Here is a 57,671-nt window from a genome sequence, read left to right as displayed (position 1 = left end):
TTCGGGCCATTCTGTAATTAATAGATTATCATTACTGACCGTATCTTTTAATGCAAAGATGCTGTCACGCATAGACAGTAGTGCTTTATAATCAGCTTCTTTTTTTTCAAATTCTTCTTCCCTTAAAATTAAAGCCTTTTCTCTCTTGAGCAGTTCCTGCTCTTTTTTGTTTTCGCACGAGATAAAAATACAGCCGAGAATTAATAATAGAGGTAACTGTTTCATAAATTTTTTTTTGGATATACAATTTAACCAAAATAAACCGCTATACAAAATAAAAGAACGGTAAAAAGAATAAACCAGCTTTAGAGTTGACAAGAAATTACAATAAATACATACATAAAATGTAAGTAAGACGCATCGCTAAAAAAGGTTAAAATAAAATAACTAACTGATTTTCAATAAAAAAAATGATTATAATTTACCGCTAAAAAAATAAGGCAGCTTAAATAAGGCACCGTTAAAAATCAATTATTAGGAGTAAAGATGAAAAGGAAAAGAATGGACAGGAAGACCAATACTTTCAAAATGACAGAAGACAATATGAAGATCTAGATATTGATTTACCTCCAGCGGATCATTCCCTAATAGAAATGCCAAACCAGGCTACAGCATTAATCTGGTTTTGAATGAAGAAAATAATAGATCTGATGAGGATGAAAGTAAAGAGAAAGATGGAAGAGCAAAGAAACACTTATGATAAAGAATAGTTGATATCTACTTCAAAAGAGAAACTACTTAAATACAGGCAGCTTTTTTTGTGTAGTTTTGTCAATACTATTTCCAAAAGAACAAACCTTTTACCAATTACCTCAAAGAGAACAAATGAATCTGGATTTTTATCAGCCGAAAAATGAAATTTTAAAAAAATATATTGAAGGATATTACTTTATTTCAAAAGATAAAAATTCGGGCTCTGTACAATATCTCACCTTTCCTAATAATTTCTGCATTCTAACCACCAATGAAGATTTAGATGTTGAAATACAAAATAACGAAGTCATTATAAAATCATCGCCAGATAAAAATATCATGACATGTGTAGTTTCTCGTTATACCAAACCCATTAAAATTCATTACAAAGAGCTTATAAATGAAGTTACGATTTATTTTAAGCCATTAGGAATAAGTCAGTTTTTATCAGATTCAAAAAGTATTTTTTCAGAAAGCACTATTCTGGATTTTACTTTTATGCCCGACTTTAATGCTAAAATGATTGAAATTTTCGATTTAGCTAAAGACAAACAAAGTCAGGAGCTTGAAGACTATCTGCTTTCTAAATTACAGGTAAAAGATTTTTCTTTAATTGAAAAAATACTTGCCGATATTGAAACAGATGAAAAGATTGAAGAAATTGCTCTTAAACATCAAATAAGCAGACAATATTTGAATAAGCTTTTTACAAAACATATTGGCAAATCGCCTTCAGAGTACCGAAAAATTCATCGTTTTAGAAACTCCATCCTTAAACAAAAGCAAAGCAAGAATTTTTCTGAGTTGTCTCAATACGATTTTTACGATCAATCTCATTTTATTCGAAACTTTAAAGAGCTCACAAACAGGAATCCACAAATCTTTTTCAAAAATATAGATACAGAAAAAGAAAATATTTGGCTGTTTGTTTAAACAGTTTCCATTTGTACAATTCTGCGATTTTGGGATACTATACTTTTACCCCATACCAAATAATGTAAAACAAAAAAATCCCAAAAAATATGAACTGGCAAAAAATCCATCTTTTTTTACACACCTTTTGCAGATACTTTCTAGCTACCATTATAATCTTATATGCTTACGGTAAAATATTAAAAACTCAATTCGTTTCACAGCCAAGCGTGTACGATATGCCTATTGGTTCTCTAGATGGTTTTCGTCTTACTTGGTATTATTATGGCTACTGCAATTGGTACCCGATTGTTATTGCCGTTACACAGATTGTAAGCTCGTTCCTTCTCTTTTTTAGAAAAACGACAAGAATAGGGATTATTCTTTTCCTAACTTTTATGGTCAATATTCTTCTAACCGATTTTGCATATGATATTAATGCAAAAGAGATTGCGATAACATTAACCCTAATGGCATTGTTTGTATTCTTTTCTGATTATAAAGTTTTTCTAAAATACTTTTTAGAAGAACCTCCATTGTTTCAAAACAGTGACAGACCCAAATGGATGAACAAGATTAGCGTCATAAAATTCGTTTATATTCCTGCTGTATTTATTGGTTTCTTTATCATGTTTAGTATTATGAAAACCAAATACATGTCACAAGACGATTTTTACGGAACTTGGGAAAATCTTCAAACCAAAGAAAGGTTGCATTTTGAAATGATGAATAATTTTCAAATTAATAAAACAGATCGACTAGATAGCATTGTAAATGGAGAATACTCGTTTACAAAAGATTCTTTAACTTTAAAAACTAACAATAACTCGCAGCATAAAACAAAAAACTATCTAAAAGGGAAATACATCTTGCACAAAGCAGATCTAACTATTACAACCAAAACCGACAATCTAAAATTTGTAAGGATTAGATAAACCAAAAACCCTGTTGTCATCTATTAATTAAGCAATTAGCAAGCGTAATTATATAACAGCGCCCGAATAATTTTACTCTAATTTTATATTTCAAATTAGACGGAAAAGCTATTTCGTTGCTAAATTACTTGCTATGCTTTTTTTAAATCAAAAAAATAGAATATTCAGTACGAGAACATCTGAGAAAAAATATATCTTAAAAAATAGTTCAAGCAGAACAAACGAAAAGCGCATTATTATTTTGTCTAAAAAAGCAATTTGAGTAACTCACCGCAGTAAAATGCGCTTTTATGTACTTTAATATTTAGGATATGAAAAATGAAGGAAAATATACGAATGATCTAAAAGGAAAAACAGTTGTTATAACGGGTGCAAGCAGTGGTGTTGGCCGTGCAGCTGCAGAAGCTTTTGCTCATGAAGGATGCAATTTAGTCTTAGCAGCCAGAGGTTGGAAAGGTATTAATGAAGTTGTAGAATTTTGCCGAGCATTCAATGTTTGTGTTGTGGGTGTTTCGGCAGATACGTCTATAGCTGAAGATGTAGAGAAAGTTGCCGCAGAAGCCCTTGCTATGAGCGGTAAAATCGATATCTGGGTCAATAATGCCGGAGTGATGGCAAGCGGAAAATTTGAAGAAATTCCGTTAGAAATTCATCAGCAGGTTATAAAAACCAATTTATTTGGTTACATGCATGGTGCTTACAATGCAATCAAAATTTTTAAAGATCAGAATCACGGTATTTTAATTAATAATGTATCAATTGGTGGCTTTATGCCCGCACCTTACAGCGCCGTATATTCTGCATCTAAATTTGGCATTAAAGGCATGATGGAATGTTTGCAGGGAGAAATTTCTAACCGCAGAAATATTCATGTTTGCAATCTATATCCTCAGTTACAAAATTCTACAGGAAATCTTCATTCTGCCAAGTATTCGGGTTTTGATATAAAAATTCCTTTTATTGCTTCAGATCCACGGGAAACTGCTGCCAAAATGGTTTATTTGGCAAAACATCCTAAAAAAGATTTGTTTCCTGATTTTAAAGCGGCGGCAATTACTAATACCTATAAATTATTTCCAAAATTAATTAGCAATACCGCATCGACAGCGCTTCGTCTAAAAATGAAACTTAATCAAAATAAGGAGAACAATCCTGGAAATGTGCTTACTAATTCTAAAAAACCTTTAAGAGTCTACGGGAATCCTCCTTCAAAAACAGATTCTAATTTTGCTAAAACTGCAATTATGGGATTAGGTATCGCAGCTGCGTTGTTTTTAGTTCTTAAAAAATCTTCTTAAAGGATTACATTAAAAAAAAATTGGCAGCATAATTATTTTTATATAATTTTGTATCGATCATTACAAAATAAAATCAAATGAGAGGCAGACCAACCATATATGAAGATTCTAACATCATAAAAAAGGCTCAGGAAGTTTTTTGGCAGAAAGGCTACAGTGCAACCTCTCTAAGTGATTTACAAAAAGCAACTGGAGCCGGAGCCGGAAGTTTCTACAATACTTTTAAAGGCGGTAAAAAAGAAGTTTTTAAAAAAGCTATTGAAGAACGCAGACTAGCTTTTGATGCTTTTAAAAATGAATTGGCTAAAAGTGATTCGCCTTTAAAATTAATTAAAGATTTTTTTAGAAGTATTGCAGAAGCTGACACAAATGAACATTTGAAGGGATGTATTATCGCCAATACCGTTGTCGAAATGACTTATATAGATGAAGATCTTGAAGCCAATGCTGTACAGATTTTAAAAGAAGTCGAACAGATGTTTACAGCAACCATAAAAACGGAACAAGCAAAAGGAAACATACAATCTAAAATTGCTCCTGAGATTCTAGGAAAATACCTCATCACGTTTTGGTGCGGACTTAATACGCTCCGCAGAATGTATCCTGACAAGAAAATATTAAAAGATCAGATCGAAATGCAATTAGCTGTCATCAGCTAATTTTTTTGACTATTTATGTATCAATCATTACAAAAATAAATAATAAAAAATGGATTTAAAATTAGAAGGTAAAAAAGCTTTCATCAGCGGATCAACTCAAGGAATTGGTTTTGCAATTGCGCAACAATTATTAAATGAAAAAGCAGAAGTAATTATCAACGGAAGAGGTGAAGAAAAAACAAATCTGGCGGTTCAAAAATTGAAAACCGAATTTCCAAACTGCAAAGTGTCTGGAATTGCAGCAGATTTTAGCAAAAAAGAGGAAATAGACGCGCTACTTGGTCAATTAAATAACATCGATATTCTAATTAATAATGTTGGTCAATTTGATCTAAAAAACTTTGAAGAAATTGAAGATGAAGATTGGTATAAAATATTTGAAATTAATGTGATGAGTTCTGTTCGTCTTTCTAAGAAACTTTTACCACAGATGCTGGAGAAGAAATCAGGAAGAATTATTTTTATAAGCAGTGAATCTGGAGTCAATATTCCTGGAAATATGATTCATTATGGAATGACTAAAGCCGCAATGACTGCTGTGAGCAATGGCTTATCTAAACTAACCATGGGAACAGAAGTAACCGTAAATACCATTCTAGGCGGACCAACTTATTCTGATGGAGTTGCGGCTGTTATAGAGCACATAGCATCTCTGCAGAATATCGAAGTGGAGCAAATAAAAAATAGCATTGTACAGCAAACCAATCCGCATTCTTTATTGCAGCGTTTTATAAATCCATCAGAAATTGCATCGCTTGCCACTTATCTTGCAAGCCCTCTTTCTTTGGCAACAAATGGAGCTTCTCTAAGAGCAGATGGTGGTGTTTTAAAAACCATTTAATAGAAATTTAAAAAGCCAGAACTTATTGTCTGGCTTTTTAAAACTTTCAAAATCAATTAAAAGTTATTCTTTTTGGTCAACAAAAACATACAGTTTCTGAACTTTACCATTTTCGATCACAAACAAGTCCATACCGCTTATCACAGATGGTTTTGTTTTTGAACCAAACTGCCAATACAAACGAACTATATTATGATTGGTTTCGACAGATTTTGCTGTAAATCTAAAATCAGGGTTTTTAGTTTGAAGTTCTACGATAAATTTACTGATATCTTCAATTCCTTCAGCAATAAAATGACGATCGACCATTTCTACATTAGTCGCATAAACCTGATTTAATAAAGCTTTGCGTTTCAACTCTTCTTTTTCATTCCAAATTTTAAGATGGTTTTCTACTATTGCCGTGTTCTTTTTAGAATCGAAATCATCTGCAGAAACTTTTTTTACTATTTCATTTTTTGGAGACCATAATAGCGTTTTTGGATTCGTTTTTTCATATCCTTTTCCATTAGGATACGAAACCAATTCCATTTTAGATCCCCAAGGCGTTTCAAAATAAACCCAAGTTTCTCCTGCTGTATCTCCAGAAGGCATTGTAAAAGGTTCTCCTATTATTTTTACGCCTTTACTTTTTAAATATTGTACAGATGCATTAATATCTTTTACATAAAATGCGATATGAGATGCTCCAATATCATCTGTGTTGGGGTGTGTTTTGCTTCCTTTATTGTCATCATATTCAAACACTTCTATACTTGCTCCGTTTCCTGCATTGATCATTTTTATAGTAACAGCTCCAGTATTTGGATTAATGTGATTTAGTTTTTTCCAATCATCGTCAAGCGGAATTGGTCCTAATTGAGTTACGGGCGTAAAACCAAGTACATCATTAAAAAATGTAACAGCTTTATTAAGATCAGGGACATTGATTCCGACGTGATCAATTCCAACAATTCCTGCACTAGTTTGTGCAGCTGTTTTTTCTGAAGCTGAAAAGAGTATTAATAAATTAAGCATTGCAGCGGCTGAAGTTTGCACTTTTTTATTTGATTTTTTATGAGTTGTTTTCATGATTATTTGAATCTTAAGTAAATTATTAAAATGTATTTTTAAAGGGGAAAATTAATTGGTGTAAGCTGCTACCCATTTTGCTTTAATATTGGCACGCGCTTCTATAAATTCTTTATCGGTTCCTTGAGCAATGGCGTCTAGCGGAAAACGAAGCGGTCTCTCTCCTTTTTTCATGTTTACCAATTCTAAAATACCATCAGCAATGGTTTGCGGATTCATATCAAACTGAGCCATTTTTCCAAATAATGCTGTGCCTAAGGCGTTGAATTTTTCGGTTGCTGCATCTCCATATTCTTCTATAATTTGTGTTTTATCAGCATGAATACCCGCTTTAGATCCGTTATTCATTTCTGTTGGATAAACCCCAGGCTGAATACTTACGTTTTCAATTCCATAACCAGCAAGTTCGTCTTGCAATCCTTCTGTAAAACTTTCAACCACCAGTTTTGATGCGATATACGGAACCATAAATGGAAGTGTGTGTGCGCTGGCTCCAGTTGTAATGTTAATTACGAGTCCGTTTCTTTCTTTTCTCATAGAAGGAAGCACTGCTTGATACATGCGAAGTACGCTGTAAACGTTTACGTCAAACATTTTACGAACCTGATCGATAGAATATCCTTCAAGCAAACCAAAACCGCTTACCGCTGCGTTATTGATTAAAACGTCAATTTTTCCGTATTTAATCAATACTTTTTCGATTGCTTTAGTAACTGATGTATCATCTGTAACATCGATATCTACTACTTCAATGTTTTCTATTGCCTGCAATTCTTTCGCAGCAGCGGCATTTTTATCATTGGTATTTCGCATTCCTGCAATTACAGAATGACCTGCGTTTGCTAATGTTACAGCTGTTAATTTTCCAAAGCCTGTACTTGTTCCTGTAATGAAAATTGTTTTTGACATGATTTCTAATATTTAAATGTTTATAATGTTTGTTTCTTTTGAACATTACAAAGTTGCGATGAATGCAAAACCTGTACATTGATTAGAAATAAGTAAAAACTTGATATAGATCAAGAGTTGGAAGAGGGCATAAAAAAAGGAGCTTTAAAAGCTCCTTGTACATTTATTTCTTTGCTGTTTGTTTTCGAATACGGCTTAGCGTTTCTGGTGTCATACCCAAATAGGAAGCAATCATGGTTTGAGGAATTCTCGAAGCAAAACCTGGATACTTACTTATAAAGTTCAAATACTTTTCTTCGGCCGTTAAAGTAAGTGAAGCCTGAATTCTATTTTGAGCGGCAATAAAACTTCTTTGCAGAATAGCATTTACCATATTATTAAAAGCTGGAATTTCTTTGCATAGCAATTCAAAATTCTCATGCGTAAAAAGAACAAGCTCGGTATCTTCAATAGCATCAATATTAAAACGAGACGGTTGCTGCATCATTAAACTCTCGCGATCTCCTGTCCACCAATTTTCGATACTGAAACTATTTACATGCTCACTGCCTCTTTCATCAACGGTATAAGTTCGAACACAGCCTTTTGTGATAAAAGCATCGTATTTCCAGACATCTCCTTCTTGAAGCAGATATTGTCTTTTACGAAGTTTTTTAATTATAGCAAATGATTGGATACGTTCCGATTCTGTAGGAGTCAGTTCAGTTTTTTCTTCTAGATACTTTTGGAATATTTCATACATAGTATGTAAAATTATGCAAAAGCCATTTGAAGAACAAATAACTTAATCCAAAACAAGTTAGATTTACTAGAAATGTTGTCTATTTTTTTTGAATTCAAAAACTTGCTTATGCGAAACAAAATTACATATACCCTCCACCATCTGTTTTACTTAATTTTGAAAAAGTAAAGCTTGAAAAGATGGTAAAAACAGCCAATGCAATAAAAGTATATTGAAATGCTTTTGAAGCGTCTAAATCGAAAATTCCATCCTGAAATAAAGAAAGCGCAAGACTCGCTACAGAAACTCCAAAACTTACTGAAAGCTGTTGCATAATAACCAACATGGTATTTCCGCCGCTCGCTGTATCTTGATCTAAATCTGAAAGTGTAATGGTATTCATAGCAGACATTTGTACAGAGGTAAAAATTCCGTAGAATATCATCAGTAAAATATAGTATCCAATGGGTGTTTCTTTCGTTACAAATCCGAGAATAATCAAAACAATTCCCAGCAAAATGGTGTTACTTATCAATACTGTTCTGTAGCCAAAAAACTTTATAATAGATACCATAAAAGGCTTAACAGCAACATTTGACAAGGCAGAAGGCAACAGCAATAATCCTGATACCGATGCCGAGTAACCAAAACTGGTTTGCAGCATAAGCGGTAAAAGCAATGGTAGTCCGCCAATTCCAAGTCTAGTAATTAAACTTCCCATCAATCCTATTTTTAAGGTTCTAATATTTAGAAGATGCAGATCGATTATGGGTTTCTCTGTTTTTTTATAATGAATGTAATAAAAGAGAGAAAGCAGTCCGAAGAGAAACAATAAACTTAGAATTACAATCATATGCGGTCGTCCGTTTCCGATAAGTTCTAAAACCAAAGTGATAGAAATTAGTGCCAAACTGAAATAAACCAATCCTCTAAAATCGAATCTTCCTACTGCGTGCTTAAAGTTAGGCATAATACGATACGCCATCGAAATTCCGATGAGACCGATTGGAATATTTATTAAAAAAATCCAATGCCAGCTGAAATTATCTGAGAGAAAACCTCCTAAACTTGGACCCGCAACCATTCCTAGCAAACCAAATAAGGTTATAAAGTTCATTGTTTTAAGCAGTTCGTTTTTTGGATATTGGTACAAAATAGCCAATCGGGCAATTGGCACCATCATGGAAGCACCAACCGCTTGTAAAACACGTGCCATATTAAGCGTATTCAAATCAACTGAAAGAGCGCAAAACAAAGATCCCATGATAAACAGAAATACGGCAATCATAAACATGGTTCTGGTGCCAAACTTATCTGCCAGCCATCCAGAAAGCGGAATAAACATGGCCAATGTGAGTGTGTAGGTTACAATAACCGAATCCATTTCGGTTGCCGAATATCCCATATTTTTGGCTATTGAAGGCAACGAAGTATTAAGAATTGTACCATCTAAAGATTGCATAAGCATTGCAATTGCCGTAACCCAAGGAAGCAGATATACTGCATTTTGTTCTTTCTTTTCTTCTTTATTATTCAGCATCTTTTAGTTTTAGACAAAAGCTTGATTTGTAAGATGATGTAAATTAATAAAAAAAAGCGCTCCAAAGTGTTAAATCTGATTGTCTTTAAGATTCTATATTTTTCGTTTAATATAAATAATTGGTTGGGTATCAAAAACAAACTCGTCTATTGGTTCTCGTTCTTCCCAAAGCTCTTCTATTTCATTTTCATCAGCTTCATATACAGGATCGTAGGCATGTTTGGGAAAATCATTAAAATGATTCATTGCTTCCTCTAATGGACGCAAAGTATATTTTTCGTTAAAAGTATTTTCTACAAAAAACTTAAAACCTTTGTAGGTACAAAAAGTGTTTACCCGATAAGCGCTTTCAATATCAGTAAAAGAGACTTCTTTATACATACTAACTTTTTGCTCAAGTTTTGGTTTTAGCTTCAACTTTAGCATTAATTTGAGGTTCAATTTGAGGTTATCATCAATTCTGAAACCTTTCTTCAATAATTCTTCGCTGTAGTCCGCTTGTAAAATATAAAAATGATCTCTTTTCCAAAACCTAAACTCGATTCCCATATGTTTTGCAAATGAATCTCTTCTTATTCTCATAGCCGTTTTTTTATTTTGCTCTTATTAATTCAAAAAAGGAATTGAATTACAAGTATTCTTTAAGATTTTCATCATCAAAATCTAAGCGTAAAAACTCATTCATAAGTACTGATGGAAAAGCATAATTTGTTTTTAATTCCCATTCGTCTTCTTTAATCTCTAATTTTTCGAAGAATCTTTCCATAAGGAATTCTCTGTTTCCTTTTATAGTTATAAGAATCCATGTAGAATTATTATATCCTTTATTTTTAGGTATGATGAATCTTTTTATTTCATCATTATTTTGTCTGTTTTGGTAAACCTCAAACATTTATTTTACAAATTTCAGTATCGAGTTCTTAGCCATGAAAATTAATAAAAAACCTGCAAAGTATTATGAAATAAGAGCACATTAAAATGAAAACCCGTTTAAGAAATTCTCAAACGGGTTTTTAAAATCACTTATAGTCCTTTATAGAATTTACCTAAAAGTATTGATATTTTTATACTTATAAACAAACTCATTTGCCTGTTTATTTCCTGGCAGATTATACTTCATTACTATTTCATAATTTCCATATCGCATGAACTGGTAAGAACTACTAATAAATCGCTGAGCAAGTGCTACAACACCTGGTTCTCCATTAATGTAGTTGTTCACTATTTGATTGTTCAAATCGATCCAGTCTTCCTTATAGACAAATGGCAAATTGTATCTAAACGGGAAGTTAGCTCTAGTCCAAGACTGATTAACGTCGTTTTCTAAATTTGTCATATAAGAAGCATTTAACGGAATTGCCTTTGCAGGAACAACTCCAAATTCGCTAGTATCTCTATTTTTTATTGAGAAAATACCACTTAAAGGATAATCCTTATACAAATAAGGATAAATATCTGTTGTATAATATTGATCATTTAATTTAGATTCTGCTGTTACTACAGGTTTATTGTCACTGTAAGTTACTCCTCTAAGCTCTACTAGATCAAAAGCTTCTTGACTTGAAATACCATTGGTCAAATAAATAACATCTGAAAACAAAATTCCAAAATCATAGCTTTGCGTATTAATTGCATTCATTTTAGAAGCAAAAGTTTTGTATTTACTTGTGTTGAATGAATAGTTTAAACGATCAATGCTTCCCTCCGCTTTAGATATGGCATCGGCTTGATTTTCTTTTATTTGTATATCATTACCTTCATCACTAATCGTATTTGTCTTTGTATTCGATGTCGTGTTTCTTGTTGTATTCTGCTTTAAATTACTAACGATTGAGAAATTATATTTCTTTTCCTGATCGATATTTGGCAAGTTATAATATACTTCATTTGAAGTAGTATCATAGTTAAATGCCACGGCTTTTGAGTTAGAAGTTCCGTCTTGCGCCATCTTAATACTGGTCTCCCAATTAGAATCTTCAAACAAATAATCCTGACCACGCTTCAGTTGGATATATCCTTTTGAATATTCTTCTTCAAGGAAATACTTTTGATCTACAACTGGATACGAGTACTTAATATTGGTAAGCGGAATATGGTTTGGCGCGCCTCCTGTTGTAAACATTCTTTCTTCAAATTCTGTGGCTACTTTTCCGTCTACTTTTATAGGCTGGAATACGCCATTTACCATTTTTTGGAAACTAACCTCAACTTGAACTTTCAATTCTTTATGAGGAGGAAGAATATCTGTTGACACAAAATTAACTCTGTCTTTCATACTACTCCATTCAAAAACTCCTGGAATTTCTTTGGTTCCATCAAATACTTTGAATTTTTCTAGTATAACTTTATAAGTCACATCGCCCGCGTCTTCAGGAATTACAAAAGCTTCATTTACTTTCATTGAAAATGCGGCTTGTGGCACAGCAAAAACATCTACATCTGTAGAGCTTTGTTTTGGCGTTACATCGGTGATTAATTTAATGCCTCCTAGTGGCGATGCATTTTCAAATTGGCATTCTTCGCCTATTTCAAATTTAAATCTGAATTTTCCTTTTATCAATCCTCCTAATATATTCATGTTTCCAGCCACATAACCTCTCATCCAAACTGGATTTGGCAATTTCGCTTGTAATAAAACTGCGGCTCCTCCAGAAATAATTGGAACCTTTAATTTTAAGAAAGATAATTTAATTCTGATTCCAAGTTCTCCTTGCAGATAAGCATAAGATTGTCCGTTGGCATACCAACCATTTATACCTACACGGCTTCCTGTGTTGGAACATCTAGCTTCCTGATAATCTTTAAGCATAATATCGAATCCCATTCCTGCTTGAAAACGGGCGTAGAAAAGCAAGAAACTTAAATCTCCTGTATCAAAATCTAGACTGGCTCCAAAGGCTAAACCACCTCCATTTGCCAATTCATTTTCGTTACGCATGTAATCCAGTTCTTTTAATTCGACACCCAAAATTTGAGCTACTTGCGGAGGTGGCGCCGGACTACCCGGAAGTACCGTTCCTGCCATAAAATAACTTGTTGTTTGCAAATACATACCCGCAACTCCAATTTTAATTCCGCATCGGTCTTTTGGTGTTCCCATATACATATACCAATCTTTTGGATCTTTATGGAAAACTCCCCAAACAGCTCTTCCTCCTTCTCCAGTTCCCGAAAGGAAATTCCCTGGTGTATTAATATATACATCGGTAGTGGCGTGCATCGATTTGTTTTCAAAATCAAATTCGACAGCTGCTGCCATTTTTATTCCTACTGCTGCAGACAAATCTCCTGGAATTGCTTCTTTAGCTTCTGGAATATATTTGCTGGCAAAAGATCCTTTAAGGTCATTTTCTGTAATTCCTAAAAAGCTTTTCTTAGCGGTAACATTTGAAGCTACTTTCCCCATTAAATCGGTAACATTTTTAAGTCCTGGAATTTTAGCCATCACATTGGCTTTACCAAAAATAGCTAATCTGTTTATTCCTCCTTTTGAGTTAAATGCCATTTCAAAACCGGCTTCACCATCACAAATGGTTTCTGATCCTACGTGAAAATAAATTAAAGCCTTAATTCCTAAACTTATTTTCTCGTCTGGTGTATAACTTAGTCCCGAAGGAGAAAATTCGCCAATGGCAATATCTTGATTTCGATGCATTTTGTAATAGGCTCCTCCACCAAAACCTGTAATCATAAAAGGCACACCTGGTGTTGGAGGAAACTTAACCGCTCCATCAAAATACCAATATCTAAAAGTAGTACGTCCGAAAATTGCTTTTGCTTTTACATTAACAATATCCACAACGTCGACTTCAACATCTGCATTAAACCCGTTACCATATATAGGGTCATTTTCCATTAGGATAAGACCACCTTTAATAGTTAATCCACTAAACTTGCAATCTATGTTTATGGCCGAAAGATCCAGACCAGCGTATCGGCTTTTTTGCCTATACCCATCATCGTACATCTTACCTTTTATTCCAATTCTAGCTGTAGCTCCTGCTCCAATGCTTTCCATTAAATTAATTCCTAAATCAAAATCAATTCGGGAATCATCTCCATTAATGGCTACATTAATGTTTCCGATCGAAACAGGAAAATTAGCAAAACCAACTGTTCCTTTGTACCCCATATTTCTAACCGAAATAATAGGCGAAACCGTCTGTAATTGCAAGTTCTCAAAAGTAATTCCTTTAAAGTCTACCATTTTCTTGCCTTCGACATCTTTATCGTCTGTTGCCCCTTTATTGGTTCCAAAGGAAACCGAACCGTTTAGATTGGCTTTAGGCAAAAATCGTCCGTTGACTAATTTTAACTCGACAGAACTATTGGGCAGCAATAATGCTTTTGCCTTCCAGATGTCAAAAGCTATGGAATCTTTTGTTATCACAACCAATTGTTGCTCTTCCATAGAAATAAATCCGTTGTATTCTAAACCAGCCCTATTGGTCTGTTTTGGTTTAGCAGCATCGGTTCCTGTTGCGCTAGCTGTTCCTGCATTGGTAGCTGGAGTTGTAGCCGTTTCTTTTTTCTCTGGTACAGCTTTACTAATGGGTAAAAGAATCTGTCCTTTTAAATTTGCTTTTACAAAAGTATTTGCCGCAATAGTCACATCAATATGGTCTAACGAATAAGCCCATGATTTTTCCTGACTGGTTATTCCTCGATCTAAAGGAAAAACATTATCGGCATAGAAAGTTCCCGAAACTCCAAATTTATCTATAATAAGATTTTGTGCGCCTACATGGAGCCTTTCTTTACTTGATGCCGTATCGGTTGTTTGAAATTCCTTGGGCAGACCTACATCAAAAGTCTGAACAAAAACTCCTTTCCACGATTCCTGACTTGGAACCAAAAGCGAATTTTTCGCATAATATTCTGGAAAAACAACTACAGGATCATTTTTCAAATCACTTAAATCCAATACTGCATTGCTTACCAAAAACTGGAAATTACCATCAAAATCTTTTCCGTTTCGTTTGTCTTTTAATACAAAAGGCTGCAGACTTACATTTAATAAAATATCATTCCAGCTGCCCGCTGTAAAACTAAACTCTCCTCTAACTCTATTAGGTATTGCAACCGTTTTTCCGTTATAATACGTTTTTGGAACTGTAGTTTTTGCTTCATCAACCGTTTTGGTCAACGGATCGATTGGCAGAATTAGATCTCTCGAAAACTCAACAGCGCCAGAAATCTTCATTTCTTTAAAACCATCACAATCAATCTTTACATACGTTAGATCGTTTACCTTTCCAGTCGCCATTTCGAAACCTCCGTATAAAGAAACCTGCCATTTATCTTCGTTAAACGGAATATCAACATTGCCTAGCAATACCAATTTGGCTTCACCCATAATACCTCCTTGATGCGATAATTTAACATTATCTGCTCCAAAGAAAAGCTGCATGGGCTGTCCGGTTTTTTTATCTTTCTGAGGAATATCAACTCTACAGAAAACTGTCAGCGTAGTATATTCTGGCGTAAAAGTAGCCTTTGTAATTCCGATAGAATATTGAATATTATTTACCGTATTACGAATACCAATAGGCAGTTCTACCAAATCTTGATTTGAAAATTTATCTACCCAACGGTCAGCGGCTTCAATCTTTTGTATCGAACTTGAAGCTACACTTAATTCTTTTGGTGGCTGAATTTCCTGCGCATAAGAAAAAACAACCGAAAGCAAGATAAGCAGTGCCGCAAAATGTATTTTGTAATTTTTTTTCATAAGCAAATCATTCTGTTTTTTTGAAAAATAAAGCATACCGACTTCTTTTATATTTTTACTCTTTTGAACAGCAAAAGAGTTTATTTGACTATTAATTATTCTTTAAAAACTTAAAATCGACTTCTCCATCCTTAACATTTTTAACTGCTAAATCATGATAGAATGGAATTAGTTTGATTTTTATTTCTTCGATTATTGCTGCATCTGTTTTCTTCTCTTTCATCATTTTAAAGAAATCTCCAAGCTCTTCTTTATTAAAAGCCGAAAGATTTTCATTTTGACGAAGCTGATCTACAGGTGTATTTGAAAGTATTCCAATCTCATTAAGCATCCATCGATGAACCATTAAAGGCTGTAATTTTTTATTTTTTCTGTCTACCAGTTTTAGATACGAATTATAACTCACTTTATCTGTGACGTCTTTTTCATCTACACCATGCATCTTATGTTTGTTTACTCTTCCTAGAGCCATCACATAATCATTCTCATATCCTTCGTCTTTACGAGCCATTTCTTCTCTTAAACTTTTTACCGTTTCATGAATGTAATTGTCGTATTTATTTAAGATGTCATTATTTAAATCGTATGCTTTTAAATAATTCAAGGCTTTTTCTTTGAAGCTATCGTCATCTGGCGTCAAAGTTGTAAGCGTAAGAAGATGTTGCAATTCTTCTGAATCTTCTTTTGGCATCGGACGAAGCGCTGACTGCATATCCTGAAGCTGCTGTATAATTTCGTCTCTCGTTCCTTCGTACGTTTTGTCTTTATGGTTTATTTTTAGAATAGGATTTAAAACCTCTTCTTTTTCTTTTTTAGGCTCTTTTTTGGCAGGAAGCTTTATTTTATCCAACGAACAGGTGTAATTTAAAGTAGCCGTTAAGTCATTAAATTTGTCTGTATTCGTACTGCTTCTAAACATCGAAATAACATTTAAACCAAAATTATGCCTTTGATACATTACGTAACTATTGTTGAACTTGATTCCAAATACAGAACTTGAATTCATATTTCCTTGCGAATTATTATAAAGAAATCCAAGGTTTGTATTTAGCTTGTCTTTGAATAGTTTCTTTGAAGCTCCAACTGAAGCTCCCATAGATGAATTATTGTTTCGGCTTACTTCATTTTTGGTATAGTTAAGCGAACTGTTTAAAGCAACTTTTGTTGCAAGAAAACTAACCGTATGCGCCAAATTATAATTTTGAACCGTGCTCGCCTGACCTTTTCTAATCACGCCTCCTTGCTCGTTGGCCTGACCTGCAATACTATAATTAAAGTTTAAATTTTGATTTCTTTTTTTCCCAAAAGCATAAGACATGTTTACATTAGCATTTTGAGACAATTGTCTGTAATCTAAAGTGTCTGCCTGCACTACATTTGGATTATTTATAAGTTCAAACTGATCTAATTTTTTATTGGTATAAGTAGAAAAATTAGAATAACTACCCGTAATGTTAATTTGATCTGTAACTCTATAATTCATGTTGATAGATCCTACAACACGTTTTGTATCTTGTTTTTTAACTTTTTCTAAATCATCTTTTTGAAATCCTAAACTGGTCGAAACTGTAATTTTATCTTGATAAAAAGGTCTCGCAAAACGCAACGCTATGTTTTCTAAATCATTATTAAAATATAATGCTCCAAGCGTATTGTAATTAGGATCAATGCGCTCGTACGTTAATCCGACGGTACTTTTCTGAATATTATAATCGAAATTAACATTGAAAGCGTTCATATAACTCGTACTTTCTTTACCAGAAAATATTTTATCTCGAAAACCTCCGCCCGAAAGACTTTTACTTCTAGTATCATCTGTTAATACAGACAAGGCATACTCAACATTTAAATTTAAATTTTTAACTACCGAAGTGCTAAAAATCAAGCTGTTTACAAAGTTTTCTTTTGGCGTAACTCCGTTATCATTTACCATGTTTAATGAATTGGCATCGTCTTTGGCATAAAAACCAATCCAACCTAACTTATATTGCGCTTTCTCAAAACCTACTTTTGCTCCATAACCAAAACGCTGATAAATCGGAATTCCTCCTGAAGCATTTTCTGCTGAAACGGCTTTAAGGAGCTGTCCTCCCATTAACGATACTTTAAATGGACTATTTGGTGTCAGTTCTAATCCGACTCCTTTAAACGGATAACCGCTTAATGTATAAGGTGAAAATGTCATACTCACATTTCCAATATAAGCCTTTACCCATTTATATTTGGGCATAATGCTTAATCTGTTAAAATCAAATGGAGCAGTATATCCTAAATTATCTCCTTGATTGGTAAAACTATAAAACAACGGAACACTAAAATTAAAAGCACTAATATTCAAACTCCCTGAAAACAGATAAGTGAAAGGTTCACGTGAATTTTCCATATTTGAATTGTAGTACATCATATTGGCATTAATGTTACCAGTTACCTTAAAATTAGGTTTATAAAAATTCTGCAAATCTATGTCCTGTGTATATCCTTTCCCGCAAAAACAACAGGCCAAAACAATACATAACCAAAACAAGATTTTATTATTCTTTATCTTCATTTACAGGTTATTGTTTTTGAACTTTGATGTCGCATAAAATATAAGAACTTGCACCGTTCTTTACCATTTCTTTTATTTTAATGGCGCCTTTTCTACCGTCTTGTGTTTTAAATAAAATGATTCTCGGATACGCAAATCCAAATTCCTGTGCTCCTCCAGCGCTATAACTTATGTTTAATGCTTTTATAGGCGTGTCATTTACCATATTATCGAATTGTGCTTCGGTAAAATTTAAACCACAATTGCACAAGCTTTGAGAATTTACAAAAATGGTGCTTTGTGCATTTTTTAATGCTAAAAACCCATAATTATTGGCCTGATCTGGAGAGATAAATCTGTTATATGTAAAATTGCTGTTTAAACCTTGAAATACGATATCTATTAGACCGCTATTCTCATCGTTTATTTCGTTTGCCTTGTAAACTTCGCGTGTAACGGTCGAGAACATTGCACCAATATTATTGCCGTTATGGGCTGGGTTAATTCCTAATTTTATATTAGTAAATGTTCGCAGGTTGGTATCGGGCAGAACTGTAATGGTCGATTTGAAAATCTGACTTGTTTTATCATTAAAAGCTTCTAAAGTCACTTCATGAGCGCCTTCACTTGTAAAAACAGCACTCGGATTCTCTTCTGTAGAAATAGCTGGATTTCCGCCTTCAAATGTCCATTTGTAATGAGTTGCGCTGACAGATTTGTTTGTAAAATTAATTGTTACAGGAGCTTCATAATCGTCATCTTCAAACTTTGGCTCATAGGTAAACAAGCTTACCAAATACGGAGCAACCGTAATGGTTTTAGTCTGTTTTTCAGACTCAAAACCATTTGACACAGTCAAAGTTATCGTGTGTTCTCCAGGAGTTGTAAAGACAACATTTGGAGGAGTTTTTCCTGAAAAAGAAGCTGGTGAACCGTCTTGAAATTCCCAATTAAAAGTCAAACCTTCTCCAATAGTCGAATTCTTTAAAATTACCTCAACAGGAGAATAGTTGCTTTTTACAATTTCATGCGTAAACTCAATATTAATTCCTTCTTTTATTACAACAGTTTGAGTAAATTCTCGACTCTCACCATCTACATTTTTTGCTATTACTTTGATAGTATAAGTTCCCTGCTTGCTGTATAAAATCTCGCCCGGATTTTTAGAATTTGAAATAGAAGGGTTTCCGCCCTCAAATGTCCATTCATACGTATCTGCACCCGTTATTTTATTATCAATTTTAATAATAACGGGTATAGATTCATCCTGATCAACATACGAAGTCGTGAAATCACCTTCTATGACTATAGCAGTTTCCTGATAACAAGAAGTAATAACGAAAAGTAAGAATAAGAGTAAAGTTTTTTTCATTCAGTGCATTTTAAAACACTGCAGCTATAAAAAAACTGCAGTGCTTTTTATTCTATATTTTGAATTCTATTGATTAAAAATTACAGATAACGCTTGATAATCTTATCTATAGAAATGGCCCAAACAACATTGTTTTTATAACCAATTGCTTTGATCACTTGAGTATTTGTGTAATCAAGTGTCCATGTTTTAGCTCCATCTACTGTTTTGTAAATTTTATTTTCTAAAACTGCCCAACCCGTATTAGCATCTTTAAATACCAATTTTGTAAATTTCTCTCCACTATAAATTTTAGTCCAAGTATCGCCGCCATCTGTAGTTTTGTATATAGTTGAGTTATTAATTAAAAAATAACCATTTGCCTTATCTGCAAAAGATACTTCTGCTGCTAAAGTATTTGGTTCACTTGCAAAATAATGTTCCTTCCAACCGTCAGTTTCATTATTTTTAAATAAAATAAAAGGATAATATATATTTGCCACTTCTTTCATACCAATAGCCCAAATATGATCATTGTCAATTTCATCAGATTTGATTATAGATCCTGAATCGAAACCTTTGTCAATAAAATGAGCATCATAGACTTGTGAAAACTCAACTCCATCAGCTGTGCTATAAACATCTCCGTATGAAGTAATTATAGTTCCCTTTTTCATATCATCATCAACATAAACAGAGTAATAAATACCCTTTGTTGTTGCGCTGATAAATTCCATTGTTGGAGAACCTCCAACTGGTACCTTTTGAATTCCAAATGCTGTATCTGCCCAGCCTTCGTCATTTTTAGTAGCCGAAAAAGCCCCAGAAAAACCAGTTCTTCCCCATTCTACAAAAGTAATACCTCCGTCAATCGTTCTGTAAACTCCACTTGCTCCATAATCAGCCATAGAATAGTACATTATTTTATCGCTAACGACTTGAACACTATAGACTTTATTTTCATTTTTTAGAACATTATCTATTGTAAACCAATCAGTAGTAGATGATTTAGGTAAAACGCCTATATTTCCTTGATACGCATTCTTTACTTCATTCGTAATGGTTCTATTCTCAATTGTTAAAGACAATTGCGGAACTAATTTTTCAGTTGATGGCAGTTTGAATACAATCTCAGTAGCTGTTGATGAAACAACTGTTGCAGAAACTCCATCAAAAGCGATTTTAATATCGCTTATCTTATCCGAAAAATTTTCACCAAAGATTGTAATGGTTTCTCCTGCTTCTCCAAAGTTTTTAGAGAATGATGTTACTTTTGCAGCTTTTATTACAACAACTGGCGGTTCAGGAGTTGAAGTGCTATCTGAATCTGAGCTACAGCTACCAAGTACCATAAAAAGTTGCAATACTGCGGCTAATAAGACTGTTTTTTTCATTTTAATTATTTTATACATTTTTTTAATTCTATTTAGACTGACTTCCTAAAGTATATCCATTTCCAACCAAAACTCTCACAATATTCATTGCTGTTATATCTTTGCTCATTTTGTAACCTGTAGGATTTCCTCTATTGTCGAAAGTCGCTTTGAACACTTTCCCATTGAATGTAATGACTTCTTGATTTAGTAGTTTTTCATATCCAGAGAACATACCGCCTCTGGCAAACCACGTTCCTACTAAATTATTATCTAGGTCCATTATTTCATATTTTAAATCTCCATTTTGAGAAGGTGATGTTACTCTGATAAACCCGATTCTTTTATCGTCTATATCTTTATTTTGTGCCTTAACGCTAAAGATTGTACCATAATCATCAATCGCTAACTGATAGGTGTCTGCAATTTTACCAGCATTATCTATTTCGCCTTGAACGCCCAAACGCTTTGCAGCTATACCTGCTGATTCACCGTTGATAAAACTTTCAATTGCTTCTTTGTTTAAACCTTCTGCTCCTACCATACCTCTATCCAATAATTCATAGACTATACTACGGTCGTAATTGAAGGCACTGAATTTTCTACTTTTGTTCTTAAATTCTAATTCGTTCGATTTCCCCGTCGCTTCATCTTTAATTTCAATCCATGGCAATACCATAGAATCTTCATTTGGAGCTTTCTTTAGTTCTGCCGTAATTGAATAACTTTTATCTAAACTAAAAATGGTAAAAAGCGGTTTTTTACCTTCTACAAAACCTATTGTTTTTTCGTCTAGTTTTAGTTCTCCTTTATCAATTTTTAATTTTTGTGCAAACCCAACAATGCTAATTAGCATTACTATTAGGGTTAAAAGATTTTTTTTCATTTGTTAGTTTTTTGTTTTTATTTTTTGTTTTTAATTAATGTTGGATATAATCTGCTTTTTCTTGTCATCAATGGGCGTTTTATATTTTAAATATCCTTTGCGTTCACGAGCAACATGCTCGCACTAGCAGGAGCTTGCATTATTAGAAAACAGATTTAATTTCTTTCATAAACCCTTAAATTATTTTCGCTATCCATAACCCCTAGTACTTCATTGTTGACCTGTGGAACGTCTGTAAAAAACAAATGCTTTCTTTCTTCTAATGGCGCTTCAAACCATATAACTTCAAAATTTTCTGTATCAAAAACACCAACTGCCCTATTGACAACTTCTCCTTTATTGGTACCTATAAAATAAAGATTTCTATCCCCAGAATAATATTTGCTTCTATTTATTCGCCACGATTCTTTAGAATTTTCTCCAAAATCTTTTTTGATTTGGATTTGAAAAGTGTCTAAATTTAGCTCCCAGTAATATCTATATGATAAACTTTTAATAATTCCTTTTTCATTATCTATATGAACATCTTTAACAGAAAAACTAAAATCTTCACTTGAATTAGGCGCTAATCCTAATTCTTTGCTCAAATCTATTTTATGTAATAATGTCCCATTCTCTACGTCAAGTCCAATAATTTTACGATGTGTAACTAGTATCCAAAGCACCTTTTTGTAAACTCCTAATATTGATACAACTTCTACATTTGTTTCTTCATCATTAACGCCATTTATTAGTTTTGAAAATGAAAATTCGAATAGCTTTGTACCTTTCTTTAATTCATACAACACTAACTTCAATTTATCCCAACTTACGAATATCGTTTCAAAAAGTTTAAATCCAAAGGGATCAACAATACTTTCAATAATTTTTTCGCCATCAAATTTCACAACATTTAAGATTGTATTAAATGATGAATCATATGATAATTCAAGGACCACATTATTTTCTATTTCTTTTAAAAATTTTTTCTCTTCTTTTGTTTTTATCAATTTAAAATCTTCATTGATTTTAAACTCACAAAGCATTTCCATACCATCATCACTTGAAAAATAATTAACAACAATTAAATTATCTTTTTTAAAGACCTGAAAAATATTGCCCTTGACATTTGCCAATAAATTATTATGTTGAACATTGTATAAGCCTCCTTCTTTCCAATATAATTTAAATTGATTATCTAGAAAGAAATTTGACACTTTTTCTATTTTAATTGCATTACTGTACATATCTATTCTATTTTAATAAAATCAAATAAACCTTCATCTAAAGAATTTACTTTCTGCATAAATTGCCCCTTAGAGTTGATTCCTAAATTTTTAAAAGCATTCGGATTATCCAAAATTAAGTCGTCATATATTTTATAATTATCTTTTTTAAATACCCTTTGAAATTGTTCTTTTACAAACTTTGAAGGATCTGTAACTCCATCATTTAAAAGTTTGGTCTTATTAGCTACGTATTGAAAAACTTCACCACTTTTTATATATCCTTTTAATTGATTCAAACTACTTGTTCCTCCAAAAGCTTCCCAGCTACTCTTAGCAAAACTCTTAAACTCTATCAGTTTTGTAATTCCATCAAACAATTTTATATCTGCTTCAAATCTTTCTCCACTTAAATAGAAACTTTCAAACTCTTGCACCTTATTAGCAAAACTTGCTCCTTTCCCTTTTAAATATTGCAACATAAACGCACCCCCATCTGCTTTATTACTATGGGCTGCCATTTCGATAAGCAACTTGTCAAAACCGCTTTTATCTTTGTAGTTAGTTATAGCAAAATCGAGATCATCAATAATTTCGTCAAGATGCTTTATTCCTTCATTTGTTCCTTTAGTTGGACAAGTTTTACATCTTGCTCCTGCAGCTGCTAACTTGTCATAAATTTTTTGAATTTTACTTAAATTCTCTTCAATATACTTAGAATTATTTTTAAGCATTTTGGCTGTAGCCTCTAAAATACTTTCATCAATACGCATTTGAGATCTATTTGATATAAATTTCCACGCCTTCAAAAGATTAGGATTGTCTGTGAAATTTTTCAACAATGATGGTGCTTTCGCTAAGTCATCAACAAAAGCTTTAAGTTGAGATACATCATTAAATGAGTTGGCTTCTAGAAATTTTGCTAATTTTTCTCCATTTTGTACTGTTTTACCTAAAGCTTTCAACGCTCTATCTAAACTTGCAGGTTCAACACCTAAATCAGTAAGACGTTTTAATAATTGTTCATTAGCAGCTCCAAAAATTTGTGCAGAGTATGTACTAAGATTCGGAGAACCCATTGAACCTGGACTTACACTTAGTTTTATACGCTGGTTAACACCATTTATTGGATAATCAATTCCATCTGCTCCCGCTAATACTAATCTATTAACATCTTCAAATGACATCTCCAGAGTTGGCAGTTCAGTATTATTAACAATAACTTTTAATCTGAATAATCCATTATCTAATTGGGTTATAACGTCGCTAGTAGCATTTTTTATTACAACACCGACTTTTCCTGACATTCCTTTAACAAACCTAAATGACATTCCGATGTATCTAAAAGGATCACTAAGTTTATCACACAGTTGTATTGCCTTAAAGGCTGTTGAAGCAACTTTACTAACAATTCCTGCACCTGCCTCTACATCTCCAATACACATAACAATTATTGGTCCCACAACAGAACCTACAAATTCAGCCCCTATACATGGTTTGTTAGCATCGAATTGACTTGCGATACCATCTTTTAACAAATACCATACTTTACCAAAACTTAATCCTTTACCATAAATAAGAGTTTCTTTTCCACTAGCATCTTTCTCAAACATCTCCATCTCTTCTATCTGAGTCAAAAACTTGCTATTTGCTTCTCTCCCTTTAGACGATAATGGAGAAATAAGCAGTTTTGCTAAATCAGGAACAGATTTTACAACATCAATAAGTCCGTTATACATTCCGCAGAACAAAGCAAACTGAATTTGGCTAGGAGTTGCTTTTTCAAATACTTTATTAAACTCTGGATAAGCGTCAGCTAGATTTTCAGCTACGATATCATAAACTGCACCAGATAAAGACAAATAACTAAAGACCTTTGCATAAATTTCATTATAGTTTTTATCATTACAATCGTATACCGAAGGTTTAATTTTGACTTTACTTATACCACTGCTTAACATATCAAACATATCGTAATAAGCTGTAAAATACCCATCTACAGATTCATAACCAATTGCAATTATCTTCTCGAATAATGTTTTTTGTTTCCAATCTAAACTTGATTCCCATGATTTTAAAGCGACAGAAATATTTTCATCAAAACTACTTCCTGAAAGGATTTGTTTTACTCTAATTTTCCCTTCATTGCTATATTCTAACCAAAATACAATTTCATCTGGCTTAATTTCATCCTTAACATTATCTACATAAAAACTATTGTCTTTGAATGTTACTTTATCTGTTTTTTCTGCCTCTGATGTTAAAAGTATGTGCCCTTTAATTTGATGCGCTTGTCCTGTAATCCAGTTTTTAGATTTACCAGACATTAAACTTTCTAATTTATCTAGTACCTCTTTTTTAACTTCACCTTTGATTAAGTTTCTAACAAATAATCCCTGATTGTTGCTACCTGACTCTCCTTTTGTCTCTGACCAATTACTTTCACTAGCTTGATTACAAACAATTGTTTTTTTGCTATTAGAATCTACATATCCCTTAATAAAATCTTTAAGTGTTTTCCCGCTATTCAAATATTCTGAAACCAGAACAGTAACATAGGTTGTTTTACCACACTCATTATCTTTATTAAAAAATAGATATAGCCATTTGTTGCTAATAGAGCTTAGATTAGTAACCTTTTTTAAGGTATAACTACCTGATTCACTTACATACTGACCATCTTTCCACCAGTATGCATCTCCTTTGAATGTGAATCCAGGAATAGTTCCATCATTAGCCCTAACATCAGCAGTAGAGTACGTATTTCTATCTACTTTTGTTCGCTCTGACCCTACAGTAAACACCTCATAATTAGGGCTAACCACATAACCATCAGCAAATTCCCCACTAGCCTGACTCTGAAAAGCATACAATTTAAACGTAGGATCATTGACCTGTTTCCAATCCATATGGTTTAAAACAGTGCCTGAGCTATAATCCATTAAGAAATCTGTATTAGAATCTGTTGTTTTATACTGCTCAAAAGGATGCTCGAGTTTAAAGATTCCGTGACCTAGTTCGTGTGCAGGTGTTTTTAGTAAGCCTGATTTAAACACATAACCAAACTGTCCATTCAAACGCATGTATCCTTGCTGTTCTGTACTAGATTCTTTATTGGTTATAAACAATACATAACTATTTCCGTCACCTTTATATTGAGCATTTATATTTTGCTGTACTGTACTGTAGGTAGAGGTAAGTGTATTTTTCTCCGTTTGGATTACATTGCCAGAAACTATCTTATCTATATTTAAAACTGTCTCCTTCTTAAAGTTAATTCTAACTCCAATTTTACTATAAATCCTCTGTGTTTCAGTTATAATTTCATTTAACTTATCTGCAGAGACATCATCAGTAGGAACCAAGGCCACATTAACATCTTTTGGCGAAATATGCACGAGCATAAATGCACCGATAACCTGCCATTTCTTGCCTTGTTTTACGGTCGCTAATATTTGTTCTTCGGCATAACTTAAATTTCCTTTTACAGTAAGAACAAATACTTTATCAGTTCTCTTAAAGTCAATTTTTGCTCCATTTTGGGTTTTAAAAACTATACTATCTAATTTTATATTAGAATCTGTAACATTTACTGTAGCAACAACTGTATCTGAATCGCCATTTAAAACTGCTTTATAAGGCAATACGTTATCGCCTGCTTTGGCATACAATTTCTTTAGCGCTGCAGATGCATTTTTTGGCATTACATCAAAAGCATACTTGCTTCCGTTTCCAGAAAAAGCAATCGAAATACCTTTGGCCGTAAATGCTGTGGCTTGACCACTTTTATCTACGCCATCTGTATTTTCTGGCGATGGTTTGCCTCCTTCGGCAACTGCAACACCTTGATTGCTTCCATTTCCTTCACTGTCTACCGTATAAACTTTTGGAGGAACAACAACTTTTCCATCTTTATCAACAACACCGCTGTCTGTAATTACAGTGTCTTTTCCGCCAGGAATAGTTATCTGCTCGCCGTCAACGCCATTTACAACTATATCTCCATTAGCATTAATGACAATATCTTTAATTACAAAAGGAACTTTTTCTTCAATTTGTCCGCCTTTGCCCTCGCCAGTGAAATCTTCGATATCGGTAACATTTTTCCAATCTGGGTTATAGCTTGTTTCTACAACACCACTGATCAATTGATAATCGGTATTGATCACAATATCCTTAAATTCTACCGCAATTTTAGTATCGGCTAAATAAGGAACAATGATATATCCGAGTCCAGAATATGGGCTGTTTTCTCCTCTAAGTTCTAAAATAGTTACAGGAAAGTCACCAGCTCTAAATGTCTCGCTTTGAATTAAATTGGTTAGCGGTTTTTGATTCTGAATATTGATTTGCGGAACGATACCACAATTGTATGCAGGAACACCACTACTTTCTGTTGGTGTGGTAAAAGTGCTTATATTAGAATAAGTAAACGACTGAATTCCGTCTTCAGCTGGATCACAGCTCGATCCTACTCTAAATTCATAAGTTACTCCTGGTTCTAAATTGGTAATTAAACTTTGTTTATTTAAACTATTTGACGAAAACCATTGCGCATTACGAACGCCTTGTTTTTTGTATTGTACCTGATAGCGCGTATGCTCTGGCACTCCTTCCCAAGTAATTTTTACACTTTTTGAACTTTGCGATTCGCTTAATAAAAATGTCGGCGCGGTACAGGAAGCTGTATATTTAAAAGAATATATTTCGCTATATCCGTCATTTTTAAAAACAGCATTTTCTGAAAGTCCCGTTGTCGAAATCGCTCGTACTCTCCATGCGTAACGTAAACCTGGAGTAAGTATTGGCATACTTAAATTGTATAGAACAGCGGTTCCAAATAAAGTTTCTTCGTATAAAGTCGGCGACATTTGAAACCCAATTTGAGGATCTAATGTTGGATCTAGAAGCTGTTTTAGCTCAAATTTATACGAAACATTTGTTGCATTGATCTGACGCGGTGTCCAAGTAAATAAAATATTAGGAAATTCTGTCGAAGCAATTTGTTCGTTTTTTTGCGGTGTATTTAATAACGGTGGATCATTTAATATCAGGTATAAACTAGCACAACTTTTTTGAGATATTTTTTGATTCGTTACAAAATCGTACATCTCAAAACAAAAATTGTACATTCCTTCTGGCAACGGATTCGCATATTGCGTTGCAGAGATTCCTTGCAGGTTTTCTAACCTAAAAAGAGATGCAATATCAACATTGGTTAAGGTTTGCAGTTCCCCTCCATTTATATATATTGGCCTTTGTTCCTGTGCATAATCAGAAGTTTGGATATTTAATCCGTTGCCTTGTATGTACAGTTTTAAGCGTACTCTTCTTTGCGAGATAGAGATATCGGTTGGATTAATCAACAATTGCATCTTCGTATCCATGCTTGTTGCATAATCGGATATTTTGACGCTATACGGACTATTGAAAACTGGTGTTAATTGAACTGGATACAATTGTGCATATCCAACTGCATTAAAAAACAGAAATAGAACAATGAAATATAGGTTGTTGAAAAGGTTCTTCATTTTTTAATTGATGATAATTTTTTTAACCAATGTTTGCTGTCCTGTCTCCAATACTAAAATATACATACCCGATTGTAGTGAAGTATTAAAATCTACTTCGTACTTTTTCTTTCCTGAGTCTTGCTTTTGAATCATCGTATTTTGTCCAGAAGAGGAGAACAGTCTTAAATTTATCGCACTGTTGTTTTCTAAATGTACAATTGCTTTAAAATTACCATTGTTAGGATTTGGGGTTACAATAAAATCTATAATAAATTGAGATGCCGTTTCGGTATTTGGCAATGTGCCGCGTTTTTCTACCATGATATTTTTGGTATAAACTGCATAACATTCTCCTTGTGTCTGCTTTAAACCTATTGAATACACTCCAATTGCATCAAACTTTAAGGTGATGTATTTTTCTTTTTGCTCTACAACTTTTACTCCGTTTGGAATAACCCAGTCTGTGCTTTCTCCAAAAGGATTGCTGGTATTAACCAAAATTACTTCCTCGTCTAAATAAGCTTGAGAACTCAATAAAAATTCTGCGCTAATGGCCATCTGGCTCGTTTTTATCACAATTTCATCTTCGCCAATACAACCTAAAGCCGTAGTAGCTTTTACATGATATGTTCCTGCTTTTGACACATTAATTTTTGCTTCATTTGAAGTGAATCCGTTTGTAGAAGTCCAACTATATTTTGCTTGCGGATCTTTTATTGAAGCATCTAAATCTAGACTTTGGTCAATACACAAAGTTCGATCTGGACCAACGTTGACAATAACTGGCTCAGGATCTTTTAAAACAAATCGCTTTTTGTAAACGCAACACTCTGGACAAGTAATCGTAACTTCATAATTTCCAGCCGTAAGATTATTTAAATCTTTGGTAACTGCTCCTGTATTCCATAAATACGTATAAGGCAAATTACCTCCTGTAACATTAAGTTCTATAGATCCGTCGTTTCCTTTATAGCAAATAGGATTTTTAACCGTTTCCGTTGATAGAATTCCGTTAGGATCTCCCACAAAAATACTTCCCTGAACCACGCATCCTTTTGCATCTGTCGCTATTACAAAATAATTGTTTGTGGTAATGTTTTCTATTTTAGAAGTTGTTTCTCCGTTTGTCCATTCGTATGTATAAGGTGGCGTTCCACCTGTTACATGCGCTTCTGCCCAACCGTCATCTCCAGTTGTACAGCCTACATCAAACTTCGTAAAGGTTAATTTCAACTGATCTGGTTGTGGAATATACTTCTCAGCATCAATCTCTTTGACTAAAACATTATTCACATAAGTTCCCAATTTTATTCCGTTGGCGTCTTCAATGTTTAGTGCATAAGTTCCTTCAGAAAGATATTCAGCTGTATCTCCTGTATTATTCCAGATAGCCCAAGAACCATTAGCCTGTTTTTTCTTCCAAGTGTAATAATAAGGTAATCCATTATTTTTCTCTTTATTAAGCTGAATACCTCCTGTTACATTCGCTTTTAAAATTCCGTCTTGCGACTCATCTCTTTGATTGTCTAGAGGATTAGCATCAATCTCGTTTCCAAATTCGTTGCTCACATTACAAGAAATAGTGCGAATCACTTCAAACGTAACTTCAATCGGATCCGGATCGTCTAACTCTGTAACAGAACTAGCCACGGTACAACTTGTTTTATTTGTTGCCACGTTGTAATTAGCATCACGCACCGTCAAAGTATAGATTTCCTCAGAAAGACCTGTTAACGATATTGTATAAGTGTTATTGCTAAAGCTTGTACTTGTGCTGGTCTGCGTTGTTCCTTTACTATTTTTCCATTCAAACCAATATGTATTGTCTGTAGCGATAGTTCCGCCTGTAACCTCTACAACAATTTTTCCGTTTGTTGCTTTATAGAAACTCGGATTTACAACCTCTGTATATTTAATCGCAAGCGGCGCTTTTGGCTGATCGATAAAAACTTCAGCGTAAGCCGTACAGCCTTTTTTATCTGTTGCAATTACCCAATAATTTCCTGTTTTTAAAACGGTATTTTTATCCGATTTAACTTCATTAGACCATTCATAAGTGTAATCTCCGCTTCCTCCTTCTGCAGTTGCAGTTGCCCATCCGTCATTACCTCCATTACAAAAAACATCTCCTTTTTTGATTTTCACAGACAACACTGGAGGCTGATCCATAAACTGAATAGAGTCTTTTGCGATCCAATTTCCATTTGTGTAAGTTCCTAAAATAACATTATTTCTATCTCTGACATTAAGAGCATAATTTCCGTGAGAAAGGTTAGAGATGATAGAATCTTGTACAGCTAAATCTTTCCAAGTTCCATTGTCTTCCTGTTTTTTCCAAGAGTAATAATAAGGCAGTCCATTGTTTTTTTCTAATGAAAGTGTTGTTCCTCCTGTAACCTGCGCCATTAAAATTCCATCCTGCGATTCGTCACGCTGATTATCTTTTGGAGTGGTATCTGTCTTATCTCCATATTCATTTTTAGCGTTACATGAAATACTCTGCACAATTTTAAAAACAACTTTTAAAGGGTCTGGTTCTGTCAAAACTCTTTTTGATTCTACAACAGAACAATTAACAGTCTGACCAGCCGCTTCATCGTAATTTTGATCTTTTATTGTTAAAAAATAAGAATCTGCAGGCACATTGTCTAAGGTGATAAAGAATTCTCCATTTACACTTTCAGTTGTCACATTTTGCAATACTCCAGCAAAATTTCTCCATTCGTAATTGTATAATCTGCCATCACTTGGGATTGGTTTTAATACTGTTCCCCCTGTTATCTTAGCTACAATTTTTCCGTCGCTTGCTCCCGAAAATGTTGGTGTTGATATTGTTGGATAATCAATTGTTACCGGAAAATCAGGCTCGGTTATTTCGATATCTTTTGTAGCAAAACATAGATTTGAATCTGTAACCTCAACGGTATACATTCCTTTAGTTAAATTTGTTATTTTTTGAGTTTTTGCTAATTCTTTTCCTTTGTAATACCAGATGTACTTGTAATCATCCTTAACTCCATCTTTTTCAGTAAGAGTTCCTCCAGTTACATTTACTAATGCCCACCCGTTATTACCTTCATAACAAGATACATTTACTGAATCAAATAACAATTCAATCTGTTTTGGTTCTAAAATTTCTTGAGTAGTTGGACTAGCGGTTATTAGTTGAACTGTATCGTAAGTTCCCTGCACTATTCCATTAGCATCTTTCACATTTACAGCATACAAACCTTCCGAAAGATTGCTTGCTGTAGCTGTTTTATAAGTTGCTAAATCATCCCATTTATTGGTATCGGCATTGTATTTTGACCAGAAAAATTGATATAGTAAACCACCATTATCTTCCGCCTTAAATGGCACGCCACCTTCTACAGTTGCTGTCAAAATTCCATCTCCTGCTTTATTTTCAATAACAGACGGATTTAAACTTTTTGAATTACATGAAATAGGCTGCGTGATTGCTAATTTTATTACTATTCTTTTGGGCTGCGTCAAACTATCTAAAGATTCAATAACAGAACAGCCTGCTTTATTAGCAGCTAATACATAATTTTTATCTGTTACTGTTAATTTGTATTTATCGTCTGGAGCATTTTCTAAAGTAATATTATACGTTTTATCTGCCGAATTATACGCACCTGTTGCGGGCACGGTATCTCCGTTACTATTTTTCCAAGTAAAATTATATGATTTATCGTCTTTTATCGTACCACCTGTTACTGCTGCTACTAATATACCATTTTTAGCTCCATAAAAAGTGGGGTCTTTCTTGAAGGTATATACAACTTCTAATGCTTTTGAAGGTTCTGTTATTTTTTGCTCAATTACTTTTTCATCCCCTAATTCTATTACACCATTTACCATTACTTGCTTTCTGGCCACACAACCTTTCATATCTTTTACCTTGATATAATAGGTTCCAGCTGCTAATCCTGTAATTGTACCTGCGCTATTATTAGGAAAAGGAACCCAAACATCTGGCGTTGTATCAGTAGGATCTGTTTTTATAGAATAAAAATCATATCCTCCAACATCTCTAGTTCCTCCACTAGGAGTAATAGTTATACTACCATTATTTACCCCATAACATAAAATATCATTCCCCTTTACGGTATAATCCAATGGAGATGGTGCCCCTATGGTAAATGGATATGGCGTGCCACCTAATTCTGTATACTTTGAATAAGTAATACTACCATTGTAAAAGCCAGTCAATGTTAATTGATAGTTTCCCCTACGAAGTCCAGAAAGCACATAGCTGTTGTCTGCTTCTAATTTTTCAATATTGGGAAAAGTTTTGGTATTAGGGCCAGATATCACTATAGAAAATGTTTCACCAGGATATAGTGGTCTATTAAATTGAAGTTTTAATTTTCCATCCTCACTTCCCAAATCATAACAACTCACCTTCTCAGGAGCTGAGGAAAGAATTTTTGGAGCACTTAATCGAACAGAGTAAATCCCTACCCCGTAAGTAGTCGTACCACATGGTTTTAGTCTAAAGTAAATTTTCTGACCATGCTTTAATCCTGCATCTCCTGAAATAACTTCATTTGCATTTGTACTTATAGATGCAGTGCTATATTTTGTAAAATCTTTCCAATCGGTCGTATTATTATAAGAAGGATTAAAAGTATATTGCCATTTATAGTAGCTTGAATCGTACCCAGTAGAACTATTGATAGTAATATTTTCATCTGTAGGCAAAAAGTCAGGAGAGCCTTGAAATACATCTAAAACGGGATCAATTCTATAATTAAATTTTATATGTGACATTCTAGGAGAATAATCTCCATCAAAAGAACCATTGGCACAATAGCTATCTATATTAATCGATCTTGTACGATTAGCATCAGTTCCTGTTCTAAAGTTAACAAAAGCAAAACACTCTATTGAAACCGGCTTAGAAGTATAATCAATAATTGGCACATCTAAATTGACTTCTTTATCGCCATTATTTCGAATACTTCTGTAATACATTTGTTTAGTCGACCCATCTTTAAAACGAGCCGTTATGATAATTCTAGAGTCTGTATTGTTTTTAACCCCCGCATTAATTGAATAATTAAGGTTAGAAATTTTTACAAAATATTTCGTCTGAGCATATCCCAATCCGCAAATCAATAAGATGACAAATAAGTAAAATTTCTTCATAGGCTTAATAAATAACTGTTAAGGTCTCTGCTTTTGCTGGACTATCATTTTCTAAATTCGGCACCAGATGATATTCGTATTCTTTATTAATTTTCAAATTTTTATCTTCTAAAGTAAAAACAGTTCCGTTTAATTCTTTCCATAAAGTTGGCGGAAGCCCTTTTTCATTTTTATAAATACTTAGGCCTAAAACCTTGCCTTTATTCTTTGCGTAGTCCCAAGAAAGCACTATTTTTCTATTTTCCCTATCTGCTGTTCCTTGCGAAAATGTAATCACTTTTACTGGTGTAAAATTCAACACACTAACCGTGATTACTGAATGATCTAGTGAAGACCATAGATTACTTTTATCCTTAGCCAGAATAGCATATTGATAAATCTTTTTGTTTTCTATTCGATCATCTGTAAATTCCTGAATCGTATCATTTATTTGTTTGATTTCCACCCATTTTTCTTGTCCCTTTTCTCTTCTTCTTAAACTATGACTGACAACATCTTCACTATAGCTTCGTATCCATTTTAAGTGTACTTTGCCATCTTTGTTATCATAATCTTTAAAAATAGGTGCGGCTGGCGGAATTTTATCGGGTTTATCTAATACCAGAATATCAGAAGGATCAGAGATATTATAACGCATATCCTCAGCAGCAATTCTATAATAAACTTTGCTGTTCGTCATTTTTAAACTCACGCTGTCTTTATACTCTGTACCGCTGTAAGATTGATGGTAAATATCTACAAACTCCTCTCCTGCCGTATTGGCTTTTAGTATTCGGTATCCGCGAAGATCTTTTTCTGTATTGGGTTTCCATTTTAGTCTAACCGTTCCAAGACTATCAATCACTCCTTCTAGCCCAATTGGTTTCGCTGGCGGTATAGAATCGACTGGCTGTACCAGCATACTTTGAGAGGTTAATCTCTGATTGTTTTTTCCAACAACCGAAATGGTAAAATAATTGGAGGGATACAGTTCTTCTTTAAACTTGAGTTTCCTTTCAGAAGGCGGAATAATTTTAGAAACAACCTTATACGGTCCTTTATCTTTATTTGCTAAATTAATTTCATAACCTTGAATAAATCCTTCTGATTCTTTCGGATAATCCCATTCAAGATTCACTTCATTAGAATTTATAATCGCATAATCTACCAATCTTGCTGGAGTTACTACAGCGGCAACACCTGTCGCTGTTATAGGTTTTGTAACTTCTCCTTTTTCTCCAAACGAAGTTATACCGTATAATCTATAATGATAAACTTTGTCGTTTACACTAAGTGTATCAACAAAGTACATGTTTTTGGACGGATTTTCGTCTTTATCATTTAAGTTAACTAAAGCGGTATTTGATATTGGCGTATAATTGATTCCGTCTGAAGATTTTTCTACCATAAACGAGGTATAAATTCTTTTGAAGGTTTCATAATCCCAAGAAAGCAGTACTTTTCTATCGTCTGGAACAGCAATAAAATCTGTTGGTGCAGGCAGAACCGAATAATCTTTTAGACCAATCATATAGGAAGCTTCTTTTACCTGCGGACTTTCAAAAACCTTTACTTGGTAAGCATATACTTCATTCTTCTTTACATCTGTATCTACATACCCCCAGCCGGCTTTTACAGCTCCTTCAAAGCTCATGTCTGCAGCATACAAAGCAAAAGTATATCGCTGATCTAGTTCGTCGGCCATATTAACTATTTTTGCCAAATCACCTTCTTTTGCACTTGTTACTTCAAAACTTTCGCCATAAATAGATTGGGCAATAATAGCCGCATTATTGTCTTTCTGTACAAAATCAATCCAAGAATCTAATGGTTCGGGAGTTAATGGTTTAGAAGTAAGAAGTACTTTTTCGGGTTTAGGCAAGACATTACCGTCGCGTAGAATTGTAGTTCTGGTAATTGTGAATCCTTTTTTATTAGCTTTCTGCCATTCGGCTGGAGAATTGATAGCCCAGCGAACTAAAATTTTATCCTTTTGTGCTCTGGCTTTAACCACAACAGCAGGACGTTTAGTCTGTGAATAGGATACCGATATAAACAATAAAAAGAAAAAAATAAACTTATTTGGGGACATAAGATGTAATTATTTCCATATTAAAAAAACAAAAGTAATCTTTTTAATTATGATTTAAATACGGTTTCCCGTACTGCAATGTAACAACACATAAACAGAAAAACATAACAACCTTACAAATAGTGCATTACATTAAAATTTACCGCTTTTTTCCTATGAATTAAAATCAAAAAATATCATTTATAATATCTTCTTTCTACTTTTTTACGGACTAGATATATATTCATAGTATAATAAATCTGGATTTATTGATATAGCTAGTTTCAAATGACCGCTTTCCTTTGCTTGCGGATACAAAAATATGATCGCTAACACCTTAAACCCAAAAAAAACATAAACAACTGATATAAAACAAATTAAACTCAAAACTTATCCTATAAATCTTCATTAAAAAAGAATACCTTTACTTGTAATAATTGTTTGCATAATTGCCTTAGACTGATTCAAAAGAAATTTACCCTTTAACTAATTTCTATCGTATTTATATGAAAACCAATTTTATCAGAATCCTGATTTTATTACTTCCATTAAGTATATTAGGGCAAACTCAAAAAAAAGAAATCAACCAGCAGCTTCAGACTTGGGTTTCTATCAATACGGTTACCAAATTTGCAGAACATTGGGGTGTGATTGGCGATTTTCATATCAGACGAAATGATTTTGTCGCCGATCCGAGTTTTTATTTTATAAGAGGAGGTATCAGCTATATTCCAAATTCAAATATTTCCTTGAATCTAGGATATGCGCATATGTGGCTTGCTCCGTCAAATCCCGACTGGAGTACTTTTGCAGATGAAAACAGAATTTACCAACAGGCACAGTTAAACACAAAATTTGGAAATGTAAGCATTTTGCAGCGCTTGCGAAATGAACAGCGCTGGCAGGAAAAAATGGTTAACGATAAACCTAGCGGCGATTGGCGTTTTACCAATAGAATTCGTTATCTGATGAGTTTTACTTTTAGAATCTCCGATAAGAAATCGTGGCCTCAAATGGTTCTTTCAGATGAGATTCTACTGCATTTTGGAGAAGAAGTCGTTTATAATACTTTTGATCAAAACCGCTTTTTTATCGGAATCAGAAAAAATATTAATCCGAAATGGAGTTACGATTTTGGTTATATGAATGTATACCAGCAAAAATATTCTGGCTATCAATATGACATGAATCACACCATAAGATTGTTTTTTTATCTGAGTACTAGCATCAAGAAAAAAGCGCCTTCTGAGATTGAGAATTCGGGAGATGAGTAAATGTATTTTTTACATCAAAGTATGGTTAAACCTGAAAGATTCAAAAAACTCAAAAGCTCTTTTCTCTGCATAAGAATACTCCGAATCACGAAGCGGAAAAGCACAATGTCCTCCATATTTTGGTGTTTCGAGATAAACAAACGCACTTTCTTTGGCAATAGTTCTTGGGTAACATCTTTCGCCTAGAAAAGGATCGTCTAGCGAATTAATAATTAAAACTGGAGTTGTAATGTTTTTAAGAGAAAACTCTGGAGAAACACGCTCGTAATAATCGTCACGGCTTGCAAAACCATGAAGCGGAGCCGTAAAATATTGATCAACTTCATCAAAAGTAGAGATATTATCTATTTGATCACGGTTGATAAAATCAGGAAATTGAGCCGCTTTGTATTTCAATTTCTTTTTAATATCAATGGTAAAATTCTTCAAATACACTCTGTTAAAACCTTGCTTCAGCACCTCTGCACTTGTGGCAATATGAGTGGGCACCGAAATTGAAACAGCAGCTTTTATACGCTCATCTATTTTTGTCCATCCCAAATAATTTAGAAGCTGAACGCCTCCCATTGAATATCCTATCAGATAAATATCTTCAAATCCTTTTTTCAACGCAAACTGAACCACTTCATCCAAATCATCAACTGCACCGTGATGATACAGCCTTGGAAGACGATTCATTTCTCCGCCACAAGTACGATTGTTCCATGCAAAAACGGAAAAACCTTTCTGCTTGAAATAGGCTGCGCAGCTGTTATTATAGGTTCTACGCGAATCACCTTCTAAACCGTGGCATAAAATAACGGCCTTTTTTGAGCCATTTAAAATATAATCGATATTGATAAAATCTCCGTCATTCAATTCATGCTTTTCTCTTGTATATTCGGGCACTTCAAATTTCTTAATCAGTGCAGCATAAATTGTAGAAACATGCCTATTGCGATGAATAATAGAAGGAGAATTATATTCTGATTGTTCAATTAGTGGCATAACAAAGAATTTTGTGGTAATTAATACAAAGCTAAGAAATCATTCAATATGTAAATTAATTCGTTCTTTCTATTTTATCTTTTTAGTAATTCCCTAAAAAAACATATACAAAAAAATCGAAAAAAAGTTATTTTTAAATCTATAGCACAAAACTGCAAAAACTATTGATTATTTTTAAAGTATAAGATTTTACATCGTATGTTTGTTTTTTCAAAATACCACAAATTAATTTAAAAATAAACTGCTGTTAATTTTTAAAAACAGTTTAATGTTGTAGCATATTAGAAGGAAAACAAATTGTTAAATGTGCTAGAACACTGCGCTTGTCCTGTCATCTCTCGCTTGAATGTTTACTTTATTTGTATATTTGTTAAATCGATTTTTAAAAACAAAATCCCTCTAATGTTTGAACTCTTACCGGTAGATCCAAAAACAATATTTCTACTTTACTTTTGGGGCAATCTGTTTACCTGCATTCTTATTTTTAGTTTTTCATTTTCATATGCCACTAGCGATAACCGAAAAACTTTAAAATGGTTTGGCTTAGGCAAATTAATACTAACTCTTGCTTGGGTATTGGCGCTTTTGCGAAATATTATTCCTGATTTTGCGTCTATTAACATTGCTAATTCTATGATTCTTGGCGCTTGCTGCTTTGAGACGATGGCTATGCTATCACTTATTAAAACTCATGCAAAAAAGCATTATCGGTTTCAAATAGCAATTACCGCAGCATCAATAGTATTCTTTAATATTGCTACAATTTTTGACGCATCTATGAATACTCGCGTCATAATTGGCGGTATTGGCATATTTTTTATCTATTTATTGCCAACTATAACTTATTTTACAGAAAAGGAAAAAAGCTTTTTTAAGACTTTTTATGTTATGTGTTACATATCATTTGAAATTTTAATTGTAATACGAATTGTTCACAGATATTTATACCCTCAAGATCTTATTATTTCCAATGACACCTTTGATAGCTTGTACAGCATTTGCCTATTTTTATTGACTTTAATTGGCATCGTAGGCTTTTTGCTTTTGGTAAAAGAAAAGCAGGATCATAAAATTAAAAAGCTTTTAAACGACAAGAACCAATTTTTTTCTATTATTTCTCACGATTTAAGAGGCCCTTTAGGCTCTTCTGTTTCTCTTTCTGAAATTTTATTGGAGAATATTGAACAATACAGTCGAGAAGAAATTAAAGAAATTTCAGAGCTCCTGCACGATTCAAACAAGAACATTTACAAATTACTAGAGAACCTTCTGGATTGGTCTCGAGTACAAACTGGAATGATTGCCTTTAATCCTAAAAATGTGCTTTTAAATGCCTTGATTGAGGAGAATATAGAACTAAGCCGAAATGTAGCTTTAAATAAAAACATCAACATCACGTTTGAATCGGCTTACCTTGTCGAAGCAGAAGTTGATAAAAATATGATTAGCACCATCTTACGAAACTTGCTAAGCAATGCGATTAAATTTACAGACAAGAACGGTGAGATTAAAGTCAAACTAGTCCAAACAAATCAAAAAGTAGAAATTTCTATTACAGATAACGGAATCGGTGTTCCGGACTACATAAAAGAAAAACTATTTAAAATTAACGGAAAGGTTCTTCAAAAAGGAACAGAAAACGAACTCGGCAGCGGACTTGGATTATTGCTTTGCAAAGAGTTTGTAAGCATTCATCAAGGAACAATTTGGGTAGAAAGCGAACAAGGAAAAGGAAGCACATTTCAGTTTACACTTCCAATAAAGGCTGTTTAAATCCTAATACTGAAATCCCAAATTACAATCCCAACCGAATAAAACAAAAAAATCCAAATTCCAGTTTAAATTGGAATTTGGATTTTTAAATAATGGTATTTTATAAACGTTTAGTCTAATACAAAACTTACGCTAACATTTGCTGTAATTTCGATTTCACCAACTGCAAGAGTTTCGTTTGAAGCACCCATTGAGTCTGCTTCTTTCATTCTCATAGCTGCAGCATACATTGGCTGTGGACGATAGATTTGAGAGTTGTCTGAAATGGTAAAAGCTTTACCCACTTTTTGTCCTAAAACAGACACATATTCTTCCGCTTTTGTTTTAGCATCTTTCATTGCTAATTTTCTAGCTTCAGACTCGTATTGTGCTAATTTAGAGGTTTCAAAAGAAACTTTATCTATTCTATTAATTCCTTGCTGAACCAAACCTTCCATTAACTCATCGTATTTAGTTAAATCTTTCACTACGATTTCTACTGTTTGTGTAGCGTTATAAGAAGTTTTCTTTTTCTCATAATCGTACTGCGGATTAAGAGCTACTTGTTTTGTTTTGAAATCTGCTGTTGGGATATTCATTTTTTTGATGAATTTTAAAACAGCGTCCATCTTTTCGTCATTTTGTTTTTTAACGTCTTTAGCATTATTCCCTTTTGTTTCAACCGAAGCTGAAATACAAACCTGATCAGGTGCTACTTTTACTTTTCCTTCTCCATTAACATTAATTAGAGGTACTTGTTTGATTTCTTGGCCGTAAGACATAGTCATAAACATGATTGTTAAAAATAATACTAGTTTTTTCATTTTTGTTAAATTTTAATATTTAAAAAAGACATTTCAAAAGTTATGCCAGCATTACAATTTTCCCAATTTTGCCATTCCAAAAAGTATCAAAATCGGAATCGCAAGAAGAATAACCATTAGGGTATGATCTGTAAGAAGTGATGGCATTTTGATCAAAGTAATCAAATATCCTCCTATAGCACCTCCAAAGTGTGCTGTGTGCCCAATATTGTCATTTTTGGCTTTCATTCCGTAAATGGAGTATAATAAATACACTATTCCAAAAATATAAGCCGGCATCGGAATCACAAAAAATATTCCAAGCATCATGTCGGGCTGCAATAGTATTGCGGAATATAAAACTCCCGTTACAGCGCCAGAAGCACCAACTGCACGATAACTATAATCATTCTTGTGAAATAGCATGGTAAGAAGACTTCCAAAAATTAAACTCCCGAAATAAACTAAGATAAAAGAAAAGTTACCGAGCCAGTTTAAAACTACAGGAGCAAAAAAATACAAAGTAAGCATATTAAAAATCAAATGCATCATATCTACATGCAAAAAGCCAGAAGACAACATTCTAATTTGTTCTCCTGAACGAATGCTTCCGACATGAAATTCGTATTTTCTAAAAAAATAAAGATCGTTAAAACCTTTGTAACTAATAACAACGTTCGCAATGATAATCGCTATTAAAATAATATTCATAAGTAATAAGTATTGTGAATTATGATTTGTAAATATAATCATTCTTAAAGATAAGTTAGCAAGAATGCAAAATAGCAGTCGATAATCATTTTTAATTTATCTTTGCCAAAAAAAAATTACATGCAGTTTCTTGTCTATATTTTAGCCTACCCCTTACTTTGGCTTATCTCTATACTTCCTTTTCCTATATTTTACCTATTTTCAGATTTTGTCTGTTTTTTGGTTTATAGAGTTATTGGATATCGCAAAAAAGTAGTTCGCGAAAATCTTGCCCTTACTTTACCTCATTTAAGCGATGCCGAGAGAAAAGTTATAGAAAAGAAATTCTACAAACATATGTGCGATATGTTTTTGGAAATGATTAAAACCATGAGCATGTCTCCTGAAGAAATGGAAAGAAGATTTCATGTCACTAATATTGATCTGGTTCGTGATTATGCCAAAAAAGGAAAAAGTGTAATTCTAGTGGCTTCACATTATGCAAGTTATGAATGGCTTTTGACTATTAATCCGAAACTTGGATTTCAGGGCGTTGCTGTTTACAAAAGACTAGCCAATCCTTATTTTGATAAATTGGTTCGAAAAATCCGTTCGAAATACAACACCGAGATGATCGAAACCAGAAAAGCAATTCCGACAATGGCTCAAAACCAGCGCAATGGAGTTTTAAGCCTTTATGGCTTAGCAAGCGACCAATCGCCAAAAATGGAAAGGATTTTTCATTCGATGAAATTTATGGGAGTTGAAGTTCCTGTGCACACAGGCGCCGAAACATTGGCAAAAAAATATGATTTAGCAGTTCTATTTGTGGAAGTTAAAAAAGCTAGAAGAGGCTATTATGAAGCTACATTTATTCCTCTTGCTGATAACCCTAAAGATTTTGAAAACTTTAAAATCACAGAAATGTATTTAAAAGAAGTAGAAAAACAAATTCTAGAAGCGCCAGAATTTTATTTGTGGACGCACAAAAGATGGAAACACCGTATTGAATAATATTTCAAAAATAATTTACTGAAAAGTCCGAAAAACAACATTTGATTTTCGGACTTTTTATTAAAATTCATTACGTTAGGAACATCTCATCGGTAGAATCAGATTGCAAATGTTATTATAATTCCATACAAATTCATTCCGTTAGGAATGTCTCGTCGGTAGTAGAACCAGATTGCAAATGATTATTATAATTCCATACAAATTCATTCCGTTAGGAACATCTCATCGGTAGAACGAGATTGCAAATGTTATTATAATTCCATACAAATTCATTCCGTTAGGAATGTCTCGTCGGTAGTAGAACCAGATTGCAAATGATTATTATAATTCCATACAAATTCATTCCGTTAGGAACATCTCATCGGTAGAACGAGATTGCAAATGATTATTATAATTCCATACAAATTCATTCCGTTAGGAATGTCTCGTCGGTAGAACCAAATTATACACAGAGGGCATCGTTCCGTAGGAACGTCTGATTAATTGGGAAATTGAATTCAATCCCATAAAATCAGGTGTCCCTACAGGACACAAATTCAAACATCACCATTTTTTTTCTACCAACGAGACCTTCCTAACGGAATGTTTTTTTTATAGAAAAAGCCTCTTTCGAAAATTTCAAAAGAGGCTTTTTTATGTAATAAACCTAAATCTTAGATTCCAGCAATTACTTTAATTTCATCAATAATTCGAAGTGCTAATTGATCTGCATCCGCTTGAGAAGGCGCTTCAGTATAAATACGAATAATTGGTTCTGTGTTTGATTTTCTTAAATGAACCCATTCTGTCGCAAAATCAATTTTCACACCATCAATTGTCGAGATATCTTCGTTTTTATATTTTTCTGTCATTTGAGATAGAATCGCATCAACATCTATTTGTGGTGTCAATTCGATTTTATTTTTACTCATGTAGTATTCTGGATAAGAAGCTCTCAAAGCAGAAACTGGCATTTTTTTGTTTGCTAAATGTGTTAAAAACAATGCAACTCCTACCAGACTATCACGTCCGTAGTGCAATTCAGGATAGATGATTCCACCATTACCTTCACCACCAATTATTGCGTTATTTTTCTTCATTAATTCAACTACATTCACCTCTCCTACTGCACTTGCTTCATAGCTTCCGCCGTGGGCTTTCGTAACATCTCTTAAAGCACGAGAAGATGACATATTAGAAACTGTATTTCCTGGAGTTTTGCTCAAAACGTAATCTGCACAAGCAACCAAAGTATATTCTTCTCCAAACATTTCTCCGTCTTCGCTAATAAAAGCCAAACGATCTACATCTGGATCTACTACGATACCAAAATCAGCTTTTTCTTTTACAACAAGCTCAGAAATATCAGTTAAATGTTCTTTTAATGGTTCTGGGTTATGAGGAAAATGTCCGTTTGGTTCGCAGTATAATTCTACAACTTCAACGCCCATTAATTTTAGCAATTTTGGAATGATGATTCCTCCAGATGAATTTACACCATCCACAACCACTTTAAATTTAGCTTCTTTAACCACTTCGATATCAACCAATGGTAAGTTTAAAACTTCATCGATATGAATATCCATATATGCATCATTAGAAATAACTTCACCTAAACTATCCACATCAGAAAAGTCGAAAGCTTCAGCTTCAGCAATTTCAAGAATTTTTGCACCATCAGCGCCGCTTAAAAATTCTCCTTTTGCATTTAACAATTTTAAAGCATTCCATTGTTTTGGATTATGAGATGCAGTTAGGATAATTCCTCCGTCAGCTTTTTCCAAAGGAACAGCCACTTCAACAGTTGGCGTTGTAGAAAGTCCAAGATCGATAACATCGATTCCTAAACCAATTAAAGTATTCACTACTAAATTATGAATCATTGGTCCAGAAATTCTCGCATCACGGCCAATTACCACAGTCAATTTATCTTTAGCAATATTGTTTTTCAAGAAAGTTCCGTACGCCGAGGCAAATTTCACTGCATCAACAGGAGTTAGATTGTCTCCCACTTTTCCTCCGATCGTTCCACGGATTCCAGAAATAGATTTTATTAGAGTCATTTTTGTGAGTTAGGGTTATTTTTTTACAAATATAAAAAAGTTACCGAGTTACTAAGGTGCTAAGTCTCTAAGAATTTAAATTTAATCTATAAGAAACTACTTATTTCTCGTTATTTTTATAACAAAATGATTTAAAAAAGTTTTTATACATTTACTAAAATAACTCAGAATCTTAGCCTCTAAGGTTCTTGGCAACTTTCAAAAAAATGAATTTCTTAGCCCACATATACCTTTCTGGAGAAAATGATCTGATTAAAATAGGGAATTTTATGGCTGACGGAATTCGCGGAAAACAATTTGAACATTTTCCCGAAGATGTGCAAAAAGGAATTTTATTGCATCGATTCATAGATACCTATACCGATTCTCACGATATTTTTAGAACCAGCACCAAACGTCTTCATGACAGATACCATCATTATGCCGGCGTAATTGTCGATATTGTTTATGATCATTTTTTGGCCAAAAACTGGACAAAATATTCAGATGAAAAATTAGAGCTTTTTGTAAAGCGATTTTATCATTCGTTACATGATAATTATGATATTTTAACCGAAAAAACACAAGGTTTAATGCCTTACATGATCGAAAGAAACTGGTTGGTAAGTTATCGTACAACCGAAGGAATCCAGCATATTTTGACGCAAATGGACAGAAGGTCGAAAAATATTTCTCAAATGCAGTTTGCTGTTGAAGAACTTATTGAGTTTTATGATGAATTTGAAGAAGAATTTACCCTTTTCTTTGAAGAAATGAGAGTAAAAGCCAAAGAAAAACTACTTTCTCTTTAGGCTCAATTTAATTTTATTACACATGAAAAAAATTACACTTTTAATAGCCCTTTTATATTTAAATAGCAGCAATGCACAAGAAGCTTTTTCGAAACCAACGGGATTGGTTGTTACAAAAGCAATGGTTGTTTCTGCTCGCGAAGAAGCTTCAAAAATTGGTGCCGACATTATGAAAAAAGGAGGAAATGCTTTTGATGCGATGGTTGGAACCGAATTGGCTCTTGCAGTAGCTTTTCCGTTTGCAGGAAATATAGGCGGCGGCGGATTTATGGTTTACAGAAAAGCAAATGGCGAAGTTGGTTCTTTGGATTATCGCGAAAAAGCGCCGCTTGCAGCCACAAAAGATATGTTTTTGGATAGCGAAGGAAATGTTATAAAAGGAAAAAGCACGCAAACGGCACTTGCCATTGGCGTTCCTGGAACTATTGCAGGTGTTTTTGCTGTACATAAAAAATACGGATCAATGCCAATCTCTAAAATTCTGGAGCCTGTAATTGCTTTAGCAGAAAGAGGTGTTGTAGTAACCAAAAAGCAAGAGAAAAGCATAAAAGATTATCATGAAAGCATTGTGAAAATTAACGGCGAGAATTCGCTTGTATCAGGCAATTTTAAAGAAAATGACACGATCAAATACTTAGCTTTAGCCAAAACTTTAAAGAGAATTCAGAAAAAAGGAAGAAATGAATTTTACAAAGGCGAAACGGCAAAAATCTTAGTCGATTATCTTCAGAAAAAAGGCGGTATTATCACGATGCAAGATTTAGCCAAATATGAAGCAAAATGGAGAAAGCCGCTTCAGTTTACTTATAAAAATTTAAAAATCATTTCAATGTCTCCTCCAAGCAGTGGCGGAATTTGTCTGGCGCAAATCTTAAAAATGCTTGAGCCTTACGATTTAGCCAAAATGGGACATAATTCTCCAGATGCCATTCAGGTAATTGTTGAAGCCGAAAGAAGAGCGTATGCAGACAGAAGTTACTTTTTAGGCGATCCAGATTTTGTAAAAATTCCGATGAAAGAATTGTTAGACGCAAACTATCTGCGCGAAAGAATGGCAAGTTTTAATCCTGAAAAAGCAACTTTATCTACCGAAATTAAAGAAGGAAAAGTAAATTATGCCGAAAGCACAGAAACCACACATTACTCTATTGTAGACCAATTTGGAAACGCAATCGCTGCTACAACCACTTTAAATGATGGCTATGGTTCTAAATATTACTGTGACGAATTAGGTTTCTTTTTGAATAATGAAATGGATGATTTTAGTGCTAAACCTGGATCTCCAAATATGTTTGGTCTGGTTGGAAATGAAGCCAACAGCATTGCACCGCAAAAACGCATGTTAAGCTCTATGACACCAACAATTGTAGAAAAAGACGGAAAGCTTTTTATGGTCGTTGGAACTCCAGGTGGTTCAACGATTATTACTTCTGTTTTGCAAACGATTTTAAATGTTTACGAATACAAATTAAGTATGCAGGAAGCGGTAAATGCTCCACGTTTTCATCATCAATGGCTACCCGATTTAATCACTTTCGAACCTAATACTTTCGAAACGAAAACTATAGACAAACTAAAAGCTAAAAGTTACATTATCAACGAAAAACCAACTCCAATTATCGGAAAAGTAGATGCCATTTTAGTTTTACCTGATAGTAGATTAGAAGGAGGAGCAGATTTTAGAGGAGACGACACAGCGGTTGGTTTTTAAAGTGATTTTTGATTTTATTTTTTTTAAACAAGATTAAAATCTAATTTTGTAAGATCGATAATTTTTAAAACATAATGATAAAAAAATATTTCAGACGACTTGAAAGTATAATTGCTTTGGCTCAATCTTTAATGACACCAAAACAATTTCTGTTTTTATCTAGTGTTTTAACCGGAATATCGTGTGCGTTTGCGGTAATTGTTCTTAAAACATTTGCTCACAGCGTTTTTTCTTTTGCAACTTACATCAACGGAATCCTAAAATTGAGCTTCATCAATAGTATTTTGCCTATTATTGGTATTACACTAACAGTTTTCGTAGTAAACAAAGTCCTTAACGGAAGTATACAAAAAGGAACTTCGCAGATACTTTATGCTGTTGCCAAAAAAGCAAGTATTATTCCGAAAAAGCAGATGTATGCCCAAATTGTGACCAGTTCGTTAACGGTTGGTCTAGGAGGTTCTGCTGGTTTAGAGAGTCCGATTGTGATTACAGGAGCTGCTTTTGGTTCTAATTTTGCCCAAAACTATAAGTTACAATATAAAGACAGAACATTGCTAATTGGCTGTGGCGTTGCAGCCGGAATTGCTGCCGCATTTAATGCACCAATTGCTGGAGTCCTTTTTGCTATTGAAGTCTTATTGGTAGATGTTAGTATTTCTGCCTTTACCCCTATTATGATTTCTGCCGCAACAGGCGCTTTGGTTTCTGCAATTGTTTTGGACGAGAGCATTTTATTAAGCTTCAAAAAACAAGAAACATTCGATTATCATAATATTCCGTTTTACGTTCTTTTAGGAGTTCTTACTGGATTGGTCGCTATTTATTACTCAAGAAATTTCCAAAAAGTAGAGCATTATTTTGCCAAACAGCAAATTAATCCATATAAAAAAGCTTTAATTGGTTCATCTTTATTAGCATTATTAATTTTTATTTTTCCAACATTATTTGGTGAAGGTTACGAAAGCATTAAAACATTATCTGATGCAGATCCTGGTCTTTTATTGGATAATACTTTGTTTGCCGATTTTAGAAATAATCCATGGGTTCTTCTTTTATTTGTTGGAGCAACAGCAATGGTTAAAGTTTTTGCTTCTGGATTAACCATTGGTAGCGGTGGTAACGGAGGAAACTTTGCCCCATCTCTATTTTTAGGATCTTATTTGGGCTATTTCTTTTCTAAGTTGGTTACGATGATTGGCTTATCTAAACTTCCTATCAGTAATTTTACAATGGTTGGAATGGCCGGAATTTTGAGCGGTTTATTTCATGCCCCTCTTACTGCAATTTTCTTAATCGCAGAAATTACTGGTGGCTACGGATTAATGATCCCGCTTATGATTGTTTCTTCAATCAGTTTTGCTATTTCTAAGCGTTACGAAAAATATTCGCTTGACGTAAAAGGATTAGCTAAAAAAGGACATGCTTTTACGAGTAATAAAGATTCTAATATTCTATCCACTTTAGAAATTGATACGATCATTCAGTGCGATTACCTAACCGTTCATCCAGATGAAAACTTAAGCAAATTGGTTGATCTTATATCGCACTCCAACCAAGTTGTTTTTGCGGTTGTGAATAATGATAAAGATTTGGTCGGAGTGGTGCATTTTAATGATATTCGAGAGATTATATTTAACTCTTACCGTGTAAAGTATACTTTCATTAGAGATGTAATGAAAGCGCCTTCTGCTACAATTTCTACACTTGACAGCATGGAAATTGTAATGCGCAAATTTGAAACCTCAAAATCTGCTTTTCTTCCTGTTCTAAGAGACGGAAAATACCACGGATTCATTTCAAAATCAATAGCGCTTGAAGCGTATCGAACAAAACTTCGTTCTATGACCATTGAGTAGCCTTAATATCGGATAAGTTAAAAATTTTTATTATCCGATAATAAGAAGTATCTTTGTAGGATTATGTTTAATATTGACCTAACATACAGAGAAGAATTTCAATCAACGTTTGATCGATTGTACCAAAAAAGGCAGGAACTGCAAAACAGCAGACCATTGCCTACTATTGCTTTGAATAAAATACGAGAAAGCCTTTCCCTAGAATGGACTTACAATTCAAACAGTATCGAAGGGAATACACTTAGTTTGAGAGAAACCCAAATGGTTATTCAAGAAGGAATTACCATTAAAGGCAAATCGCTGCGAGAACATTTTGAAACCCATAATCATGACAAAGCTATCGATTACCTCTACTCTATTGTTGATGAGAATTACAAGCTAAGAAGTATAGATATTCTCTCAATTCATGGTTTGGTGATGCGTTCTATCGAAGAAGATTTTGCTGGTAGAATTCGCAATGGAGGAGTTCGTATTTCTGGAGCCAATTTTATGCCTCCAAATGCCAATAAAGTCTCCGACTATTTAGACGAATTAATCGATTTTATCAATACAAATCCTTTAGGTTTAAACGATATAGAACTCGCCACGATCTATCATCATAAACTTGTCTGGATTCATCCTTTTTTTGACGGAAATGGGCGCACGGTTCGATTGAGTATGAATTTATTATTGATGCGATGTGGTTTTCCGCCGGCTATTATTCTTAAAAATGATAGAAAAAAATATTATGAAGCACTCAATCAGGCAAATAATGGCAATTATCAGAAACTAACCCTTTTAATGTGCCAAGCCCTCGAAAGAACACTCAATATTTATCTAGGTGCAATGCCTGGAAGCCCTTATGATTATCAATCGATTCAAAACATAGTTAGTGAACCTGATACGCCTTATGGACAAGAATATGTCAGTTTATTGGCCAGAACAGGAAAAATTGACGCTTACAAAGAAGGCCGAAATTGGTACACCACAAAAGAAGCCATAGAAAACTACATGGCAACCCGAAAAAGAAAGCGCTAGTTTATACTAGCGTTTTTTGTTACTAATTGTAACATAAAGTTTTGCTATCGAGCACTAAAAGAACAAATCAAAGTGGTAACTTTGCGTTTTGCTCAAAATTATGTTAGATAAAGACAATACTATTGAAGTTCTTGGTGCAAGAGTTCACAATCTAAAAAATATCGATATATCTATTCCGCGCGAAAAACTGGTTGTAATTACTGGTTTATCAGGTTCGGGAAAATCTTCTTTGGCTTTTGATACGATTTATGCCGAAGGACAGCGTCGTTACGTAGAAACGTTTTCTGCCTACGCGAGGCAATTTCTTGGCGGATTAGAGCGTCCAGACGTTGATAAAATCGACGGACTTTCGCCTGTAATCGCGATTGAACAAAAAACAACTAGTAAAAGTCCGCGCTCTACAGTTGGGACTATTACTGAAATTTACGATTTCTTAAGGCTTTTATACGCGCGTGGCGCAGATGCTTACAGCTACAACACTGGCGAAAAAATGGTTTCGTATTCTGATGAGCAGATTAAAGATCTGATTATTCAGGATTATAATGGAAAACGCATCAATATTCTTGCTCCAGTTATTAAAGCCAGAAAAGGTCATTATGCGGAATTATTCCAACAAATAACTAAACAAGGATTCTTGAAAGTTCGTGTAAACGGAGACGTTCAAGATTTGGTTGCGGGAATGAAATTGGATCGTTACAAAACACACGATATTGAGATTGTTGTAGACAGAATGGTGATCGAAGATAATCCAGATACACAAAAAAGATTATCTGAAAGCATTAATACTGCGATGCATCATGGCGAAGATGTCTTGATGATTTTAGATCAAGATTCTAATGAAGTGCGTTATTTCAGTAGAAATTTAATGTGTCCTTCAACAGGAATATCGTATCAGAATCCAGAACCAAATTTATTTTCGTTCAACTCTCCAAAAGGAGCTTGTCCACATTGCAACGGATTGGGAACGGTACACGAAATCAATGTTAAGAAGATTATTCCAAATCCGAAATTGTCTATAAAAGCTGGTGGTTTTGCGCCGCTTGGCGAATACAAATCTTCATGGATTTTCAAACAATTGGAAACCATTGGAGAAAAATTCGGATTTAAAATTACCGATGCCATTGAGAAAATTCCTGAAGAAGCAATGCAAATGATTTTGTATGGCGGAAAAGATAAATTTTCGATCAATTCAAAAGATCTTGGCGTTACAAGAGAATATAAAATTGACTTTGAAGGAATTTCTAATTTCATTAAAAATCAATATGACGAAAGCGCTACAACCAGCATAAAACGTTGGGCAAAAGATTTTATGGACGAAATTAACTGTCCTGTTTGCGACGGTTCACGTCTTAAAAAAGAAGCTTTATTTTTTAGAGTAAATGAAAAAAATATCACCGAATTGTGTGATATGGATATTTCAGATTTAACAGCTTGGTTTCAAGATTTAAATAGCCATTTGACAGATAAACAGCTTTTGATTGCATCTGAAGTTGTAAAAGAAATCAAAGACCGTTTGAACTTTTTAATGAATGTTGGTTTGAATTATTTGGCTTTAAGCCGAAGTTCAAAATCGCTTTCGGGCGGGGAAGCGCAGCGTATTCGTCTGGCAACACAAATTGGTTCTCAGTTGGTTGGAGTTCTTTATATTTTGGATGAACCAAGTATTGGTTTGCACCAAAGAGATAACGAAAAATTGATTCATTCTTTGGAACAATTACGCGATATAGGAAACTCGGTTATTGTGGTTGAACATGACAAGGACATGATCGAAACAGCAGATTATGTAATTGATATTGGACCAAAAGCGGGTAAATATGGAGGAGAAATCATCAGTATTGGAACTCCAAAAGAAACTTTAGCTTCGGATACTATAACCGCTCAATATTTGAATGGTAAAATGAAATTTGAGATTCCGAAGAAAAGAAGAAAAGGAAACGGCAAATTCTTAAAACTTACTGGTGCAACAGGAAACAATCTTAAAAACGTTTCGATTGAAATTCCGTTAGGGCAATTAACTTGCGTTACAGGAGTTTCAGGAAGCGGTAAATCGACTTTGATTAATGAAACGCTGTATCCGATTTTAAATGCGTATTATTTTAATGGTGTAAAAAAACCGCAGCCTTACAAAAAAATTGAAGGTTTAGAACATATTGATAAAGTAATTGATATCGACCAAAGTCCGATTGGAAGAACACCACGTTCGAATCCGGCGACCTATACAGAGGTTTTCACCGAAATTAGAAATCTGTTTACAATGACTTCTGAGAGTATGATTCGTGGTTATAAAGCAGGACGTTTTAGTTTTAACGTAAAAGGCGGACGTTGCGAAACCTGCGAAGGTTCTGGTGTAAGAACAATCGAAATGAACTTTTTACCAGACGTTTACGTAGAATGCGAAACGTGTCAGGGAAAACGTTTCAATAGAGAAACTTTAGAAATTAGATACAAAGGAAAATCTATTTCGGATGTTTTGGATATGACGGTTGATGAAGCAGTTCCGTTTTTTGAAAATATTCCGAAGATTTACAGAAAAATCAAAACCATCCAAGATGTTGGTTTGGGGTATATTACGCTTGGTCAGCAAAGCACAACGCTTTCTGGTGGTGAAGCGCAGCGTATTAAATTGGCGGGAGAATTATCTAAAAAAGATACTGGAAATACATTTTATATTCTAGACGAACCAACAACAGGTTTACACTTTGAAGACATTCGTGTTTTGATGGAAGTAATCAATAAACTGGTTGATAAAGGAAATACCATTCTTGTGATCGAACATAACATGGACGTAATTAAACTTGCCGATTATATTATTGACATTGGCCCTGAAGGCGGAAAAGGCGGCGGACAATTGGTTGCCAAAGGAACTCCAGAAGAAGTTGCTCAGAATAAAAAGAGTTATACGGCTAAGTTTTTGAAAAAAGAATTGGAGTAAGAGTAATCTTTGTCAAAGTTTAAAACTTTGACAAAGATTTAAGTCCAAAAAACTTCCTGCTTTTATACACACTATACACCTGATAATGAATCAAAAAACTGAATTTGATTATTATCGCAACATTACTTTTGGATTATAATTCCTGTTTTTTATAACAATTCTAGAAAAAAGCGTTAATTTAGTGTCCGCTTTTTCTGAAAAACTCAAGCTTTTTAAAGAAGACATCTTTCAATTAAACCAAATAGTTTATATGAAACCAACTGCCCTAGCCCTGATGGGAGCGGCATCCTTTTGTGCCGGGGTTCGGTACAAAAGATATAGCGGACAGCAGGAAATAGCTCCTAACTCCGAATATGCTCAGGATGACAATTACAGGGACAAAAACATAAATAAAATAATAAATTAAAATACCTAAAATGAGATTAGAAGATTTTGATAATGATGAAGATAAAGTAATTCAGGATCGTTTGAAACAAAGAACGTGGAATGAAATTAAAACCAATGACAGCTGGGCAATTTTTAAGATTATGTCTGAGTTTGTAAATGGCTACGAGGCAATGGGACGTATTGGTCCTTGTGTTTCTATTTTTGGATCGGCAAGAACAAAACCAGAGGATAAGTACTATGAATTGGCTGAAAAAATTGCTTATAAAATCAGTAAAGCAGGTTACGGTGTGATTACAGGAGGTGGTCCCGGAATTATGGAAGCTGGAAATAAAGGCGCGCATTTGGGCGGAGGAATTTCGGTTGGTTTAAATATCGAGCTTCCGTTTGAGCAGCATTTTAATCCGTATATTGATCATGACAAAAACCTGAATTTCGACTATTTCTTTGTGAGAAAAGTAATGTTCGTAAAATATTCTCAAGGTTTTGTGGTGATGCCAGGTGGTTTTGGAACTTTAGACGAAATGTTTGAAGCGATCACTTTGATTCAGACTAAGAAAATTGGAAAATTCCCGATTATTTTGGTTGGAGTTGAATTCTGGTCTGGCTTAATTGAATGGGTTAAAACTGTTTTGGTTGAAAAAATGCATACTGTAAGCCCAGAAGATTTGAATTTATTTAAAATTGTAGACACTGAAGACGAAGTTGTAGAGGCATTGGATAAATTCTACAAAAAGTACGATTTAAGTCCGAATTTCTAAATTTAATTTTCATGTGTGAGATTACATTTTGCTGTGAACATCATACTATTTATAGTTAAATTACGTAAATATCATAAAAATTGAAAGCTGTTTTTTTAAACAGCTTTTTTTATACTATTTTTACAAAAATCCGAAACCGCAATATGTCTGTAATTTAAGTATGTCTGATAATTTTTAAGCCACTATTTGAAAGCACTTTATAAAATTATTTGCCTCGTTTTAGCTTTATCATTTTCGATAAAACTAACTGCACAACATCAATCTAAGATGGAAGTGGCGGTAAATCTCGAACTTAAAACACTAAACATAAAACAAGATCTTACGTATCATAATACTACAAATGATACTTTGGCTTCGATTGTTTTGAACGATTGGAACAACGCTTTTGCGGATAAAAACACACCCCTTGCAAAACGTTTTTCTGATGAATTTTACAGAGGTTTTCATTTGGCAAAGGCTGCCGACAGAGGAAAAACTACAATTATAAACCTGACAGAAACTAATTTTTCGGCTTTGGAATGGGAAAGAAGCACTCAGGACCCTGACTACATTACGGTTAAGCTGAATCGCAAACTGCTTCCTAACGAAAAAATCGTTTTACATCTTAATTATATTGTAAAAATACCAAACGATAAATTCACACATTTTGGTTTTGATCAAAATGGCGGTATGGCTCTTAAAAACTGGTTTATAAGTCCTGCCCGTTTTGAAAATGGTCTTTTTGTAAAATATAACAATTTCAATCTAGATGATATTGCCAATGCAGTGAGTGATTATGACGTTGAAATTAAAATCCCAAATTCACACTCTATTACTACCGATTTAAATTCGGTTTCTAAAGATACCAGCAATCAGGGTTACAATATTTATTCTTTCTCTGGCAGAAACAGAACCGATTTCAGCCTTTATATCGAAAAACAAAATAGTTTTAGAACCTATGACAATGGTTCTCTACTGGTTGAGACCAATTTAAAAAATAAAAAAATAGACGAAATCCAGAAAGCGATTATCATTAATCGAGTGGTTTCTTATGCTGAAAAGTTTATCGGGAAATATCCGCATGAAAAAATAACCGTTTCTCAGATCGATTACGACAGAAATCCATTTTACGGGTTAAATCAGCTGCCTTCTTTTATCAGTCCATTTCAGGATGATTTCATATTTGAAATTCAGTTTTTAAAGACTTTTCTAAATAATTATCTTAAAAATAGTCTTCGCTTAGATCCTAGAAAAGACAATTGGATTTATGACGGAATCCAGATTTACGCCATGATGAAGTACATGGAAGAACATCATAAGGATGAAAAAATGCTGGGAAGACTTTCCAACATGAAGCTCTTTAAAAGCTACAATATCACGAATCTGACTTTTAACGAGCAATATAGCTATTATTATATGCTAATGGCTCGTAAAAACTTGGATCAGCCACTTGGCGATCCAAAAAACACCTTAATAAAATTTAACGAGCAAATTGCCAGTAAATATCGTGCTGGTTTGAGCTTGAGTTATTTAGATGACTATCTGAATGATGATATTGTTCCTAAAAGTGTCAAAGAATTTTACAATCTCAACCAATTCGGACAATCGAATCGTTATGATTTTGAGAAAATCTTAACCCAAAAAAGCCCAAAAGATATCGATTGGTTCTTTAAAACCATTATCGATTCTCGAGATATTATCGATTATAAATTTTCGAACGTTTCTAGAACTACAGATAGTATTACATTTTCTGTTAAAAATAAAACTGGCATCTACGCTCCTATTCCGATTTACGGAATTAAAAAGAAAGAAGTGGTATTTAAAGAATGGATTGAGCCTACTAAAAAAGACTCTGTTTATGAGTTCAGTCGTAAAAATGCAGACAAAATTGTAATTAATTACGACAATGAAGTTCCAGAATATAACCAAAGAAACAACTGGAAATCTCTAAAACATGTTTCGCTCAACCGCCCTCTTAAATTTAATTTTGCAAAAGATTTAGAAGATCCAGACTACAATCAGATTTTATACATTCCGACATTAAACTATAATTATTATGACGGTATAACGCCAGGAGTTCGTTTTCATAATAAAACCATTTTAGACAAGCCTTTTAATTTTGATATTAATCCGGCGTATTCTATAAAAGCAGGTACCGTCTCTGGTTCATCTGCTTTTTCATGGAATCAAAATTATAGAAACAGTACTTTATATAATGTTCGATATTCTATTAGCCAGAATTATTATCATTACGCGCCGGATGCAACTTATTTAAGGTTAAATCCGATGGTGCAATTTCGTATTCGAGAAAAAGATTTTAGAGATAATAGGAAACAGCTATTTTTAGCTCGTCAGGTTATTGTAAATCGTGAAGCAAGCACGTATATTACAGATAACTCAAAACCAAACTATTCTATCTTTAATGCCCGCTATTCTAATACGAAAACAGAATTAATTGATCATTTTAATTTTATGACTGATTTGCAATTTTCTAGCAGTTTTGGAAAAGCTTCTGGAGAAATTGAATACAGAAGATTATTTGAAAATAATAAAAAATTAAATTTAAGACTATACGTTGGAACTTTCTTGTACAACAAAACAAATTCAGATTATTTTAGTTTTGGCTTAGACCGTCCGACAGATTATTTATTCGATTATAATTTATTCGGAAGATCAGAAAGCACAGGTTTTTTTAGCCAGCAGTATGTTATCGCTGAAGGAGGTTTCAAATCGCAATTAGAACCAGCATACGCAAATCAATGGATGGCAACTTTAAACGCCAGTTACGCCATATGGAACTGGGTTGAGATTTACGGTGACATTGGTTTCTTAAAAAACAAGCATAAAAGTGAGTTCTTTGCTTACGATTCTGGAGTGCGTTTAAACTTGGTTCCTGATTACTTTGAACTCTATTTTCCAGTTTATTCTAATAATGGATGGGAAATATCACAACCAAAATACAATGAAAAAATACGATTTATAATCACTTTTTCGCCAAGAACGTTAGTTACTCTTTTTACCCGAAAATGGTTTTAATCAAATAAATTTTAAACAAAAACTTGCGAAATTATCAATAAAATTAAATTTCATATAAAAATAACATAAATAAAATACGTAGTTTTTAGATTTGAATACAAATAATTAAATTATATTTAGTTCAAAGAATTATGATTATTGATTGTTTTTAAGTAATTTCGCGACATAAACAACATGACCCTACAAGATTATGATAAAAGAAAAAAGCAATACTACACTGACATTTGAAGATTTCAAAACTGAGGTATTGAATGACTATAGAATTGCGGTAACAAGCCGTGAATGTAGTCTTTTAGGTCGAAAAGAAGTATTAACAGGAAAGGCTAAATTTGGAATTTTCGGTGATGGAAAAGAAGTTCCGCAACTGGCAATGGCAAAAGCTTTTAAAAACGGAGATTTCCGTTCTGGATACTATCGCGACCAAACTTTTATGATGGCTATTGGTGAATTGAATGCCAGACAGTTTTTTGCCGGTTTATACGGTCATACTGATTTAGCTTTTGATCCGATGTCTGCCGGAAGACAAATGGGCGGACACTTTGTAACGCACAGTTTAAACGAAGACGGTTCTTGGAAAGACTTAACCAAACAAAAAAATTCAAGTTCAGATATATCTCCAACAGCAGGACAAATGCCAAGATTACTTGGTTTGGCACAAGCTTCAAAAATTTACAGAGAGGTTGATGGAATAACTATTAAAGATAAATTTTCTGTTAACGGAAATGAAGTAGCCTGGGGAACTATTGGTAACGCAAGTACTTCTGAAGGTTTGTTTTTTGAAACGATAAACGCTGCTGGAGTGCTACAAGTTCCAATGGTAATGAGTGTTTGGGATGATGAATATGGAATTTCTGTTCATGCTAAACATCAGACCACTAAAGAGAATATTTCTGAAATTTTAAAAGGATATCAGCGTGATGAAGATTCTAAAGGTTATGAAATCTTTAGAGTGAAAGGCTGGGATTATGCCGAACTGGTTTCTACTTATGAAAGAGCAGGAGCCATTGCGCGTGAAGAACATATTCCAGTTTTAATTCATGTTAACGAATTAACACAGCCACAAGGTCACTCTACTTCTGGTTCTCACGAACGTTACAAAAATGCAGAGAGACTGGCTTGGGAAAGAGACTTTGACTGTATTCGTCAAATGCGCTTATGGATGATTGCAATTAATATTGCATCTCCAGAAGAATTGGCAGAAATTGATTTCGAACTAAAGAAAGAAGTTTTAGAGGCTAAAAAAGAGGCCTGGAACAACTTTATCAATCCA

Annotated in this window: 36 protein-coding genes (2 of these 36 only partly in view); 16 read left to right on the top strand and 20 right to left on the bottom strand. The window is 33.7% G+C overall.

Translation table 11 applies throughout. The features are described 5' to 3' along the window. Window positions 1-225, bottom strand: the beginning of a protein-coding gene (locus ACFO3N_RS04545; RefSeq protein ID WP_379795556.1) for a hypothetical protein. It extends 351 nt beyond the left edge of the window; only the first 225 of its 576 coding nucleotides appear in the window; its start codon is at window positions 223-225; the stop codon falls past the left edge of the window. A 600-nt stretch (window positions 226-825) separates the two neighbouring features. Between ACFO3N_RS04545 and ACFO3N_RS04540 the strand changes: the two genes are divergently transcribed. From ACFO3N_RS04540 to ACFO3N_RS04520, 5 genes are all read left to right on the top strand, one after another. Next, window positions 826-1,626: a helix-turn-helix domain-containing protein gene (locus ACFO3N_RS04540; RefSeq protein WP_379795554.1), complete on the top strand. Its 801-nt coding sequence runs from the start codon at window positions 826-828 to the stop codon at window positions 1,624-1,626. An 89-nt stretch (window positions 1,627-1,715) separates the two neighbouring features. Further along, window positions 1,716-2,540, top strand: coding sequence for a hypothetical protein (locus ACFO3N_RS04535; RefSeq protein WP_379795552.1), 825 nt, complete (start codon window positions 1,716-1,718; stop codon window positions 2,538-2,540). A 311-nt stretch (window positions 2,541-2,851) separates the two neighbouring features. After that, a complete protein-coding gene (locus ACFO3N_RS04530; RefSeq protein ID WP_379795550.1) occupies window positions 2,852-3,838 on the top strand; it encodes an SDR family NAD(P)-dependent oxidoreductase in 987 nt (328 codons plus the stop codon). Window positions 3,839-3,915: 77 nt separating this feature from the next. Then, window positions 3,916-4,497, top strand: coding sequence for a TetR/AcrR family transcriptional regulator (locus ACFO3N_RS04525; RefSeq protein ID WP_379795548.1), 582 nt, complete (start codon window positions 3,916-3,918; stop codon window positions 4,495-4,497). Window positions 4,498-4,546: 49 nt separating this feature from the next. Then, window positions 4,547-5,338, top strand: a complete 792-nt coding sequence (locus ACFO3N_RS04520) for an SDR family NAD(P)-dependent oxidoreductase (RefSeq protein ID WP_379795546.1) — start codon at window positions 4,547-4,549, stop codon at window positions 5,336-5,338. 63 nt (window positions 5,339-5,401) lie between these two features. On the opposite strand, the gene ACFO3N_RS04515 is transcribed toward ACFO3N_RS04520, so the two are convergent. The 15 genes from ACFO3N_RS04515 to ACFO3N_RS04445 form a co-directional block, all read right to left on the bottom strand. Further along, a complete protein-coding gene (locus tag ACFO3N_RS04515; RefSeq protein ID WP_379795544.1) occupies window positions 5,402-6,409 on the bottom strand; it encodes a VOC family protein in 1,008 nt (335 codons plus the stop codon). Between the two features lie 51 nt (window positions 6,410-6,460). Beyond that, the gene (locus ACFO3N_RS04510; protein WP_379795542.1) at window positions 6,461-7,318 is read right to left on the bottom strand and encodes an SDR family oxidoreductase; all 858 of its coding nucleotides are present in this window, start codon (window positions 7,316-7,318) and stop codon (window positions 6,461-6,463) included. Window positions 7,319-7,481: 163 nt separating this feature from the next. Further along, window positions 7,482-8,060: a Crp/Fnr family transcriptional regulator gene (locus ACFO3N_RS04505; RefSeq protein WP_379795540.1), complete on the bottom strand. Its 579-nt coding sequence runs from the start codon at window positions 8,058-8,060 to the stop codon at window positions 7,482-7,484. A gap of 121 nt (window positions 8,061-8,181) precedes the next feature. After that, a complete protein-coding gene (locus ACFO3N_RS04500) occupies window positions 8,182-9,579 on the bottom strand; it encodes a DHA2 family efflux MFS transporter permease subunit (RefSeq protein ID WP_379795538.1) in 1,398 nt (465 codons plus the stop codon). Between the two features lie 93 nt (window positions 9,580-9,672). Beyond that, window positions 9,673-10,161 (bottom strand): guanylate kinase, encoded by a 489-nt coding sequence (locus tag ACFO3N_RS04495; RefSeq protein ID WP_379795536.1) that lies wholly within the window; start codon window positions 10,159-10,161, stop codon window positions 9,673-9,675. Window positions 10,162-10,207: 46 nt separating this feature from the next. Next, on the bottom strand, window positions 10,208-10,471 hold the full coding sequence (locus ACFO3N_RS04490; protein ID WP_379795534.1) for a hypothetical protein: 264 nt from the start codon (window positions 10,469-10,471) through the stop codon (window positions 10,208-10,210). Window positions 10,472-10,621: 150 nt separating this feature from the next. Then, entirely contained in the window at window positions 10,622-15,310 is a 4,689-nt protein-coding gene (locus tag ACFO3N_RS04485) for a hypothetical protein (RefSeq protein ID WP_379795532.1), read from the bottom strand. A 91-nt stretch (window positions 15,311-15,401) separates the two neighbouring features. Beyond that, window positions 15,402-17,858 carry a TonB-dependent receptor gene (locus ACFO3N_RS04480; RefSeq protein WP_379795530.1) on the bottom strand — a complete coding sequence of 819 codons (2,457 nt, stop codon included), beginning with the start codon at window positions 17,856-17,858 and terminating at the stop codon, window positions 15,402-15,404. 7 nt (window positions 17,859-17,865) lie between these two features. Beyond that, window positions 17,866-19,209, bottom strand: coding sequence for a PKD domain-containing protein (locus tag ACFO3N_RS04475; RefSeq protein WP_379795528.1), 1,344 nt, complete (start codon window positions 19,207-19,209; stop codon window positions 17,866-17,868). An 80-nt stretch (window positions 19,210-19,289) separates the two neighbouring features. Continuing rightward, complete coding sequence (locus tag ACFO3N_RS04470) at window positions 19,290-20,582, bottom strand: IPT/TIG domain-containing protein (protein WP_379795526.1); 1,293 nt, start codon at window positions 20,580-20,582, stop codon at window positions 19,290-19,292. Window positions 20,583-20,610: 28 nt separating this feature from the next. After that, window positions 20,611-21,447: a hypothetical protein gene (locus tag ACFO3N_RS04465; protein WP_379795524.1), complete on the bottom strand. Its 837-nt coding sequence runs from the start codon at window positions 21,445-21,447 to the stop codon at window positions 20,611-20,613. A 155-nt stretch (window positions 21,448-21,602) separates the two neighbouring features. Then, window positions 21,603-22,673: a hypothetical protein gene (locus ACFO3N_RS04460; protein ID WP_379795522.1), complete on the bottom strand. Its 1,071-nt coding sequence runs from the start codon at window positions 22,671-22,673 to the stop codon at window positions 21,603-21,605. Between the two features lie 2 nt (window positions 22,674-22,675). Continuing rightward, on the bottom strand, window positions 22,676-28,183 hold the full coding sequence (locus ACFO3N_RS04455; RefSeq protein ID WP_379795520.1) for a hypothetical protein: 5,508 nt from the start codon (window positions 28,181-28,183) through the stop codon (window positions 22,676-22,678). A gap of 3 nt (window positions 28,184-28,186) precedes the next feature. Beyond that, window positions 28,187-33,319 carry a T9SS type A sorting domain-containing protein gene (locus tag ACFO3N_RS04450; protein WP_379795518.1) on the bottom strand — a complete coding sequence of 1,711 codons (5,133 nt, stop codon included), beginning with the start codon at window positions 33,317-33,319 and terminating at the stop codon, window positions 28,187-28,189. 4 nt (window positions 33,320-33,323) lie between these two features. After that, window positions 33,324-35,390, bottom strand: a complete 2,067-nt coding sequence (locus tag ACFO3N_RS04445; protein ID WP_379795516.1) for a fibronectin type III domain-containing protein — start codon at window positions 35,388-35,390, stop codon at window positions 33,324-33,326. A 485-nt stretch (window positions 35,391-35,875) separates the two neighbouring features. On the opposite strand from ACFO3N_RS04445, the gene ACFO3N_RS04440 reads away from it, so the two are divergent. After that, complete coding sequence (locus ACFO3N_RS04440) at window positions 35,876-36,643, top strand: DUF2490 domain-containing protein (protein ID WP_379795514.1); 768 nt, start codon at window positions 35,876-35,878, stop codon at window positions 36,641-36,643. A gap of 9 nt (window positions 36,644-36,652) precedes the next feature. On the opposite strand, the gene ACFO3N_RS04435 is transcribed toward ACFO3N_RS04440, so the two are convergent. Beyond that, window positions 36,653-37,630 (bottom strand): YheT family hydrolase, encoded by a 978-nt coding sequence (locus ACFO3N_RS04435; RefSeq protein WP_379795512.1) that lies wholly within the window; start codon window positions 37,628-37,630, stop codon window positions 36,653-36,655. 402 nt (window positions 37,631-38,032) lie between these two features. On the opposite strand from ACFO3N_RS04435, the gene ACFO3N_RS04430 reads away from it, so the two are divergent. Then, on the top strand, window positions 38,033-39,403 hold the full coding sequence (locus ACFO3N_RS04430; protein ID WP_379795510.1) for a sensor histidine kinase: 1,371 nt from the start codon (window positions 38,033-38,035) through the stop codon (window positions 39,401-39,403). 110 nt (window positions 39,404-39,513) lie between these two features. Here ACFO3N_RS04430 and ACFO3N_RS04425 read toward each other — a convergent pair whose 3' ends face one another. Both ACFO3N_RS04425 and ACFO3N_RS04420 read right to left on the bottom strand, forming a co-directional pair. Then, window positions 39,514-40,206 (bottom strand): SIMPL domain-containing protein, encoded by a 693-nt coding sequence (locus ACFO3N_RS04425; RefSeq protein WP_250836669.1) that lies wholly within the window; start codon window positions 40,204-40,206, stop codon window positions 39,514-39,516. A 51-nt stretch (window positions 40,207-40,257) separates the two neighbouring features. Further along, the gene (locus ACFO3N_RS04420) at window positions 40,258-40,896 is read right to left on the bottom strand and encodes a rhomboid family intramembrane serine protease (RefSeq protein ID WP_095931565.1); all 639 of its coding nucleotides are present in this window, start codon (window positions 40,894-40,896) and stop codon (window positions 40,258-40,260) included. 120 nt (window positions 40,897-41,016) lie between these two features. Between ACFO3N_RS04420 and ACFO3N_RS04415 the strand changes: the two genes are divergently transcribed. Continuing rightward, window positions 41,017-41,889: a lysophospholipid acyltransferase family protein gene (locus ACFO3N_RS04415; RefSeq protein ID WP_379795507.1), complete on the top strand. Its 873-nt coding sequence runs from the start codon at window positions 41,017-41,019 to the stop codon at window positions 41,887-41,889. Between the two features lie 653 nt (window positions 41,890-42,542). Here ACFO3N_RS04415 and glmM read toward each other — a convergent pair. After that, window positions 42,543-43,931 carry a phosphoglucosamine mutase gene (glmM, locus tag ACFO3N_RS04410; protein ID WP_379795505.1) on the bottom strand — a complete coding sequence of 463 codons (1,389 nt, stop codon included), beginning with the start codon at window positions 43,929-43,931 and terminating at the stop codon, window positions 42,543-42,545. Window positions 43,932-44,137: 206 nt separating this feature from the next. Here glmM and ACFO3N_RS04405 point away from each other — a divergent pair, with 206 nt between their 5' ends. The 8 genes from ACFO3N_RS04405 to ACFO3N_RS04370 all read left to right on the top strand — a co-directional run. Beyond that, window positions 44,138-44,722, top strand: a complete 585-nt coding sequence (locus ACFO3N_RS04405) for an acyl carrier protein phosphodiesterase (protein WP_379795503.1) — start codon at window positions 44,138-44,140, stop codon at window positions 44,720-44,722. 22 nt (window positions 44,723-44,744) lie between these two features. Then, the gene (gene ggt / locus ACFO3N_RS04400) at window positions 44,745-46,433 is read left to right on the top strand and encodes a gamma-glutamyltransferase (protein WP_379795501.1); all 1,689 of its coding nucleotides are present in this window, start codon (window positions 44,745-44,747) and stop codon (window positions 46,431-46,433) included. A 74-nt stretch (window positions 46,434-46,507) separates the two neighbouring features. After that, a complete protein-coding gene (locus tag ACFO3N_RS04395) occupies window positions 46,508-48,292 on the top strand; it encodes a chloride channel protein (RefSeq protein ID WP_250836674.1) in 1,785 nt (594 codons plus the stop codon). Window positions 48,293-48,355: 63 nt separating this feature from the next. Further along, a complete protein-coding gene (locus ACFO3N_RS04390) occupies window positions 48,356-49,309 on the top strand; it encodes a Fic family protein (protein WP_379795499.1) in 954 nt (317 codons plus the stop codon). Between the two features lie 100 nt (window positions 49,310-49,409). Then, window positions 49,410-52,241, top strand: a complete 2,832-nt coding sequence (uvrA, locus tag ACFO3N_RS04385) for an excinuclease ABC subunit UvrA (RefSeq protein ID WP_379795497.1) — start codon at window positions 49,410-49,412, stop codon at window positions 52,239-52,241. A 416-nt stretch (window positions 52,242-52,657) separates the two neighbouring features. After that, entirely contained in the window at window positions 52,658-53,386 is a 729-nt protein-coding gene (locus tag ACFO3N_RS04380; protein WP_250836677.1) for an LOG family protein, read from the top strand. 267 nt (window positions 53,387-53,653) lie between these two features. Further along, complete coding sequence (locus ACFO3N_RS04375) at window positions 53,654-56,401, top strand: gluzincin family metallopeptidase (RefSeq protein WP_379795793.1); 2,748 nt, start codon at window positions 53,654-53,656, stop codon at window positions 56,399-56,401. A gap of 190 nt (window positions 56,402-56,591) precedes the next feature. Continuing rightward, window positions 56,592-57,671 carry the 5' end (the start) of an alpha-ketoacid dehydrogenase subunit alpha/beta gene (locus tag ACFO3N_RS04370; RefSeq protein WP_379795494.1) on the top strand. The gene runs 1,335 nt beyond the window's last position, so the window shows 1,080 of its 2,415 coding nt (coding positions 1-1,080); it begins with the start codon at window positions 56,592-56,594; its stop codon lies beyond the right edge, outside the window.

Source organism: Flavobacterium chungangensis, from assembly GCF_042654045.1.
Taxonomy (GTDB): Bacteria; Bacteroidota; Bacteroidia; order Flavobacteriales; family Flavobacteriaceae; genus Flavobacterium; species Flavobacterium chungangensis.
Note: the sequence above shows the minus strand (reverse complement) of the source record. Positions and strands in the feature narration are given on the sequence as shown.

What these genes read in the sequence shown, in the direction of transcription:
- ACFO3N_RS04540 (WP_379795554.1), top strand. Translation starts at nt 826, where the DNA reads ATGAATCTGGATTTTTATCAGCCGAAAAATGAAATTTTAAAAAAATAT.
- ACFO3N_RS04535 (WP_379795552.1), top strand. Translation starts at nt 1,716, where the DNA reads ATGAACTGGCAAAAAATCCATCTTTTTTTACACACCTTTTGCAGATAC.
- ACFO3N_RS04530 (WP_379795550.1), top strand. Translation starts at nt 2,852, where the DNA reads ATGAAAAATGAAGGAAAATATACGAATGATCTAAAAGGAAAAACAGTT.
- ACFO3N_RS04525 (WP_379795548.1), top strand. Translation starts at nt 3,916, where the DNA reads ATGAGAGGCAGACCAACCATATATGAAGATTCTAACATCATAAAAAAG.
- ACFO3N_RS04520 (WP_379795546.1), top strand. Translation starts at nt 4,547, where the DNA reads ATGGATTTAAAATTAGAAGGTAAAAAAGCTTTCATCAGCGGATCAACT.
- ACFO3N_RS04515 (WP_379795544.1), bottom strand. Translation starts at nt 6,409, where the DNA reads ATGAAAACAACTCATAAAAAATCAAATAAAAAAGTGCAAACTTCAGCC.
- ACFO3N_RS04510 (WP_379795542.1), bottom strand. Translation starts at nt 7,318, where the DNA reads ATGTCAAAAACAATTTTCATTACAGGAACAAGTACAGGCTTTGGAAAA.
- ACFO3N_RS04505 (WP_379795540.1), bottom strand. Translation starts at nt 8,060, where the DNA reads ATGTATGAAATATTCCAAAAGTATCTAGAAGAAAAAACTGAACTGACT.
- ACFO3N_RS04500 (WP_379795538.1), bottom strand. Translation starts at nt 9,579, where the DNA reads ATGCTGAATAATAAAGAAGAAAAGAAAGAACAAAATGCAGTATATCTG.
- ACFO3N_RS04495 (WP_379795536.1), bottom strand. Translation starts at nt 10,161, where the DNA reads ATGAGAATAAGAAGAGATTCATTTGCAAAACATATGGGAATCGAGTTT.
- ACFO3N_RS04490 (WP_379795534.1), bottom strand. Translation starts at nt 10,471, where the DNA reads ATGTTTGAGGTTTACCAAAACAGACAAAATAATGATGAAATAAAAAGA.
- ACFO3N_RS04485 (WP_379795532.1), bottom strand. Translation starts at nt 15,310, where the DNA reads ATGAAAAAAAATTACAAAATACATTTTGCGGCACTGCTTATCTTGCTT.
- ACFO3N_RS04480 (WP_379795530.1), bottom strand. Translation starts at nt 17,858, where the DNA reads ATGAAGATAAAGAATAATAAAATCTTGTTTTGGTTATGTATTGTTTTG.
- ACFO3N_RS04475 (WP_379795528.1), bottom strand. Translation starts at nt 19,209, where the DNA reads ATGAAAAAAACTTTACTCTTATTCTTACTTTTCGTTATTACTTCTTGT.
- ACFO3N_RS04470 (WP_379795526.1), bottom strand. Translation starts at nt 20,582, where the DNA reads ATGAAAAAAACAGTCTTATTAGCCGCAGTATTGCAACTTTTTATGGTA.
- ACFO3N_RS04465 (WP_379795524.1), bottom strand. Translation starts at nt 21,447, where the DNA reads ATGAAAAAAAATCTTTTAACCCTAATAGTAATGCTAATTAGCATTGTT.
- ACFO3N_RS04460 (WP_379795522.1), bottom strand. Translation starts at nt 22,673, where the DNA reads ATGTACAGTAATGCAATTAAAATAGAAAAAGTGTCAAATTTCTTTCTA.
- ACFO3N_RS04455 (WP_379795520.1), bottom strand. Translation starts at nt 28,183, where the DNA reads ATGAAGAACCTTTTCAACAACCTATATTTCATTGTTCTATTTCTGTTT.
- ACFO3N_RS04450 (WP_379795518.1), bottom strand. Translation starts at nt 33,319, where the DNA reads ATGAAGAAATTTTACTTATTTGTCATCTTATTGATTTGCGGATTGGGA.
- ACFO3N_RS04445 (WP_379795516.1), bottom strand. Translation starts at nt 35,390, where the DNA reads ATGTCCCCAAATAAGTTTATTTTTTTCTTTTTATTGTTTATATCGGTA.
- ACFO3N_RS04440 (WP_379795514.1), top strand. Translation starts at nt 35,876, where the DNA reads ATGAAAACCAATTTTATCAGAATCCTGATTTTATTACTTCCATTAAGT.
- ACFO3N_RS04435 (WP_379795512.1), bottom strand. Translation starts at nt 37,630, where the DNA reads ATGCCACTAATTGAACAATCAGAATATAATTCTCCTTCTATTATTCAT.
- ACFO3N_RS04430 (WP_379795510.1), top strand. Translation starts at nt 38,033, where the DNA reads ATGTTTGAACTCTTACCGGTAGATCCAAAAACAATATTTCTACTTTAC.
- ACFO3N_RS04425 (WP_250836669.1), bottom strand. Translation starts at nt 40,206, where the DNA reads ATGAAAAAACTAGTATTATTTTTAACAATCATGTTTATGACTATGTCT.
- ACFO3N_RS04420 (WP_095931565.1), bottom strand. Translation starts at nt 40,896, where the DNA reads ATGAATATTATTTTAATAGCGATTATCATTGCGAACGTTGTTATTAGT.
- ACFO3N_RS04415 (WP_379795507.1), top strand. Translation starts at nt 41,017, where the DNA reads ATGCAGTTTCTTGTCTATATTTTAGCCTACCCCTTACTTTGGCTTATC.
- glmM (WP_379795505.1), bottom strand. Translation starts at nt 43,931, where the DNA reads ATGACTCTAATAAAATCTATTTCTGGAATCCGTGGAACGATCGGAGGA.
- ACFO3N_RS04405 (WP_379795503.1), top strand. Translation starts at nt 44,138, where the DNA reads ATGAATTTCTTAGCCCACATATACCTTTCTGGAGAAAATGATCTGATT.
- ggt (WP_379795501.1), top strand. Translation starts at nt 44,745, where the DNA reads ATGAAAAAAATTACACTTTTAATAGCCCTTTTATATTTAAATAGCAGC.
- ACFO3N_RS04395 (WP_250836674.1), top strand. Translation starts at nt 46,508, where the DNA reads ATGATAAAAAAATATTTCAGACGACTTGAAAGTATAATTGCTTTGGCT.
- ACFO3N_RS04390 (WP_379795499.1), top strand. Translation starts at nt 48,356, where the DNA reads ATGTTTAATATTGACCTAACATACAGAGAAGAATTTCAATCAACGTTT.
- uvrA (WP_379795497.1), top strand. Translation starts at nt 49,410, where the DNA reads ATGTTAGATAAAGACAATACTATTGAAGTTCTTGGTGCAAGAGTTCAC.
- ACFO3N_RS04380 (WP_250836677.1), top strand. Translation starts at nt 52,658, where the DNA reads ATGAGATTAGAAGATTTTGATAATGATGAAGATAAAGTAATTCAGGAT.
- ACFO3N_RS04375 (WP_379795793.1), top strand. Translation starts at nt 53,654, where the DNA reads ATGGAAGTGGCGGTAAATCTCGAACTTAAAACACTAAACATAAAACAA.